53 protein-coding genes and 1 pseudogene (2 of these 54 only partly in view) are annotated in these 56,266 nt (G+C 70.0%); 36 read left to right on the forward strand and 18 right to left on the reverse strand.

Annotation, left to right across the window (positions count from 1 at the left end; genetic code table 11):
- The 12 genes from JEQ17_RS31090 to JEQ17_RS31145 all read left to right on the forward strand — a co-directional run.
- Positions 1-576: the 3' portion of a nitronate monooxygenase gene (locus JEQ17_RS31090; protein WP_200398224.1), read on the forward strand. Its footprint begins 510 nt before the window's first position; 576 of the gene's 1,086 nt are visible here — the last part of the coding sequence; its start codon lies beyond the left edge, outside the window; it ends in the stop codon at positions 574-576.
- Positions 573-1,319 carry a 16S rRNA (uracil(1498)-N(3))-methyltransferase gene (locus JEQ17_RS31095; RefSeq protein WP_200398225.1) on the forward strand — a complete coding sequence of 249 codons (747 nt, stop codon included), beginning with the start codon at positions 573-575 and terminating at the stop codon, positions 1,317-1,319. Before JEQ17_RS31090 ends, JEQ17_RS31095 begins: the two co-directional genes overlap by 4 nt.
- A 328-nt stretch (positions 1,320-1,647) precedes the next feature.
- Positions 1,648-2,190, forward strand: coding sequence for a hypothetical protein (locus tag JEQ17_RS31100; RefSeq protein WP_234048443.1), 543 nt, complete (start codon positions 1,648-1,650; stop codon positions 2,188-2,190).
- A 45-nt stretch (positions 2,191-2,235) separates the two neighbouring features.
- Positions 2,236-5,475 carry a S41 family peptidase gene (locus JEQ17_RS31105; RefSeq protein WP_200398227.1) on the forward strand — a complete coding sequence of 1,080 codons (3,240 nt, stop codon included), beginning with the start codon at positions 2,236-2,238 and terminating at the stop codon, positions 5,473-5,475.
- Positions 5,476-5,620: 145 nt separating this feature from the next.
- Entirely contained in the window at positions 5,621-5,974 is a 354-nt protein-coding gene (locus JEQ17_RS31110; RefSeq protein WP_200398228.1) for a histidine triad nucleotide-binding protein, read from the forward strand.
- A 27-nt stretch (positions 5,975-6,001) separates the two neighbouring features.
- The gene (locus tag JEQ17_RS31115; RefSeq protein ID WP_200398229.1) at positions 6,002-6,907 is read left to right on the forward strand and encodes a ribonuclease Z; all 906 of its coding nucleotides are present in this window, start codon (positions 6,002-6,004) and stop codon (positions 6,905-6,907) included.
- A 20-nt stretch (positions 6,908-6,927) separates the two neighbouring features.
- Entirely contained in the window at positions 6,928-7,920 is a 993-nt protein-coding gene (locus tag JEQ17_RS31120) for an adenosine deaminase (RefSeq protein ID WP_200398230.1), read from the forward strand.
- Positions 7,921-8,229: 309 nt separating this feature from the next.
- Complete coding sequence (locus JEQ17_RS31125; protein ID WP_200398231.1) at positions 8,230-9,342, forward strand: carbohydrate kinase family protein; 1,113 nt, start codon at positions 8,230-8,232, stop codon at positions 9,340-9,342.
- 259 nt (positions 9,343-9,601) lie between these two features.
- Positions 9,602-10,660, forward strand: a complete 1,059-nt coding sequence (locus JEQ17_RS31130) for a PhoH family protein (RefSeq protein ID WP_200398232.1) — start codon at positions 9,602-9,604, stop codon at positions 10,658-10,660.
- A 12-nt stretch (positions 10,661-10,672) separates the two neighbouring features.
- Positions 10,673-11,173, forward strand: a complete 501-nt coding sequence (ybeY, locus tag JEQ17_RS31135; protein ID WP_055612361.1) for an rRNA maturation RNase YbeY — start codon at positions 10,673-10,675, stop codon at positions 11,171-11,173.
- Positions 11,170-12,474, forward strand: a complete 1,305-nt coding sequence (locus JEQ17_RS31140) for a hemolysin family protein (protein WP_200398233.1) — start codon at positions 11,170-11,172, stop codon at positions 12,472-12,474. Before ybeY ends, JEQ17_RS31140 begins: the two co-directional genes overlap by 4 nt.
- A complete protein-coding gene (locus tag JEQ17_RS31145; RefSeq protein WP_200398234.1) occupies positions 12,471-12,830 on the forward strand; it encodes an MmcQ/YjbR family DNA-binding protein in 360 nt (119 codons plus the stop codon). The genes JEQ17_RS31140 and JEQ17_RS31145 overlap by 4 nt, the downstream gene beginning before the upstream one ends.
- Before the next feature lie 201 nt (positions 12,831-13,031).
- Here JEQ17_RS31145 and JEQ17_RS50550 read toward each other — a convergent pair whose 3' ends face one another.
- Positions 13,032-13,160 (reverse strand): hypothetical protein, encoded by a 129-nt coding sequence (locus JEQ17_RS50550; RefSeq protein WP_257678097.1) that lies wholly within the window; start codon positions 13,158-13,160, stop codon positions 13,032-13,034.
- Positions 13,161-13,630: 470 nt separating this feature from the next.
- On the opposite strand from JEQ17_RS50550, the gene JEQ17_RS31150 reads away from it, so the two are divergent.
- Together JEQ17_RS31150 and JEQ17_RS31155 are read left to right on the forward strand one after the other, a co-directional pair.
- On the forward strand, positions 13,631-14,530 hold the full coding sequence (locus JEQ17_RS31150; protein WP_200398235.1) for a helix-turn-helix domain-containing protein: 900 nt from the start codon (positions 13,631-13,633) through the stop codon (positions 14,528-14,530).
- A gap of 181 nt (positions 14,531-14,711) precedes the next feature.
- Positions 14,712-14,942, forward strand: coding sequence for a DUF397 domain-containing protein (locus JEQ17_RS31155; protein ID WP_200398236.1), 231 nt, complete (start codon positions 14,712-14,714; stop codon positions 14,940-14,942).
- A 32-nt stretch (positions 14,943-14,974) separates the two neighbouring features.
- Here the strand turns inward: JEQ17_RS31155 and JEQ17_RS31160 are convergent, their stop codons facing one another.
- Positions 14,975-16,429, reverse strand: coding sequence for an MFS transporter (locus tag JEQ17_RS31160; RefSeq protein ID WP_200398237.1), 1,455 nt, complete (start codon positions 16,427-16,429; stop codon positions 14,975-14,977).
- A 145-nt stretch (positions 16,430-16,574) separates the two neighbouring features.
- On the opposite strand from JEQ17_RS31160, the gene JEQ17_RS31165 reads away from it, so the two are divergent.
- The 5 genes and pseudogenes from JEQ17_RS31165 to JEQ17_RS31185 all read left to right on the forward strand — a co-directional run.
- Positions 16,575-17,396, forward strand: coding sequence for a helix-turn-helix transcriptional regulator (locus JEQ17_RS31165; RefSeq protein ID WP_383398621.1), 822 nt, complete (start codon positions 16,575-16,577; stop codon positions 17,394-17,396).
- Positions 17,397-17,543: 147 nt separating this feature from the next.
- Positions 17,544-17,897 carry a cytidine/deoxycytidylate deaminase family protein gene (locus JEQ17_RS31170; protein WP_200398239.1) on the forward strand — a complete coding sequence of 118 codons (354 nt, stop codon included), beginning with the start codon at positions 17,544-17,546 and terminating at the stop codon, positions 17,895-17,897.
- 462 nt (positions 17,898-18,359) lie between these two features.
- Positions 18,360-18,836, forward strand: coding sequence for a hypothetical protein (locus tag JEQ17_RS31175; RefSeq protein ID WP_200398240.1), 477 nt, complete (start codon positions 18,360-18,362; stop codon positions 18,834-18,836).
- A gap of 285 nt (positions 18,837-19,121) precedes the next feature.
- Complete coding sequence (locus JEQ17_RS31180) at positions 19,122-20,450, forward strand: WxL domain-containing protein (protein WP_200398241.1); 1,329 nt, start codon at positions 19,122-19,124, stop codon at positions 20,448-20,450.
- Between the two features lie 119 nt (positions 20,451-20,569).
- Positions 20,570-21,580: pseudogene (locus JEQ17_RS31185) on the forward strand (WxL protein peptidoglycan domain-containing protein); the annotation flags it as partial.
- Here the strand turns inward: JEQ17_RS31185 and JEQ17_RS31190 are convergent.
- Positions 21,477-21,815, reverse strand: coding sequence for a P-II family nitrogen regulator (locus tag JEQ17_RS31190; RefSeq protein WP_200398242.1), 339 nt, complete (start codon positions 21,813-21,815; stop codon positions 21,477-21,479). The pseudogene JEQ17_RS31185 and the gene JEQ17_RS31190 overlap by 104 nt on opposite strands.
- 187 nt (positions 21,816-22,002) lie before the next feature.
- On the opposite strand from JEQ17_RS31190, the gene era reads away from it, so the two are divergent.
- Positions 22,003-22,962 carry a GTPase Era gene (gene era, locus JEQ17_RS31195; protein ID WP_200398243.1) on the forward strand — a complete coding sequence of 320 codons (960 nt, stop codon included), beginning with the start codon at positions 22,003-22,005 and terminating at the stop codon, positions 22,960-22,962.
- 221 nt (positions 22,963-23,183) lie between these two features.
- Here the strand turns inward: era and JEQ17_RS31200 are convergent, their stop codons facing one another.
- The 3 genes from JEQ17_RS31200 to JEQ17_RS31210 all read right to left on the reverse strand — a co-directional run bounded on the left by JEQ17_RS31200 (position 23,184) and on the right by JEQ17_RS31210 (position 26,098).
- Positions 23,184-24,509, reverse strand: coding sequence for a GH1 family beta-glucosidase (locus JEQ17_RS31200; RefSeq protein WP_200398244.1), 1,326 nt, complete (start codon positions 24,507-24,509; stop codon positions 23,184-23,186).
- 197 nt (positions 24,510-24,706) lie between these two features.
- Positions 24,707-24,973 (reverse strand): protealysin inhibitor emfourin, encoded by a 267-nt coding sequence (locus JEQ17_RS31205; RefSeq protein ID WP_143632025.1) that lies wholly within the window; start codon positions 24,971-24,973, stop codon positions 24,707-24,709.
- Between the two features lie 54 nt (positions 24,974-25,027).
- Entirely contained in the window at positions 25,028-26,098 is a 1,071-nt protein-coding gene (locus JEQ17_RS31210) for a M4 family metallopeptidase (RefSeq protein ID WP_200398245.1), read from the reverse strand.
- A gap of 444 nt (positions 26,099-26,542) precedes the next feature.
- Here JEQ17_RS31210 and leuA point away from each other — a divergent pair, with 444 nt between their 5' ends.
- The 6 genes from leuA (at position 26,543) to JEQ17_RS31240 (ending at position 35,191) form a co-directional block, all read left to right on the forward strand.
- A complete protein-coding gene (gene leuA / locus JEQ17_RS31215; RefSeq protein WP_200398246.1) occupies positions 26,543-28,264 on the forward strand; it encodes a 2-isopropylmalate synthase in 1,722 nt (573 codons plus the stop codon).
- Positions 28,265-28,436: 172 nt separating this feature from the next.
- Positions 28,437-29,147: a tellurite resistance TerB family protein gene (locus tag JEQ17_RS31220; protein ID WP_200398247.1), complete on the forward strand. Its 711-nt coding sequence runs from the start codon at positions 28,437-28,439 to the stop codon at positions 29,145-29,147.
- A 326-nt stretch (positions 29,148-29,473) separates the two neighbouring features.
- A complete protein-coding gene (locus tag JEQ17_RS31225) occupies positions 29,474-31,594 on the forward strand; it encodes an MMPL family transporter (RefSeq protein WP_200398248.1) in 2,121 nt (706 codons plus the stop codon).
- A 111-nt stretch (positions 31,595-31,705) separates the two neighbouring features.
- The gene (locus JEQ17_RS31230) at positions 31,706-33,079 is read left to right on the forward strand and encodes a sensor histidine kinase (RefSeq protein ID WP_407700097.1); all 1,374 of its coding nucleotides are present in this window, start codon (positions 31,706-31,708) and stop codon (positions 33,077-33,079) included.
- Positions 33,076-33,747, forward strand: coding sequence for a response regulator (locus tag JEQ17_RS31235; RefSeq protein WP_200398249.1), 672 nt, complete (start codon positions 33,076-33,078; stop codon positions 33,745-33,747). Before JEQ17_RS31230 ends, JEQ17_RS31235 begins: the two co-directional genes overlap by 4 nt.
- 205 nt (positions 33,748-33,952) lie before the next feature.
- A complete protein-coding gene (locus tag JEQ17_RS31240) occupies positions 33,953-35,191 on the forward strand; it encodes a sialidase family protein (RefSeq protein ID WP_407700098.1) in 1,239 nt (412 codons plus the stop codon).
- Positions 35,192-35,430: 239 nt separating this feature from the next.
- Here the strand turns inward: JEQ17_RS31240 and JEQ17_RS31245 are convergent, their stop codons facing one another.
- From JEQ17_RS31245 to JEQ17_RS31265, 5 genes are all read right to left on the reverse strand, one after another.
- Positions 35,431-36,366, reverse strand: a complete 936-nt coding sequence (locus JEQ17_RS31245; RefSeq protein WP_200398250.1) for a dihydrodipicolinate synthase family protein — start codon at positions 36,364-36,366, stop codon at positions 35,431-35,433.
- Positions 36,366-37,457: an oligopeptide/dipeptide ABC transporter ATP-binding protein gene (locus tag JEQ17_RS31250; RefSeq protein ID WP_200398251.1), complete on the reverse strand. Its 1,092-nt coding sequence runs from the start codon at positions 37,455-37,457 to the stop codon at positions 36,366-36,368. Before JEQ17_RS31250 ends, JEQ17_RS31245 begins: the two co-directional genes overlap by 1 nt.
- A gap of 1 nt (position 37,458) precedes the next feature.
- Positions 37,459-39,531 carry a dipeptide/oligopeptide/nickel ABC transporter permease/ATP-binding protein gene (locus JEQ17_RS31255; RefSeq protein WP_200401822.1) on the reverse strand — a complete coding sequence of 691 codons (2,073 nt, stop codon included), beginning with the start codon at positions 39,529-39,531 and terminating at the stop codon, positions 37,459-37,461.
- Positions 39,531-40,493 (reverse strand): ABC transporter permease, encoded by a 963-nt coding sequence (locus tag JEQ17_RS31260; RefSeq protein WP_200398252.1) that lies wholly within the window; start codon positions 40,491-40,493, stop codon positions 39,531-39,533. Before JEQ17_RS31260 ends, JEQ17_RS31255 begins: the two co-directional genes overlap by 1 nt.
- A 99-nt stretch (positions 40,494-40,592) precedes the next feature.
- Entirely contained in the window at positions 40,593-42,221 is a 1,629-nt protein-coding gene (locus tag JEQ17_RS31265) for an ABC transporter substrate-binding protein (protein ID WP_200398253.1), read from the reverse strand.
- A 367-nt stretch (positions 42,222-42,588) separates the two neighbouring features.
- Here JEQ17_RS31265 and JEQ17_RS31270 point away from each other — a divergent pair, with 367 nt between their 5' ends.
- Both JEQ17_RS31270 and JEQ17_RS31275 read left to right on the forward strand, forming a co-directional pair.
- Positions 42,589-43,278 (forward strand): FadR/GntR family transcriptional regulator, encoded by a 690-nt coding sequence (locus JEQ17_RS31270; RefSeq protein WP_383393691.1) that lies wholly within the window; start codon positions 42,589-42,591, stop codon positions 43,276-43,278.
- Positions 43,275-43,733 carry a protein-tyrosine phosphatase family protein gene (locus tag JEQ17_RS31275; protein ID WP_200398255.1) on the forward strand — a complete coding sequence of 153 codons (459 nt, stop codon included), beginning with the start codon at positions 43,275-43,277 and terminating at the stop codon, positions 43,731-43,733. Before JEQ17_RS31270 ends, JEQ17_RS31275 begins: the two co-directional genes overlap by 4 nt.
- 42 nt (positions 43,734-43,775) lie before the next feature.
- Here the strand turns inward: JEQ17_RS31275 and JEQ17_RS31280 are convergent, their stop codons facing one another.
- On the reverse strand, positions 43,776-45,467 hold the full coding sequence (locus JEQ17_RS31280; protein WP_234048445.1) for a subtype B tannase: 1,692 nt from the start codon (positions 45,465-45,467) through the stop codon (positions 43,776-43,778).
- Positions 45,468-45,694: 227 nt separating this feature from the next.
- Here JEQ17_RS31280 and JEQ17_RS31285 point away from each other — a divergent pair, with 227 nt between their 5' ends.
- Positions 45,695-46,894, forward strand: coding sequence for an abortive phage infection protein (locus tag JEQ17_RS31285; protein ID WP_200398256.1), 1,200 nt, complete (start codon positions 45,695-45,697; stop codon positions 46,892-46,894).
- 55 nt (positions 46,895-46,949) lie between these two features.
- Here JEQ17_RS31285 and JEQ17_RS31290 read toward each other — a convergent pair whose 3' ends face one another.
- Positions 46,950-47,522, reverse strand: a complete 573-nt coding sequence (locus JEQ17_RS31290; protein ID WP_200398257.1) for a class I SAM-dependent methyltransferase — start codon at positions 47,520-47,522, stop codon at positions 46,950-46,952.
- A 55-nt stretch (positions 47,523-47,577) separates the two neighbouring features.
- On the opposite strand from JEQ17_RS31290, the gene JEQ17_RS31295 reads away from it, so the two are divergent.
- Complete coding sequence (locus tag JEQ17_RS31295) at positions 47,578-48,378, forward strand: AraC family transcriptional regulator (protein WP_200398258.1); 801 nt, start codon at positions 47,578-47,580, stop codon at positions 48,376-48,378.
- 11 nt (positions 48,379-48,389) lie between these two features.
- On the opposite strand, the gene JEQ17_RS31300 is transcribed toward JEQ17_RS31295, so the two are convergent.
- Positions 48,390-49,025, reverse strand: a complete 636-nt coding sequence (locus tag JEQ17_RS31300) for a CGNR zinc finger domain-containing protein (protein WP_200398259.1) — start codon at positions 49,023-49,025, stop codon at positions 48,390-48,392.
- A 56-nt stretch (positions 49,026-49,081) separates the two neighbouring features.
- On the opposite strand from JEQ17_RS31300, the gene JEQ17_RS31305 reads away from it, so the two are divergent.
- Both JEQ17_RS31305 and JEQ17_RS31310 read left to right on the forward strand, forming a co-directional pair.
- Complete coding sequence (locus tag JEQ17_RS31305; protein WP_200398260.1) at positions 49,082-50,482, forward strand: MFS transporter; 1,401 nt, start codon at positions 49,082-49,084, stop codon at positions 50,480-50,482.
- Between the two features lie 106 nt (positions 50,483-50,588).
- Positions 50,589-51,059, forward strand: a complete 471-nt coding sequence (locus JEQ17_RS31310; protein WP_200398261.1) for a peptidoglycan-binding domain-containing protein — start codon at positions 50,589-50,591, stop codon at positions 51,057-51,059.
- A gap of 76 nt (positions 51,060-51,135) precedes the next feature.
- Here JEQ17_RS31310 and JEQ17_RS31315 read toward each other — a convergent pair whose 3' ends face one another.
- Both JEQ17_RS31315 and JEQ17_RS31320 read right to left on the reverse strand, forming a co-directional pair.
- Complete coding sequence (locus JEQ17_RS31315; protein WP_200398262.1) at positions 51,136-52,092, reverse strand: serine protein kinase RIO; 957 nt, start codon at positions 52,090-52,092, stop codon at positions 51,136-51,138.
- Positions 52,093-52,287: 195 nt separating this feature from the next.
- The gene (locus JEQ17_RS31320) at positions 52,288-53,268 is read right to left on the reverse strand and encodes a winged helix-turn-helix domain-containing protein (RefSeq protein WP_200398263.1); all 981 of its coding nucleotides are present in this window, start codon (positions 53,266-53,268) and stop codon (positions 52,288-52,290) included.
- A gap of 299 nt (positions 53,269-53,567) precedes the next feature.
- On the opposite strand from JEQ17_RS31320, the gene JEQ17_RS31325 reads away from it, so the two are divergent.
- Positions 53,568-54,431 (forward strand): hypothetical protein, encoded by an 864-nt coding sequence (locus tag JEQ17_RS31325; protein ID WP_200398264.1) that lies wholly within the window; start codon positions 53,568-53,570, stop codon positions 54,429-54,431.
- Between the two features lie 3 nt (positions 54,432-54,434).
- Here JEQ17_RS31325 and JEQ17_RS31330 read toward each other — a convergent pair whose 3' ends face one another.
- Complete coding sequence (locus JEQ17_RS31330) at positions 54,435-54,629, reverse strand: DUF397 domain-containing protein (protein WP_200398265.1); 195 nt, start codon at positions 54,627-54,629, stop codon at positions 54,435-54,437.
- Complete coding sequence (locus tag JEQ17_RS31335; RefSeq protein ID WP_200398266.1) at positions 54,611-55,444, reverse strand: helix-turn-helix domain-containing protein; 834 nt, start codon at positions 55,442-55,444, stop codon at positions 54,611-54,613. The genes JEQ17_RS31330 and JEQ17_RS31335 overlap by 19 nt, the downstream gene beginning before the upstream one ends.
- 127 nt (positions 55,445-55,571) lie before the next feature.
- Here JEQ17_RS31335 and JEQ17_RS31340 point away from each other — a divergent pair, with 127 nt between their 5' ends.
- The 3 genes in view from JEQ17_RS31340 to JEQ17_RS31350 are tightly spaced (at most 35 nt apart) and all read left to right on the forward strand, a layout consistent with a single transcriptional unit that may run on beyond the window.
- Positions 55,572-55,799 carry a hypothetical protein gene (locus tag JEQ17_RS31340; RefSeq protein ID WP_189838536.1) on the forward strand — a complete coding sequence of 76 codons (228 nt, stop codon included), beginning with the start codon at positions 55,572-55,574 and terminating at the stop codon, positions 55,797-55,799.
- Positions 55,796-56,011: a hypothetical protein gene (locus JEQ17_RS31345; protein ID WP_055613418.1), complete on the forward strand. Its 216-nt coding sequence runs from the start codon at positions 55,796-55,798 to the stop codon at positions 56,009-56,011. The genes JEQ17_RS31340 and JEQ17_RS31345 overlap by 4 nt, the downstream gene beginning before the upstream one ends.
- A 35-nt stretch (positions 56,012-56,046) precedes the next feature.
- Positions 56,047-56,266, forward strand: the beginning of a protein-coding gene (locus JEQ17_RS31350) for a DUF1266 domain-containing protein (RefSeq protein WP_200398267.1). 395 nt of this gene lie beyond the right edge of the window; the window shows 220 of its 615 coding nt (coding positions 1-220); it begins with the start codon at positions 56,047-56,049; the stop codon falls past the right edge of the window.

Raw genomic sequence — 56,266 nt, forward strand, 5'->3', positions numbered from 1 at the left:
GTGCAGGGTGTCGAGGCCGGCGGCCACCAGGGCACCCACCGCGACAACCCGGAGACCGACGGTTCCGGCATAGGACTGCTCTCGCTGATCGCGCAGGTCCGCGAGACCGTGCAGATCCCGATCGTCGCGGCCGGCGGCATCATGCGCGGCAGCCAGATCGCCGCCGCGCTCGCCGCGGGCGCGAGCGCCGCCCAGCTCGGCACGGCGTTCCTCGCCACCCCCGAGTCCGGCGCCAACGCCGTGCACAAGCAGGCGCTGACCAACCCCCTCTTCGTACGTACGCAGTTGACGCGTGCCTTCTCCGGCAGGCCCGCGCGGGGGCTGATGAACCGCTTCATGCGCGAGCACGGGCCGTACGCGCCCGCCGCCTACCCGGATGTCCACCACCTCACCTCCGCGCTCCGCAAGGCGGCTGCCAAGGCCGGGGACGCGCAGGGCATGGCGCTGTGGGCGGGACAGGGCCACCGGCTCGCGCGCGAGCTGCCCGCCGGGCAGCTGGTCGAGGTGCTCGCGGCCGAACTCGCCGCCGCCAAGACAGCGTTGTCTTCCAACTCGGGCGGGGGACCGGTCCGTTGACCGCGCCTGTGTTCGTGGTGGACGTGGTGCCGGGCGGGCCCGAGTTCGTTCTCGACGGCCCCGAGGGGCGGCACGCCGTGTCCGTGAAGCGGCTGCGGGCGGGCGAGGACGTCGTCCTCACCGACGGGCACGGGCGCTGGGTCGAGGGCGTCGTCAAGGCCGCCGAGGGCAAGGACCGGCTCGTGGTCACGGATATCGCCGAGGTGCGTGAGGAGCCCGAGCCGACGCCCCGCATCACCGTCGTCCAGGCCCTGCCCAAGGGCGACCGCGGTGAACTCGCCGTCGAGACCATGACGGAGACCGGTGTCGACGAGATCGTCCCGTGGGCCGCGTCCCGCTGCATCACGCAGTGGAAGGGCGAGCGGGGGCTCAAGGCGCTCGGGAAGTGGCGGGCCACCGCGCGTGAGGCGGGCAAGCAGTCGCGGCGGGTGCGGTTTCCTCGGGTTGCGGACGCGATGACGACCAAACAGGTTGTCGCGTTTCTCGCCGAAGTGGACCTTGGGGTGGTGTTGCACGAGGACCGGGGGTACGGGAGCGAGCCGCTGGCTTCCGCCGAACTGCCCTCCTCCGGGCGGATCGTGCTCGTCGTGGGCCCCGAAGGCGGTGTGTCCCCCGAGGAGTTGGCGGCGTTCACGCAGGCCGGCGCGAAGACCTGCCGACTGGGCCGCACCGTCCTGCGCACCTCCACCGCGGGCACGGCCGCGACGGCCCTGCTCCTGACCCGCACGGGCCGCTGGTCCTGACGGACGGCTCCTCGCCCCCGCCGCCCCTACCCATTCCCGTCCCTTTCTGGGGCTCCGCCCCAGACCCCGTCCGTTGCGATTTCGGGTGCGGGTCCGGTGGGGGCTTGTCGCGCAGTTCCCCGCGCCCCTAAGAACCCAGGTTCTTAGGGGCGCGGGGAACTGCGCAGTCTTTTGGTCTTTTGGGGGTTCGGGGGCGGAGCCCCTGAGTCAGGGACGGGAATGGGTAGGGGCGGCGGGGGCGAAATCGTGGCTGCATGCGGTCTACCGGGCTCCACTCGGGGGTGGCACGCTGCCGTCTATGGGGGCATTGAGGCGTTTACGGGGTCGGATGGGCGGGCGGCGGGGACCGGTCGCGGCCGGCGCCGTCGTCGCGGCCGTGTTCGGCGTGACCGCGTGTGAACCCGGCGACGGAATCAGCACCGCCGCGGTGGCGATCACGACCGACCAGACGGGAACCCGCGAGCTGGAGAAGCAGGGCGTCGACGTCCAGTGGCTGAGTTGTACCGCCTCGTACGGGGACAAGGGACAGACCGCCGGAAGCTCGCCCAGCGCGCGGAGCGTCGCGAACGTCGACTGCGTCGGGGAGGAGAAGGACGGGCGCGAGATCACCATCAAGGGCAAGGTGACGCAGGAGATCAACGGGACCTGTGTGCGGGGTGACCTGACCGCCAGGGTGGGCGGCAAGGAGTGGTTCCGGGTGGATGTGCTCGGGAACTGCAGGGCGGGTACGCCGAGCACCGTCAACCCGTGGACACCGCCCGTCGATCACAGGACGACCCCGCCGCCGGGCCGGCCGGAGGCGACCGTCACCGTCACCAGGACCGTCACCGAGTACCCGCACCCCACCTGCTCGTGCTTCCAGGGCAAGTGATCGAAAGCTCTGGTCGAGGACAGGACCGCTGCATAGGGTGATCGGGTGACACAGACCGCATCCGCCGCATCTGCCCCGTATCTCCGGTACCCGCATCTGCACGGCGAGTTGATCGCCTTCACCGCCGAGGACGACGTCTGGGTCGCGCCGCTCGACGGCGGCCGTGCCTGGCGGGTCAGCGCCGACAACGTCCCGGTGAACCATCCCCGTATCTCCCCGGACGGAACGACCGTCGCCTGGACCTCCACCCGTGACGGGGCACCCGAGGTGCATATCGCCCCCGTCGACGGCGGTTCCACCAAACGCCTTACGCACTGGGGGAGTTGGAAGACCCAGGTGCGCGGCTGGACCCCGGACGGCGAGGTGCTCGCGCTCAGCACACAGGGCCAGGCGAGCCTGCGCCGCAGCTGGGCCCGGGCCGTCCCGCTCGACGGCGGACCGGCGACCACCCTCCCGTACGGGCCTGTCGGCGATGTGGCCCGGGGCGGCCCCGGCACGCTCCTGCTGTCCGCGCCCATGGGCCGGGAGGCCGCCTGGTGGAAGCGGTACCGGGGCGGCACGGCCGGGAAGCTGTGGATCGACCGGGAGGGCGAGGGGGAGGCCGGGGAGTTCGTACGGCTGCATGCCGACCTGGACGGGAATCTGGAGTACCCCTCGTGGGTGGGGGAGCGGGTCGTCTTCCTCTCCGACCATGAAGGTGTCGGGGCCGTCTACTCCTCCCTCGCCGACGCATCGGATCTGCGGCGGCATACGGCAGTTGACGGGTTCTACGCCCGGCACGCCTCCACCGACGGGACGCGTGTCGTCTACGCGTCCGCCGGTGAGCTGTGGATCCTCGACGACCTCGACGGGGCCGAGCCACGAAGGCTCGACATCCGGCTCGGCGGACAGCGCGTCGATCTGCAGCCGCATCCCGTGAGCGCGGCCCGCTGGTTCGGTGCCGCCGCGCCCGACCACACCGGACGCGGCAGCGCGGTCGCCGTGCGCGGGGCCGTCCACTGGGTCACCCACCGCTCGGGCCCGGCCCGCGCACTCGCCGCCGAACAGGGCGTACGGGCCCGGCTGCCGCGCACCTTCCGCGCGGACGGCGAGGAACACGTGGTGTGGGTGACGGACGCCGAGGGTGATGACGCCCTCGAGTTCGCGCCCGCCACCGGTGTCGCGCCCGGAGCCACCCCACGCCGGCTCGCCGCCGGACAGCTCGGGCGGGTGCTCGGGCTCGCGGTGGCGCCCGACGGCAGCCGCGCCGCGGTCGCCTCGCACGACGGCCGGGTCCTGCTCGTCGAGCGCGAGACCGGCGAGGTACGGGAGGTCGACCGCAGCGAGGACGGCGAGGTCTCCGGGCTCGCCTTCTCGCCCGACTCGGCCTGGCTCGCCTGGTCGCACCCCGGCCCGCGCCCGCTGCGCCAGCTCAAGCTCGCGAACACCGCGGACCTGTCGGTGACCGAGGCGACACCGCTCCGATTCCGGGACTACGCGCCCGCGTTCACCCTCGACGGGAAGCATCTGGCCTTCCTGTCGGCGCGGTCCTTCGACCCCGTCTACGACGAGCACGTCTTCGACCTGGCCTTCGTCGGGGGCTCGCGGCCGCATCTCATCACCCTCGCCGCGACCACCCCCTCGCCGTTCGGGCCGCAGCGGCACGGCCGGCCCTTCGAGGCGCCCGACAAGGACGAGACGCCCGACAGCGAGGGCTCCCCGGCGACCCGGATCGACCTCGACGGACTCGGCGACCGCATCGTGCCGTTCCCCGTCGAGGCCGCCCGCTACTCGGGACTGAAGGCCGCCAAGGACGGGCTGCTGTGGCTGCGGCACCCCGTGCGGGGCGTGCTCGGCGCCTCCCGCGCCACCCCGGACGACCCGGACCCGAAGACCGACCTGGAGCGCTACGACCTCGTCCAGCAGCGCATGGAGCACCTCGCCTCGGACGCCGACGGCTTCATGGTCACCGGCGACGGCAAGCGGATCCTGCTGTGGACCGACAGCAAGCTCAAGGTCGTACCGAGCGACCGGCGCGCCTCGAACGACGACGAGAGCGACACCAACATCACCGTCGACCTCTCGCGCATCCGCCAGACCGTCGACCCGGCCGCCGAGTGGCGGCAGATGTACGACGAGACCGGCCGCCTCATGCGCGACAACTTCTGGCGCCCCGACCTGGGCGGCACCGACTGGGACGGCGTACTGGACCGGTACCGGCCCGTGCTCGAACGGGTCGCCACCCACGACGACCTCGTCGACCTGCTGTGGGAGGTGCAGGGAGAGCTCGGCACCTCGCACGCGTACGTCATGCCGCGCGGCGGATACGGCGGCGGCGAGCGGCAGGGGCTGCTCGGCGCCGACATCTCCCGCCACGAGGACGGCCCGCAGGGTTCGCCGCAGTGGCGCATCGACCGCATCCTGCCGTCGGAGACCTCCGACCCGGACGCGCAGTCGCCGCTCGCCGCGCCCGGGGTCGCCGTGCGCGCAGGGGACGCGATCGTGGCCGTCTCCGGGCGGCCCGTCGACCCGGTGACCGGGCCCGGACCGCTGCTCGTCGGCACGGCGGGCAAGGCCGTCGAGCTCACCGTGTCCCCGGCGGGCGGCGGCGATCCGCGGCACGCCGTCGTCGTACCGATCTCCGACGAGGAACCGCTGCGCTACCACGCGTGGGTGGCCGACCGGCGCGCCTACGTCCACGAGAAGTCCGGCGGACGGCTCGGCTATCTCCACGTGCCCGACATGCAGGCGCCAGGCTGGGCGCAGATCCACCGCGACCTGCGGATCGAGGTCGCCCGCGAGGGTCTCGTCGTGGACGTCCGCGAGAACCGCGGCGGCCACACCTCCCAGCTGGTCGTCGAGAAACTCGCCCGGCGCATCGTCGGCTGGGACCTCGCCCGCGGCATGCGGCCCACCAGTTATCCGGAGGACGCGCCGCGCGGGCCCGTCGTCGCCGTCGCCAACGAGTTCTCCGGTTCGGACGGCGACATCGTCAACGCAGCGATCAAGGCCCTCGGTATCGGGCCCGTCGTCGGTACGCGTACCTGGGGTGGCGTCGTCGGGATCGACAGCCGGTACCGGCTCGTCGACGGGACGCTCGTCACCCAGCCCAAGTACGCGTTCTGGCTGGAGGGTTACGAGTGGGGCGTGGAGAACCACGGCGTCGATCCGGACGTCGAGGTGGTCCAGGCCCCGCAGGACTACGCGGCCGGGCGTGACGTGCAGCTCGACGAGGCGATCCGTATCGCGCTGGCGGCGCTGGAGGAAAACCCGACGAGGACGCCTCCGGTGTTGCCGGGTTCGTAGGGCACTCGGGTTCGCAGGGCGCCCGGAGCGCGGTTCTTCGGGTGCGGGTGCGTGGGGGCTGGTCGCGCAGTTCTCCGCGCCCCTTGCGGGGCACGGGCTCGGTACCATGCCCGGGCATCGATCATCCAGCGTGAGGAGGCCGCGCATGGCAGGGGAAGCGCAGGACGACTGTCTGTTCTGCAAGATCGTCGGTGGGAAGATCCCGGCGACCGTCGTCCGAGAGACCGAAACGACCGTCGCCTTCCGGGACATCAACCCGCAGGCACCCATCCACGTCCTGGTGATCCCGAAGGTCCACCACCCGGACGCCGCCTCCCTCGCGATCGCCGAGCCGGCGATCCTGGCCGACGTCGTGCGCGAGGCCGGTGAGGTCGCCGCCGAGGAGAAGCTCGACAGCTACCGCATCGTCTTCAACACCGGCAGTGGGGCCGGACAGACCGTCTTCCACGCGCACGCCCATGTACTGGGCGGCCGCGGCATGCAGTGGCCGCCGGGCTAGGGGGTCTGGAAACTCGGGTAACTCGACGTGTCCGTACGTGAATTGGTGGTCCTCGGCACCGCCAGCCAGGTGCCCACCCGGCACCGCAACCACAACGGCTATCTGCTGCGCTGGGACGGCGAGGGCATCCTCTTCGACCCCGGTGAGGGCACGCAGCGGCAGATGCTGCGCGCCGGGGCCGCCGCGCACGACCTCCACCGGATCTGCGTCACGCACTTCCACGGCGACCACTCCCTCGGCCTCGCCGGAGTGATCCAGCGGATCAACCTCGACCGGGTGCCGCACGAGATCACCGCCCACTTCCCGCGCTCCGGGCAGCGGTTCTACGACCGGCTGCGGTACTCGACCGCCTACCGCGAGACGGTCCCGCTCACCGAGGCGCCGGTCGACTCCGACGGCGTACTCGCGTCCACGGCGTCGTACGTGCTGGAGGCCCGCAAGCTCTCCCACCCCGTCGAGGCGTACGGCTACCGGCTCGTCGAACCCGACGGGCGGCGGATGCTGCCCGAGCGGCTCGCCTCGTACGGGATCAAGGGGGCGGACGTCGGGCGGATCCAGCGGGAGGGCGCGCTGGGGGACGTGTCGCTCGACGACGTCAGCGAGGTGCGGCGCGGGCAGCGGTTCGCGTTCGTCATGGACACCCGGCTGTGCGACGGGGTGTACGCGCTCGCGGAGGGGTGCGACATGCTCGTCATCGAGTCGACGTTCCTCGACGGGGACATCCAACTCGCCGTCGACCACGGGCACCTGACGGCAGGTCAGGCAGCGGCGGTGGCCCGGGACGCGGGTGTACGGCATCTCGTGCTCACGCACTTCAGCCAGCGGTACGACGATCCCGAGGAGTTCGAGCGGCAGGCACGGGCCGCCGGCTTCGAGGGGGAGCTGACGGTGGCGCACGATCTGCTGCGGGTGCCGGTACCGAAGCGCAGATGAAACGGCCGTACGATGCCTTGATGCCCATCCCGAAAGCCGAACTGCACCTGCACATCGAAGGCACCCTGGAGCCCGAGCTGGCCTTTGCGCTTGCCGCTCGCAACGGTGTTCCGCTGCCCTACGCGGACACCGACGCACTGCGCGAGGCCTATCAGTTCTCGGATCTGCAGTCGTTCCTGAACCTGTACTACGAGCTCATGGCCGTGCTGCGGACCGAGGACGACTTCGCGGACCTCGCCGACGCGTATCTCGCGCGGGCCGCCGCGCAGGGGGTGCGGCACGCTGAGATCTTCTTCGATCCGCAGGCGCACATCTCCCGGGGCGTCGGGATCGGGACCGTGGTCGAGGGGCTCGGGCGGGCGCTCGACCGGAGCGAGGCCGTGCACGGGATCTCCACCCAGCTGATCATGTGCTTCCTGCGGGACGAGTCCGCCGAGTCCGCGATGGAGACCCTCCAGGCCGCGAAGCCGTACCTCGGCCGGATCGTCGGTGTCGGGCTCGACTCCGCGGAGGTCGGGCATCCGCCCGTGAAGTTCCGTGAGGTGTACGAGGCCGCTGCCGCGCTCGGGCTGCGGCGGGTCGCCCACGCGGGGGAGGAGGGGCCGCCCTCCTACATCACCGAGGCGCTCGACGTGCTCGGGGTCGAGCGGATCGATCACGGACTGCGGTGTGTGGAGGATCCTGAGCTGGTGGCGCGGCTGGTGCGGGATCAGGTGCCGTTGACGTTGTGTCCGCTGTCCAATGTCCGGCTGCGGACCGTCGACGTCCTGGAGGAGCATCCGTTGCCCGCGATGCTCGACGCGGGGCTGCTGTGCACGGTCAACTCCGATGATCCCGCGTACTTCGGTGGATACGTCGAGGACAACTTCCTTGCCGTCCGCGAGGCGCTGGGCCTCTCTCCCGACCGGCTGCGCGACCTGGCTCGCAACTCCTTCCTCGCGTCGTTCCTCGACGATGACGAGGAGCGACGGGCCAGGTACCTCGCGGAGGTGGAGACGTACGAGTTCCCGTGACGGGAGCTTTTCCTCGCCCCCGCCGCCCCTGCCCATTCCCGTCCCCTGGGGCTCCGCCCCAGACCCCGTTCGGAGCGATTTCGGGTGCGGGTCGGTGGGGGCTTGTCGCGCAGTTCCCCGCGCCCCTGAAAGGGGCGCGGGGAACTGCGCAGTCTTTTGGGGGTTCGGGGGCGGAGCCCCTGAGTCAGGGACGGGAATGGGCAGGGGCGGCGGGGGCGAAAACCGTTCCGGCACGGCGTGACACTCCGCGGGCGGTGGAGTGGTTGGTGCACACTGGCCTGAATCCGCACCACCTCATGGGAGCGCACCGTGACCGCGTCCAACGGAGAGGGACCGCACAGCCGGACCGCCCAGGTCGACCCCCTCGCAGGGCTGCGCGCCCACGACGACCCGCCCTGGGACGTCTACCTCACCGGCACAGTCTTCCTCGACATCATCTTCACCGGACTCGACTCCGCCCCGGTCCGCGGCACCGAGTCCTGGGCGCGCGGGATGGGGTCCAGCCCTGGCGGGGTCGCCAACATGGCCACCGCGCTCGCCCGGCTCGGCCTGAAGACGTCCCTCGCCGCCGCCTTCGGCGACGACCACTACGGCGAGTACTGCTGGGACGCCCTGGAGCAGGGCGAACGCATCGACCTCTCCACGTCACGCACGGTACCGGGCTGGCACTCCCCGGTGACCGTCTCTATGGCGTACGAGGGCGAGCGGACGATGGTCAGCCACGGACACGAGCCGCCCCCGGAGGAGCCCGCCCCGGACTGCCCGCCCCGCGCACGCGCGGCCGTCGCGTCGCTCACGCCGGGCATCCGCGCCCCTTGGATCGCCGGGGCGGCGGGCAAGGGGACGAGGATCTTCGCCGACGTCGGCTGGGACGACACGGGCCGCTGGGACCTTGCCGGGCTCCCGGACCTGGCGCACTGCGAGGCGTTCCTGCCGAACGCCCAGGAGGCCATGCGGTACACGGGCGCCTCGTGTCCGCGCGCGGCCGCCCACGCGCTCACCGAGCACGTGCCGCTCGCCGTCGTCACTCTCGGTGCCGAGGGCGCGTACGCCGTGGACGGACGGACCGGCGAGACCGCCGAGGTTCCGGCCATCGAGGTCGAGGCCATGGATCCCACCGGCGCGGGGGACGTGTTCGTGGCCGGGTTCGTCATGGGCACCCTGGCCGGATGGCCGCTGGCCGACCGGCTCGCCTTCGCGGGCCTCACCGCCGCCCTGTCGGTCCAGGAGTTCGGGGGGTCCCTGTCCGCCCCCGGCTGGTCGGAGATCGCCGGATGGTGGCGGCGTGTGCAGTCGTACGACCACCAGGATCCGGCGGCGCTCGGCCGGTACGCCTTCCTTGAGCCCCTCCTCCCGGAGCCGAGCCGGGCATGGCCCCTGCGGCGGGCGGTACCGACGATCGGGTTCGGCAGATCGGCGTGAGGGCGCCGGCGGATCGGGGTGAGGCCGCAGGTGGATCCTCGTGAGGCCGCAGGTGGATCCGGGTGCGGTCGGGCGTGGATTCACGCGGGGTCACCGAAGGATTCGCCACGGGTCACCGGCGGATTCACGTGAGGCCACCGGTGCGGGCGAAAAGTCCTACGGCGTTGTCGGTGCCCCGTCGTACTCTTGGAAGCACAAGGCTGCCGTACCGGCAAGCGTGCCTCACCGAGGAGGATGAGCAGGCCTACAGAGCCGGCCCATGACGCAGACACCCACAGCTCACACCCCCGCGCAGGGGCAGTCACGAGCGCAGTTCACCGTCCCGGCCAAACACCCCATGGTGACCGTGCTGGGGTCTGGAGACGCCCTTCTGCGCGTGATCGAGAAGGCCTTCCCGGCGGCCGACATCCATGTCCGGGGCAATGAGATCAGCGCCGTCGGCGATGCCCGTGAAGTGGCCCTCGTCCAGCGCCTGTTCGACGAGATGATGCTGGTGCTCCGCACCGGACAGCCGATGACGGAGGACGCAGTGGAACGCTCGATCGCCATGCTGAGGGCGAGCGAGAACGGGGAGGGCGACGGCCAGGAGACCCCGGCCGAAGTGCTCACACAGAACATCCTGTCCTCGCGCGGCCGCACCATCCGCCCCAAGACGCTCAACCAGAAGCGTTACGTCGACGCCATCGACAAGCACACCATCGTCTTCGGCATCGGCCCCGCCGGTACGGGCAAGACCTACCTCGCCATGGCCAAGGCCGTGCAGGCGCTCCAGGCCAAGCAGGTCAGCCGGATCATCCTGACCCGCCCCGCGGTGGAGGCGGGAGAGCGGCTGGGATTCCTGCCCGGCACGCTCTACGAGAAGATCGACCCCTACCTGCGCCCGCTGTACGACGCGCTGCACGACATGCTCGACCCGGACTCGATCCCGCGGCTGATGGCGGCCGGGACCATCGAGGTGGCCCCGCTCGCCTACATGCGTGGTCGTACGCTCAACGACGCCTTCATCATTCTGGACGAGGCCCAGAACACGAGCTCCGAACAGATGAAGATGTTCCTCACCCGCCTCGGCTTCGAGTCGAAGATCGTGATCACGGGTGACGTCACCCAGGTCGACCTGCCGAGCGGCACGAAGTCGGGTCTGCGTCAGGTCCAGGACATCCTGGAGGGCCTCGACGACGTCCACTTCTCCCGCCTCACGTCCCACGACGTCGTCCGGCACAAGCTGGTCGGCCGTATCGTCGACGCGTACGAGAAGTACGACAGCCAGAACGGTACGGAGAACGGCACCCACAAGGGCGCCCGTAACAAGCGGAAGTAGACCAGCGCGACCATGTCGATCGACGTCAACAACGAGTCCGGAACCGAGGTCGACGAGCAGGCGATCCTCGACATCGCCCGCTATGCCCTCGCCCGGATGCGGATCCACCCGCTCTCCGAGCTCTCGGTGATCGTCGTGGACGCCGACGCCATGGAGCAGTTGCACATCCAGTGGATGGACCTGCCGGGTCCGACCGATGTCATGTCGTTCCCGATGGACGAGCTGCGGCCGCCGTCGAAGGACGACGACGAGCAGCCGCCCCAGGGGCTGCTCGGTGACATCGTGCTCTGCCCCGAGGTCGCCGAGCGGCAGGGCAAGGAAGCCGACACACAGCACTCCATGGACGAGGAGCTCCAGCTCCTCACCGTCCATGGAGTGCTGCATCTGCTCGGCTACGACCACGAGGAGCCGGACGAGAAGGCCGAGATGTTCGGCCTCCAGGCGGCCATCGTGGACGGCTGGCGTGCGGAGAAGGGCCTGACCGGCCCGTCCCCGGCCCCGACCGTCTCATGAGCCCGCAACTCGTCGTGGGCGCCATCGCCCTGGTCGTGGTCGCCTGGCTCGCCGCCTGCGCGGAGGCCGGTCTCGCCCGCGTCTCCAGCTTCCGCGCCGAGGAGGCCGTCAGGTCCGGCCGCCGCGGCAGCGCCAAGCTCGCCCAGGTCGCCGCCGACCCGACCCGCTATCTGAACGTGGCGCTGCTGGTGCGCGTCGCCTGCGAGATGGCGTCCGCCGCGCTCGTCACGTACGCCTGTCTGCAGGAGTTCGCCGAGACCTGGGAGGCGCTGGCCGTCGCCATCGGCGTGATGGTCCTCGTCTCGTACGTGGCGGTCGGCGTCTCCCCGCGCACCATCGGCCGTCAGCACCCGCTGAACACGGCCACGGCGGCCGCGTACGTACTGCTTCCGCTCGCCAGGATCATGGGCCCGATCCCGCCGCTCCTGATCCTCATCGGCAACGCGCTCACACCCGGCAAGGGCTTCCGGCGCGGTCCGTTCGCCTCCGAGGCCGAGCTGCGCGCGATGGTCGACCTCGCGGAGAAGGAGTCGCTCATCGAGGACGAGGAGCGCCGCATGGTGCACTCCGTCTTCGAGCTGGGCGACACGCTCGTACGGGAGGTCATGGTCCCGCGCACGGACCTGGTGGTCATCGAGCGCTACAAGACGATCCGGCAGGCGCTGACGCTGGCCCTGCGGTCCGGTTTCTCCCGCGTCCCCGTCACGGGGGAGAGCGAGGACGACATCGTGGGGATCGTGTATCTGAAGGACCTGGCCAGAAAGACGCACATCAGCCGGGACGCGGAGAGCGAGCTCGTGTCGACGGCGATGCGGCCGGCGGCCTTCGTCCCGGACACGAAGAACGCCGGCGATCTGCTGCGCGAGATGCAGCAGGACCGCAACCACGTCGCCGTCGTCATCGACGAGTACGGCGGCACGGCAGGCATCGTCACCATCGAGGACATCCTCGAGGAGATCGTCGGCGAGATCACCGACGAGTACGACCGTGAGCTGCCGCCCGTGGAGGACCTCGGCGACGACCGCTACCGCGTGACCGCACGGCTGGACATCGGAGACCTCGGCGAGCTGTACGGCTTCGAGGCGTACGACGACGAGGACGTCGAGACGGTGGGCGGCCTCCTCGCGAAGGCGCTCGGACGTGTGCCCATCGCCGCCGCCTCGTCGGTGGTCGAACTGCCCGACGGACGCGAGCTGCGGCTGACGGCGGAGGCCTCGGCCGGCCGCCGCAACAAGATCGTCACGGTGCTGGTCGAGCCCGTCGGCCCGGCCGGCTCCCCCGAGGAGGAGAAGCCGGAGTGACCCCGCAGGAGCTGCGCACGTTCTGCCTGTCCTTCAACGCGACCGTCGAGGACTTCCCCTTCTCTCCGGAGATCTCGGTCTTCAAGGTGCTGGGCAAGCTGTTCGCCCTGACGAGTCTGGACGCCCGTCCGCTCACGGTGAATCTGAAGTGCGACCCCGATGACGCGGTGCGCCTGCGCGCCGAGTACGAGGGCCTGATCATCCCGGGCTACCACATGAACAAACGCCACTGGAACACGGTGACGGCCGACGGGGACCTCCCCGACCGGCTGGTCAGGGAACTCGTCGAGGACTCGTACGACCTCGTGGTGGCGGGACTGCCCCGGTCGGAACGGCTGCGGCTGGACCGGAGCTGAAGGAGCGCACGGCGGCCGTGCCTGCTTCAGGAAGCTGTTCCTGCGGGCTCGCCATCGCGTGGGCGGGGCGGCAGAATGGGGGGACCGGTGGAAGCGAGACGGCTCCACTCCGGGCACCGGCCAAGGAGACTCGGAGTGGAACACTTGTATTGGCGTCCACCTCACCTGGCCCCGGCCCCTCTGGTCGGGGCCACGTGTGTGTCACACGTGGAGGATCCAGTCGTCGATGATCTCGTAGATCACGGCGATGAGGCTGGCCCAGGGGGCGGCGATGACCGCCCATTCGGCCCACGTGCGGATGTTGCGACGCCCGTCCGGCTCTTCGGCCATGGGGCTGTTCTCCTTCCTCGGTCCCGGCTCCACGTGATGCCGTGGATACCGCGGTGAGCCACGAACGGGTGGTTCCGAGGCGGTGAAGGAGAGGGCACCCGATGGGGTGAGCCGACCTCTGCGATCGCTTGGCGATCAACCTCCCTGTGCTGCTTGGCAGTTGGGTACAGCACTGCTTTGAGCCAGCCTAGCCTGCAGGTCCTTTTCTGGGTAGTACTGTCGGCGAGTTGGCGGATGTCATGAAGAATTTCGGTTGCTCCGTTGAGACGTCTCACTGTCAGCCGCATCGCTAGGAGCGAGGTAGCGTTCGGCAAACTGCCGGAGGGAGCGCTGCTGATTGTCGACCCAATGTGCGCCATTCGAGGTTCCCCTCGGCTGCCCAGTAAACTGTCAGCCAGGAAGGACTCGATGAGTGAGATGCTAGTCTGCTATGTTGCAACTCGCATGGTCTGTTTGGGGGTGGAGCCATCGTGAGCGCGCCAAGTGCGGCACTACAGCGGCTACGGCTGCGTACGGAGCTCCGCAGGGCACGTGTCGCCGCCGATCTCACACAGCGCCAGGTCGCGGCGAAGATGGAGTGGAGCCCCTCCAAGCTGATCCGTATCGAGGCGGGCGAGGTCGGCATCTCCGTCAACGACCTGCGCCCTCTTCTCGCCGCGTACGGGATCGGTGACCGGCGCAAGATCGATGCCCTGCTCGATCTGGCCCGGGGCAGCCGGAAGATGCCCTTCACGGAGTTCCGGGACGTGTACGGCAAGGAGTTCCTCCAGTTCCTCGCCCTGGAGTCGGCGGCGTCGATCATCCGGCACTACGGCTCGCTGGTGATCCCGGGCCTCCTCCAGACCGAGGAGTATGCGCGGGCCGTCATGACGGCCTACGACAAGGGGGTCTCCGACGAGGCGCTGGACCGTGCCGTCGAGGCGCGGCTCACCCGTCAGGAGGTGCTGTCCGCCGAAGGCGGGCGCCAACTGTTCTTCATCCTCGACGAGTCGGTCGTGCGCAGGCGCGTCGGCGGGCGTGGGGTGATGCGGGCCCAGCTGGAGCGGCTTGCCGAGCTGGGAGCCGAACCGCACATCACCATCCAGGTCCTGCCGTTCAGTATCGGCACCCATCCGGCCATGCAGGGGCCCTTCACGCTCTTCGAGTTCGAGGCCGAGGAGATGCCGGACTCGCTGTATCTGGAAGACCCTCGCGGCGGCACCTACGCCGGCAACTCGGCCGAGGAGACGGGGCGTTATCTGGAGACGTTCTGGGAGCTGGAAGACCTGGCCATCAAGGACGAGGCCGGCGTCGTGCTGCCCAGGCTCGCGGCCAGGATGGGTGAGGGATCCGACGACCTGGAGACGCTTCTGGAGAACGAAGCGGAGTAGCGGGAGCCTTCCCGCCCTACGGACTGCGTCAACTCGCGTTGGTGTGCGGGATGTTGGCGGGTTTCAGCTCTCCATGTCCGGATGACCCCGCACTATCCTGAAAGAGGTGCTGCCTGCCCGCGCGCCAGCGGTACGAGGGGAAGCCGCGGTGGGGCCTTTGCACCCGGGCTGGAGGAGAAGCGTGGGTGGCTCATGGGCATGGCGCAAGAGCAGCGCGAGTACGGGTGGAGGGGGCAACTGCGTCGAAGTCGCCTGGACCGGTGAAGCCGTGCTGGTACGCGACTCGATCCGCTCTCGTGGCCGCGTCGTCGCCCTCGGACCGACGGCGTGGTGTGCCTTCCTCGGCCTGATGGCGACTCCCTCGCCGCGAGACACCCCACCTTCTCCGCACGAAACGACGGCCCGCGCCTGAGGCATCCGGCGCGGGCCGTCGTCGTGCCCCGGTCAGTGGCGCGGTGCTCGGCCCAGGCCCAGCGCCACCAGCCCCGCCGCCCCCAGCACGATCGCCGCGTCCAGGGCCACCACCGTGTGGACGCCGGAGAGGAGGTTCGGGGATGTGGTGGCCAGGATGCCGAGGAGGGGGATGCCGATGGTGAGGCCGACCTGCTGGGTGGAGGTCACCAGGCCGGTGGCGAGGCCCTGTTCGTGGTCGGGGACGCCCGAGGTGACGGTCAGGCCGTACGAGATGATCGCGCCCAGGTGGCACATGCAGGCCAATGACACCGCGGCCGTGGCCAGCCAGATCGACCCTCCGCCGGTGCCGAGGGCGAGCAGGGAAGCGATGAACGCGCCCTGGCCGGCGAGCGAGGCGACCAGTGTGCGGCGGGCGCCGAGGCGGCCGATGATCCTCGGGGCGCAGGCGCCCGCCACCGCGGACATCACGCCCACGAAGCCGAAGACCAGGCCCGTCTCGAAGGCCGACAGACGCAGCGTCTCCTGGAGGTAGAGCGTCAGGACGAAGATCACCGTCGACATCATCGAGAAGGTGACCAGGCCGCCCAGATTGCCCCACGCCACTGTGCGGCGGCCCAGCATCGGCAGGGAGACCAGGGGCTCCGCGGTGCGCGACTCGACGTATCCGAAGAGTGCGAGCAGGGCGACTCCGGCGATCAGGGCCGCGATCACGTCCGCGCTGCCGAAGCCGCGTTCCGCCGCCGTCGACAGGGCGTAGATCAGGGCGAGCAGACCGCCGGTGACCGTCACCGCGCCCGGGACGTCCAGGCGGGGGCGGTCGCTGTGGCGGGACTCCGGGAGCAGGGTCGGTGCCAGGGGCAGCACGATCAGGGCGAAGAGCGTCAGCAGGCCCATCGTGGAGCGCCAGCCGAACGCGTCGGTCAGCACCCCGCCCGCCACCATCCCGACGGTGAAGCCGAGCGAGAGCAGCGTGCCGCTGATGCCGAGGGCACGGTCGCGGGCCGGGCCCTCCGGGAACGTCGTCGTCAGCAGCGACATGCCCGTCGGTACGATCGCCGCCGCGCCGAGGCCCTGCAACGCCCGTCCGGCCAGGAACGACGCCGGGTCCCAGGCGAAGGTCGCGAGCAGCGAGGCCGCGCCGAAGAGGGCGAGCCCGGCGAGGAACAGCCTGCGGCGCCCGTACAGGTCACCCATCCGTCCGAAGAGCAGCAGGAATCCGCCGGACGGCAGGGCGAACGCCGTGACCGCCCACTGGAGGGCCGACTGGCTCATGCCCAGGTCCTGGCCGAGAACCGGCAACGCCACGTTCAGCACGGAGAAGTCGAGGGCGACCATGAACTGGGCCGCGCAGAGGACGAACAGGACCAGTTTGTCCCGGGTGGAGAGGTGAGGGGCGGGGGCCGCCGGTTCTTGAGCGGTTGGTTCGTGTTCGTGTTCGTGTTCGGGCTCGTGCACAGGGGTGGGTGCGGAGGATTCGATCGCCATGGGCACGAGCTTGTGGGCGTCGGAATATCGGTGGGGAGCCGGAACTTATGCTGGTGGTCGCAACACCAGCCACCCGGAGGGGGATTCCTACGTGGTTGACGACGTGCTCAAGACCCGTCGGCTGAGTGAGCTGCGTGAGTTCCTGATGAGCCGCCGGGCGAGGGTGTCCCCGGCCCAGGCCGGGCTGCCGGACGGCGGTGCCCGTCGGCGTACTCCCGGGCTGCGTCGCGAGGAGGTCGCCGTGCTCGCCGGTGTCGGCGCCTCCTGGTACCAGTGGCTGGAGCAGGGGCGGGACATCTCCGTGTCGCCGCAGGTGCTCGACTCGGTGGCCCGTGTGCTGCGGCTGAGCAACGCCGAGCGGCGCCATCTGTATCTGCTCGCCGGGCTCAATCCGCCCGCGCCCGAGGTCGCGCCGGGGGACCGGGACATGTGCGAGGGGCTGCGGCGGCTGATCGACACCTGGATGCCGTATCCGGCGCACATCATGGACGCGTACTACAACTGCGTCATGTACAACGACGCCGCCGGGGCGGTTCTCGGCATGCGTCCCAAGGACGTGCAGAACTGCCTCCTCGACTTCTTCACCGACCCGCTCTACCGGGGGCGGTCGCTGACCTGGCAGGAGAACGCCCGGACGGTCGTCGCCCAGTTCCGCGCCTCCTGCGCGGCCGCTCCCGACGACGAGGGGTTCCAGGACGTACTGGCCCGGGTGAAGGCGGCCAGTGCCGAGTTCACGGAGCTGTGGGAGCGGCGGGACATCGAGGCTCCGGGGCAGACCCGCAAGGAGCTCGACCATCCGCTGGTCGGGGTGCTGGTCCTGGAGGCGACCGCCATGAAGGTGCCGGCGCGGCCCGACCTCACGATCGTGCTGCACACGCCGCTGCCCGAGGCCAACACCTCGACGAAGCTGGAGTGGCTGGCCTCCGCGGAGGGGCGGCGTGGGGCGATGTATCCGGTTGCTGGGTAGCTGGGTAGTGGCCGGGTTGGTGGGGGGCGGCGTTGGCCCGGGGATGCTGGGATGAGTGTGCAGGGTTTGCAGGTGTGTCGGGTCTACGGCTGGGCGGTGTCGCGTACCGCCGCGCGGGAGGCGGGTCGGGCTTCGTATGCTCTGGGCATGACCGACAGCACCGCGCTCGATCCCGAGGACCGCAAGATCGTCACCCTGGCCCGTTCCGTACGGGCCCGCAATGGTGTGCCCGAGGGGGCGGCCGTGCGTGACGAGACCGGCCGTACGTATGTTGCGGGGAGCGTTGACCTGCCTTCTCTGCGGCTCAGTGCGCTGCAGACCGCGGTGGCCATGGCTGTGGCTTCCGGGGCGAAGGCGTTGGAGGCGGGGGCCGTGGTGACCGAGGCGGAGTCCTTGGCGGACGGTGATCTGGCGGTTGTGCGGGATCTTGGTGGGCCTGGGGCGGTTGTGCTGGTCGCTGGGGTTGATGGGGAGGTTCGGGTGCGGGTTGCCGTGGGCTGAGGCCCCGGGCGTTTTTCTTCCCCAGCCCCACCCCTTCCCGAAACTGGGGGCTCCGCCCCCAGACCCCCGGCGGGTGCGATTTCGGGTGCGGGTTCGTTGTGGCTTGTCGCGCAGTTCCCCGCGCCCCTTCTAGGGGCGCGGGGGCGGAGCCCCCGAGGCATGGGCCCCACCGGTCGACTTCGGCCACATCTTCGGCCGGCGGAAGATTCCCCACCGCTTCTCTTGCAATCCCGGGCCGCTCGCGTCTCAATGGACGACAGCTCTTCCGACGGACCGTCAGATTCGTCGCCGCGCAGCGTGCCCGCACACCGCTCGTGGTGACTGGTCCGTGCGCACGTGAATCCCCGCACCGTCGCCGGCCCGCCGAACAGGCACCGGTGGCAAGCACGCGTGCCCGCACGACGGCGCGCCCGTCGAGCGTCCCCACATGGCAATTCCCGTACAAGGGAAGGGAATCCCCCAATGAGATGCAAGCGACTCGGAATCGGTGCGGCGTTAGCCGCCGGCACCCTCGCCGCCGGCCTGGCCCTCGCTCCGGGTGCCGCAGCCGTCGTCCCCCAGTCCGCCACGATCATCGCCGACTGCGGCGCCTACGGCGGCGGTGAGGCCACCCTCACGGCCACCCAGACCGGCACCTCCGCCACCATCACCCTCAGCTCGTCCGAGATCACCTCCCCGCTCGCCCTCGGCGCGGACTCGATCGTCTCCACACTCACCATGGTGAAGGCGGGCGGCGGCACGACCGCCTTCACGGGCACCAAGAACCCCGCCATGGACGCGGGTGACGGCGTCTCGGTCGGCCCGCTGACCGGCACCGTCGCGCCCGGCGACAGCCTGGAGGCGAACGGCGGCTCCCTGCGGATGGTGATCTTCGGATTCATCACCGTGACGTGTACGGCGCAGGGGCCGCAGTCGCCGGGCCCGTTCGTGTTCGAGTGAGCCCCGGGCGGCAGCCCTCTCCGTAACCCCCACGAGGCAACCCTCCCCGCGAGGCAACCCCCCACGAGCAAGTCGAGCCATGGACCGGTGTCGCCTGCGCGCGGCGGCACCGGTCTTCGTGCTCAACTGCCCTGTTGTGCAACGAAGTTGACAGAAGCTGATGGCCCATCAGTTGACGTCCGGCGATTCCATTGACTTTTCACACAACCAACACATCAATGTCCCCCTGTCGGCGCAGAAGAACGCGGAAGAGCCGCTGCGCCCGCATCCTCAGGAGGGGCAACCATGGGTTCAGGAACCCGAAGACGCCACCGTTGGGCGGCACTTCTCGGAGCGACCGCGCTCGCGGTCACCGGGGGAGGTGCGCTCGCCTGTCCCGCGAGCGCGGAGCCTCAGCAGGTCGAGTTCGCCACGCACTGCGTCCCGCCGCCCATCGCGGGCATCCCGCCGATCGACGGCACCACCACCGCCAGGATCACGGTGGACAACGCCACGCCCAAGGTGGGCGACACGGTCACCGTCACGTACACGGTGGTCAAGCCCGCCGCGTCCAACCCGGTCGACATCGCCCTGCCCGCCGACATCATGACGCCCACCGGCAAGGTCACCCTCGGTGGCGTGCAGACCGGTGCCGTCACGGTCGCGGGCCCGAAGAAGAACGACCCGGTACCGGGGAAGGGCGCCTTCCCGTCCTTCTCGATGACCGGCACCTTCACGGTCACCACACCCGGCGCGATCACCCTCTCGCCCGGCGACTACAACATCCACACCAGCTATCTCCTGGAGCTGGACACCCCGTGCACGGTCACCAACCCGCCCGCCCCCGTCTCCGAGACGGTCACCGCGACGGACGGCGGACAGACCAACAACCGTGCCATCAGCCTCGGTACGGCTTCCGGAAAGCCGGGTGACAGCGTGACCGTCACCGGCACGAACTTCACCCCGGGCGCAGCGGTCACCCTCGCCGGACGGGCCGGCGCCGCCGAGACCGCCGACAAGGGCACCACCACCGCGAACGCCCAGGGCGCCATCAGCGGCACCCTGACCGTCAACGACAAGGCGACGACCGGGGTCGTGGCGTACGAGGGGAGTGCCTGGAGCGACAGCAAGGGGGCCGGGCCCGCCGCCTATGTCGTCATCGAGGACAACACGCCGCTCCCCGAGGGCAGTCAGAAGGTCAACTCCTCGGTCAAGGCGGGCACGTTGTCCATGACCCAGGCCGGTGACACCGTTGAACTCGCGGCGGTCGACTACGGCAAGGGCGGCTTCTCGCGCGGCTCCCTGCAGACGGTGACCGTCAAGGACTTCCGCGGCGGACCCGCGGGCTGGTCCCTGACCGGCAAGGTCACCGACTTCGCCGGTCCCGGCGGGGCGAAGATCGAAGCGGCCAAGCTGGGCTGGACCCCGGTCTGCGCCACCAAGACCGGCAGCCCGAGCACCTGCCAGCCCGGTTCGCCCGGCTCGGTCGGCAGCGCCGGAGCGACCCTGGCGTCAACGCCCAACGGCGCGCAGACCGGCGGCGAGTTCACCGTCGACGCCAGGCTTTCGCTGAACGTTCCGGCGTTCACCCCGCCCGGCGCGTACTCCGGCGTTCTGACGCTCACGCTCACCTGACACACCCTGAAACACCTGACGGTTCGTCAACAGAGCTGTCAGCAGGCTTGTTTCGTCGGTGGCCGGGCGCGCACCCGCCCGTCCGCCTCGTCCGACTCGCTCACCGGGGGTCCGCACCCATGCGCAAGCCGTTCGTCCTCCTCCTGTTGCTCTTCCTCGGCCTGACCGGGGCGCCCGCGTACGCCGCCGACAACGGCAGCTGGTCCGTCTACCCCGTCTCGACGGACCTCGCCTCGCGGCCCTACTTCCACCTCTCCGCCGACCCCGGGACGACCATCGACGACAAGGTGACCGTCGCCAACAAGACCGGGGCGCCACTGACCTTCCGGCTGTACGCGGCCGACGCCTACAACACCGCCCGGGACGGCGGATTCGCGGTGCGCACCCACAAGGAGAAGCAGCGGGGCGTCGGCGCCTGGGCGAAGCCCACGAAGTCCCGGGTGACCGTGCCCGCCCACGGCTCGGTCACCGTGCCGTTCACGATCCGGGTGCCCGAGGGCGCCGAACCCGGGGATCACCCGGGTGCGCTGGTCGCTCTCGACGAGCGGATCGACGGCGGGTCGGGGGCCGTCGAGGTCGGCGTGCAGCGGGCCGTCGGCGCCCGGATCTATCTGCGGGTGGGCGGACCGACCGTGCCCGCCGTCGCCGTCGAGGACGTCCGCATCACCCACCACCAGCCGCTCGTGCCCGGCATCGGCGACAGCACGGCCACCGTCTCGTACACCCTCCACAACACCGGCAATGTCACCCTCAACCCCAAGGTGGAGCTGAAGGCCGAGGGGCTCTTCGGCCGTACGCTGCTCGCCCGTGACCTGGCCGAGGTCCCCTCCGAGCTGCTGCCCGGGCAGCGGGTGAAGTTGAGCGAACCGTGGCGTGGTGCGCCCCAACTCGACTGGGGCGACGTGACGTTGACGGCCAGCGCGCACGACACCCGTGAGTCGGCGAGTACGTCGTTCTTCGCGCTGCCGTGGCTCGTCGCGGTCGTACTGGCAGCGGGGATCGCGGGCGTGGCGGTGGGGATCAGGATCAGAGGGCGTCGGGGCCGCGCTCGCCCGTCCGTACCCGCACCACCGTCTCCACCGGCACGGCCCATACCTTTCCGTCGCCGATCTTCCCCGTCTTCGCCGCCTTCACGATCCCTTCGATGACGGCGTCGGCGTCCGCGTCCTCGACGACGACCTCGATACGGATCTTGGGGACCAGGTCGACCTGGTACTCGGCCCCGCGGTACACCTCCGTGTGGCCGCGCTGGCGCCCGTACCCGCTGGCCTCCGTGACGGTCAGCCCGTGCACGCCGATGTCCTGGAGGGCGGTCTTGACCTCGTCGAGCCGGTGCGGCTTGACGATCGCGGTGATGAGCTTCATGCCGGGGTCCTGGCCTTCTGCGCGATGCGGGTGACGGGGGCGGGCGGGGAGTGGCCGGGGCACGTACGACGGAGGTGGGAGCCGTGCTCCGGAACCCCGTGATCGTAGGCCGTCCGGGCCTGTGTCGTAAGGTGCCGGCCGGTGTGTGTGGCCGCTGGGTGCGGCAGGGCTCCGATGATCAGGGACAATGGGGCTCATGAGCGTTCGTACCCAGTCCTCCGAGCCGTCCGAGGCGATCCATCGCGCCGGCTTCGCCTGCTTCGTGGGCCGCCCCAACGCGGGCAAGTCCACCCTGACGAACGCTCTGGTCGGCCAGAAGGTGGCGATCACGGCGAACCAGCCGCAGACGACGCGGCACACCGTGCGCGGCATCGTGCACCGGCCCGACGCCCAGCTGATCCTCGTGGACACGCCTGGGCTGCACAAACCGCGCACGCTGCTCGGCCAGCGGCTGAACGACGTCGTACGGACGACGTGGGCCGAGGTCGACGTGATCGGGTTCTGTCTGCCGGCCAACGAGAAGCTCGGTCCCGGTGACCGTTTCATCGCGAAGGAACTGGCGTCGATCAAGAAGACGCCGAAGATCGCGATCGTGACGAAGACCGACCTCGTGGACAGCAAGACGCTCGCCGAGCAGCTCATCGCCATCGACCAGCTCGGCAAGGAGCTCGGCTTCGAGTGGGCCGAGATCGTGCCGGTGTCCGCGGTCGGGGACAAGCAGGTGGATCTGCTCGCGGATCTGCTGGTGCCCCTGCTTCCGGAGGGGCCCGCGCTCTATCCCGAGGGTGACCTCACGGACGAGCCCGAGCAGGTGATGGTGGCCGAGCTGATCCGTGAGGCCGCGTTGGAGGGGGTGCGGGACGAGTTGCCGCACTCCATCGCCGTTGTCGTCGAGGAGATGCTTCCCCGCGAGGATCGGCCTGCCGACAAGCCTCTTCTCGACATCCACGCGTTTGTCTATATCGAGCGGCCCAGTCAGAAGGGGATCATTATTGGGCCCAAGGGCAAGCGGTTGAAGGAGGTTGGGATCAAGTCGCGCAAGCAGATTGAGGCGTTGCTGGGTACGCCGGTCTTTCTCGACCTCCATGTGAAGGTTGCCAAGGACTGGCAGCGGGATCCGCGCCAGCTGCGCAAGCTTGGTTTTTAAGACCTTTCTCCTTCCCCAGCCCCACCCCTTCCCGAAACTGGGGGCTCCGCCCCCAGGCCCCCGGCGGGTGCGATTTCGGGTGCGGGTCCGGCTGTGGCTTGTCGCGCAGTTCCCCGCGCCCCTTTAAGGGGCGCGGGGAACTGCGCAGTCTTTTGGGGGTTCGGGGGCGGAGCCCCTGAGTCAGTGACGGGAATGGGTAGGGGCGGCGGGGGCGAGAAAACTCATCGCTGGGATTGGATCGCGGCCCTTAGCCAGGCGTACGACGCCTTCGGCGTGCGGGTCAGGGTTTTGAAGTCCACGTGGACCAGGCCGAAGCGGCGGGCGTAGCCCTCGGCCCATTCGAAGTTGTCGAGGAGTGACCAGACGAAGTAGCCGCGGACGTCCACACCCTGCTCCAACGCCCGGTGCAGCGCCCGCAGATGACCGTCCAGGTAGGTGATCCGGTCCTGGTCGTCGAGGCCCTCGTACGAGCAGCCGTTCTCCGTGATGACGATGGGCGGGAGCCGGTCGCCGTACCGCTTGTGGAAGTCCACCAGCAGTTCCGTGAGCGCATGAGGGACCACCGGCCAGCCGAAGTCCGTGACCGGGTAGCCGTCGATCTCCCTTACGGAGAAGGGGAGTTCCGCGGGCATCGTCAGTCCGCCGAACTCGATCTCCGAACCCTGGGGCGCGCCCACCCTCGTCGGGGCGTAGTAGTTGATCCCGTACCAGTCGATCGGCTCCGCGATGACCTTCAGGTCGGCCTCGACGTCCCCGGGCATCAACTCGCCGAGGCCCTCCGGGTATTGGCCCGTCAGCACCGGGTCCGCGAACAGCCGGTTGAGGAGGAGGTCGTAGAAGGCCGCCGCCTCCAGGTCCTCCGGTTCCTGGGACGCGGGCCAGGTCGGTCCGTGCGAGTTGGCGATGCCGATGTCCGTGACTCCGGCCGCGCGCAGGGCCCGTACGGCCAGGCCGTGGCCCAACAGCTGGTGGTGGGCGACCGGCAGTGCGTCGAAGAGGAGCTGCTTGCCCGGCGCGTGGGCACCCAGGGCATGGCCCAACAGGGTGTGTTCGGCAGGCTCGTTGAGGGTGATCCACTTGCTGATCCGGTCGCCTAGCCGGTCGGCCACCAGGGCGGCGTACTCGGCGAAGCGCTCGGCCGTGTCCCGGTTCAGCCAGCCGCCCGCCTCCTCGACCGACACCGGCAGATCCCAGTGGAAGAGGGTCGGGACGGCGCGTACGCCCGCCGCGGTCAGTTCGTCCACCAGGCGGTCGTAGAAGTCCAGGCCGCCGGGGGAGTTCACCCGCGGCCAGGAGATCGAGAAGCGGTACGCGTCCACGCCGAGGTCGCGCAGGAGCGCGACGTCCTCCGGGTAGCGGTGGTAGTGGTCGCAGGCCACCGCCGCGGTGGAGTTGTCCTTGATGTGCCCCGGTTCGGCCGTGAAGGCGTCCCAGACCGAGGGGGCGCGCTTGTCCGCCGCGCCCTCGATCTGGTGGGCCGAGGTGGACACGCCCCAGAGGAAGCCGGCCGGGAACTGGGGGATCGGGTTGGTCGCCGTGTTCGCCATGCGCGCGATCATCTGTAGCGGGCTTGAGCGAAGTCAACGGGGTTGGGTGAAGTGGCCGTTACTTGTTCCGCCGAGGGCGCCTGGAGGGGAGGGGCTTGCTGTGGTTGGGCGGCTGCGGGGCGGATGTGGCTGGTCGCGCAGTTCCCCGCGCCCCTGGAGGGCGCCCCCCCCACGGCCTTCCCTGTCCGGCGCCCTTGTTACGCGCCCTCCTTGAGGACTCTTGAGATCAGTTTTCGTTGTTCCTCTGTCAGGCGGGGGTCCGCGCAGTACACCGTCCTGCCGTTGACGGTGATCTGGTAGCTGAAGCCGTCCGGAACGCCTATGGGAGGCGTGCCCCGGCCGGATGTGATCGCCTGTTCGGCCAGGGCGTGCCACTCCTGGGCGTCGACGCGGCCCGAGGTCTCCACCTCGGCGTACCGCTCGATACCCGCGAATCCGCCCGTGCGCCTCACCTGAATACGCATGGGTCCTGTCTAGTACGAAACGGCTCCCCTACGGAACGGCGGCGCGAGTCACGGTCACAGGGTTCGTACCCCGACCTGCTCCCACGCCTTCGTCACCGCCTGCAGTTCGTCGCCCTCGCCGAACGAAGCGCGGGCCTTGGCCACGGTCAGCGTCGCGAAGTCCGTGAAGTTGGCCTTCGAGCCCAGTTCGCCGCCGGTCAGCACGTCGTACCAGATCCGTCCCGCGCGCTCCCACGCGTGCCCGCCGAGCGCGGTCGCCGCGAGGTAGAAGGCGTGGTTGGGGATGCCCGAGTTGATGTGGACACCGCCGTTGTCACGGCCCGTCTGCACGTAGTCGTCCATCGTGGCGGGCTGCGGGTCCTTGCCGAGCACGTCGTCGTCGTACGCCGTGCCCGGGGCCTTCATCGAGCGCAGGGCCGTGCCCGTGACGCGCGGGGCCAGCAGGCCCGCGCCGATCAGCCAGTCGGCCTCGGCGGCGGTCTGGCCGAGCGTGTACTGCTTGATGAGCGCGCCGAAGACGTCCGAGAAGTGCTCGTTCAGGGCACCCGGCTGGCCGAAGTACGTGAGGTTCGCCGTGTACTGCGTGACGCCGTGGGCCAGCTCGTGGCCGATGACGTCGACCGGGATGGTGAAGTCGAGGAAGATCTCGCCGTCACCGTCGCCGAAGACCATCTGCTCGCCGTTCCAGAAGGCGTTGTTGTAGTCCTCGCCGAAGTGCACGGTCGCGTTGAGCGGCAGCCCCTCGGCGTTGATCGAGTTCCGTTCGTACGCCTTCTGGAACAGCTCGAAGGTCGCGCCCAGGCCGGCGTACGCACGGTTGACCGTGGCGTCCTTGCCCGGCTTGTCGCCCTCGCCGCGGACCTTCTTTCCGGGCAGGTCCTGCTTGTGCTTCGCGTCGTGGATCGTGCGGTTCGGCCTGTCCTCGGCGGCGCCCTTCGGCGGGGCCAGGGTGGGCGCGCCGATGACCGTGGTCAGGCGGCGGTGGGTGCGCTCGAAGGCGTCGCGCTCCAGGGTGCGGCGTGCCTTGCCGGCGAGGGCGGGGTCCTCGGCCTGGGCCAGGGTGTCGAGGACGTGCGGTGGGACGATCGTGCAGAAGACGGGCTCAAAGCCCCCGTTTGTCGTCATGGTCGGCACCATTGCACTGTGTGACTTGGCTGTCACTAGAGGCAACCATGATTGGTGAAATGCGGGGATAAGAGGGGCTGTGGGGTGAGCGTTGTGTTACGGGTGCGGGCCCGGTGGGGGCTTGTCGCGCAGTTCCCCGCGCCCCTGAAAGAACACGGACCCCGAGCCCCGAAGGGGAAGTGTGCCGATGTGCGGTGATGTGACCTTGTGCACCTTTTGTGACGCGATTCCCTGGCGTCCCGCATACTGATACGGACCCTCGCGTGGGGCTTGGCTCGGCTAGCATGCGGAGCATCATGCGTTTCGGGCTGCTTCTCCTTAGCTGCCGCGGCGAGGGCCTGTAGTCGAGGCCGACCCCCTCCCCGCGGAGTTCGGCGTTGCGCCGTCGGCCGTCCCTCGGATTCTCTCCGAGGATCAAGCGGACCAAGAGGAGCCCCTCGCATCATGGCGAACCGCCAGCAGCCCACCTCCATGCCGATCCACAAGTACCGCCCGTACGACCAGGTCGACATCGCCGACCGTACGTGGCCGGGCAACCGGATCACCGTCGCCCCCCGCTGGCTCTCCACCGACCTGCGTGACGGCAATCAAGCCCTGATCGACCCCATGTCGCCCGCGCGAAAGCGCGAGATGTTCGACCTGCTGGTGAAGATGGGCTACAAGGAGATCGAGGTCGGTTTCCCCGCCTCCGGCGAGACCGATTTCGCGTTCGTGCGCTCGATCGTCGAGGAGCCGGGCGCGATTCCGGACGACGTCACGATCTCCGTACTGACCCAGGCCCGCGAGGACCTCATCGAGCGGACCGTCGAGTCGCTGAAGGGCGCCAAGCGCGCCACCGTCCACCTCTACAACGCCACCGCCCCGGTCTTCCGCCGGGTCGTCTTCCGCGGTTCCAAGGACGACATCAAGCAGATCGCCGTCGACGGCACCCGGCTGGTCGTGGAGTACGCGGAGAAGCTGCTGGGCCCCGAGACGACCTTCGGCTACCAGTACTCGCCGGAGATCTTCACGGACACCGAGCTGGACTTCGCGCTGGAGGTCTGTGAGGCGGTCATGGACGTCTGGCAGCCGGGTCCGGGCCGCGAGATCATCCTCAACCTGCCTGCCACGGTGGAGCGTTCGACGCCGTCGACACACGCGGACCGCTTCGAGTGGATGTCGCGGAACCTGTCCCGTCGTGAGTACGTCTGTCTGTCCGTTCACCCGCACAACGACCGGGGTACGGCTGTCGCGGCGGCCGAGCTGGCGCTGATGGCCGGGGCGGACCGTATCGAGGGCTGTCTGTTCGGGCAGGGCGAGCGGACGGGCAATGTCGATCTGGTGACGCTGGGGATGAACCTGTTCTCGCAGGGTGTGGATCCGCAGATCGACTTCTCGGACATCGACGAGGTGCGGCGGACGGCGGAGTACTGCAACCAGATGGAGGTCCACCCGCGCCACCCGTACGTGGGGGATCTGGTCTACACGTCCTTCTCGGGCTCCCATCAGGACGCCATCAAGAAGGGGTTCGACGCCATGGAGGCCGACGCGGCCGCGAAGGGCGTCACCGTGGACGACATCGAGTGGGCGGTTCCGTATCTGCCGATCGACCCGAAGGACGTCGGGCGGTCGTACGAGGCGGTCATCCGGGTCAACTCGCAGTCCGGCAAGGGCGGTATCGCGTACGTCCTGAAGAACGACCACAAGCTGGACCTGCCGCGGCGGATGCAGATCGAGTTCTCGAAGATCATTCAGGCGAAGACCGACGCCGAGGGCGGCGAGGTCACCGGCAAGGACATCTGGGCGGTCTTCCAGGACGAGTACCTGCCGAACGCCCAGAACCCCTGGGGCCGTATCCAGGTCAGCAACGGCCAGTCCACGACCGACCGTGACGGTGTCGACACGCTCACCGTCGAGGCCGAGGTGGACGGCACCGAGACCGTTCTGGTCGGTACCGGAAACGGCCCGATCTCGGCGTTCTTCCACGCCCTGCAGGGCATTGGGATCGACGCCCGGCTGCTCGACTACCAGGAGCACACGATGAGCGAGGGCGCGTCCGCGCAGGCCGCCTCGTACATCGAGGTCGCGATCGGCGACAAGGTGCTGTGGGGAATCGGCATCGACGCGAATACGACACGCGCCTCGCTGAAGGCCGTGGTCTCCGCGGTCAACCGCGCGACCCGATAAGGCCGTTCACCTGCGTTTCTCCGGTCCCGTCCGCCTCACAGGCGGGCGGGACCGCGGCGTGTATCAAGCCATGTCACAGAGTGGTCTCGCCCTGGGTACTGACTCTTCCTCAACAATGTGGCTAACATCACGCCAACGCGGCGATGTTGCCGCGGGGTTACGGAGGTGCGACGTGCTGCCAGGACGGGGACGAAACGGCCGGTTTGTCCGCGCCGGCTCCATGGGCGTTTCGCGCATCCTCGGAACCCGTACGGCGTGGACCACCGTCGGCGACGGCGAGTTCTTCTGCCCCGGCTGCGGAGGCGACCGCAACTACCAGCGCCTCACCGGCCGCCGCCGCTTCACCTGCCTCGGCGTCCCGGTCCTCCCGCGCGGTGAGACGGGTCCCGTCGTCGAGTGCGCGGCCTGCGGCCAGCACTACAGCGCGGACGTCCTCGACCACCCCACCACGACCCGCTTCTCGGCGATGCTCCGCGACGCCGTCCACACCGTCGCCCTCGCCGTCCTGGCCGCCGGCGGCACCTGCTCCCGTACGTCCCTGGAGACCGCCGCGAGCGCCGTCCGCTCGGCCGGTTTCGACGACTGCACCGAGGAGCAGCTCGCGGCCCTCGTCGAGGCGCTCGCGGCCGACACCGGCCGGATCTTCGGGGAGCCCTGTGGGCCCGGTCTGGCCATAGAGCTCCATGAGGCGCTGGATCCGCTGGCTCCCCACCTGGCTCCCGGTGGGCGCGAGGCCATCCTTCTCCAGGGTGCTCGTATCGCTCTTGCGGACGGGCCTTACACGCCTGCCGAGCGCGAGACTCTCGCGACGGTGGGCGCTGCGCTGACGATCTGTGCGGATGATGTGACTCGGTTGCTCACGGCGGCGCGGACGCCGTCGTGACCCCTGGGTGATCCCGGGCCCCTTGCGCCCTCCCGGCCGGCGCCCTCCCGGCCGGCGCCCTCCCGGCGGGGAGTGATTTCTGCTGCGGGCCCGGTGGGGGCTGGTCGCGCAGTTCCACGCGCCCCTTGCGGGGCGCGGATTGTTGCTCCCCCGGAACCCGTGCCCCCAACGGGGCGGGGCGCCGTCGACTACTCCCCGGGGAGTAATCCGTACCCGCCGTCGCCCCCGGCAGTACGCGGTACCTCGCCCTCCCGCCCGACGAAAGCCGTGGTCTTCACCGGAAGTCTGGGGACCTAAGCAGACGTCACCCGGAGGGAGATCGGTCAATGGGGGCCGGACAGACAACCACGACGAGGACGGGACGCAGGCGAGCCGTTCCATGGGCGGTGCTCGGGCTGTGGATTGCCGTGATCGCGCTCGTCGGACCGTTCGCGGCGAAGCTCGCCGACGTGCAGCACGACCGGGTCACCGACTACCTGCCGGCGAGCGCCGACTCGACGCAAGTGGCGAAGATCCAGGAGGAGTTGCCCGGGGGCGAGACCACCGAGATGGTGCTCGTCTACCACCGGGACGGCGGGCTCAGCGCCGCCGACCGTGAGACCGCCGCCGGGCAGGTCGCGGAGATCAGCAGGCAGCACGAGCTGATCGGCGGTGCTCCGAAGGGGATTCCGTCCAAGGACGGCACGACCCTGATGTACCCGGTCGCCAGCAACGAGCCCGGGACCAACGAGGAGCTGCGGGACGAACTCGTCAACGACGTCCGCGAAGTCGCCCAGGGCGAAGGCGGGTTGAGCGTCGAGGTGGGCGGCACCGGCGCGCTGGCCACCGACGCCGCCGAGGTCTACAACTCGCTCGGCGGACCGCTGCTCTACACCACCGTCGCCGTCGTCGCGATCCTGCTGATCCTGATCTACCGCAGCCCCGTGCTGTGGCTCGTGCCCCTCGTCGTCGCCGGGATCGCCGACTTCATGTCGATGGGTGTCGCCTACGGCCTCAACCAGGCCTTCGGCACGACCGTCTCGGGCCAGAGCTCGGGCGTGATGACGATCCTTGTGTTCGGGGCGGGCACGGACTACGCGCTGCTGCTCGTCTCGCGCTACCGGGAGGAACTGCGGCGCATCGAGCGCCCGTACGAGGCCATGGTCGCCGCCCTGCGCGGCTGCGGGCCCGCCGTGCTCGCCTCCTCCGGCACCGTCGCCGCCGGACTGCTGTGCCTGCTCGCCGCCGACCTCAACAGCAGCCGCGGCATGGGCCCGCTCGGCACCGTCGGAGTGCTGTGCGCGCTGATCGCGATGCTGACCCTGCTCCCCGCCATCCTCGTACTGGTCGGACGGCGCGTTTTCTGGCCGCTCGTGCCGGCCTTCGGGAGCACGCCCAAGCAGCGGCGGAGCCTGTTCTCGGCGATGGGCAGCTCGGCCGGACGCAGGCCGCTGACCGTGCTCGCCAGCGGTGCCGTACTGCTCGGCGCCCTCGCTCTGGGCTCGCTCAACCTGCCGGGACCGGTCAAGCAGGAGGACTCCTTCGTCGACAAGCCCGAGGCCGTCGTCGCGATGGAGACCCTCGCCAAGTCCTATCCCGAGAGCGGCAGCCAGCCCATCGACGTGGTCACCCCGCAGGGCCGCGCCGACGAGACCCTCGCGGCCGTCCGCGGCACGCCCGGAGTCGACAGCGCGGAGAAGGGGCGTACGGGAGACGGCTGGACCGAGATCTCCGTCTTCGCCAAGAGCGCGCCCCAGTCGGCGGGGGAGACCGCCACCATCAAGTCCCTGCGGGACGAACTGAAGGGCTCCTATGTCGGCGGGGCCAGCGCCCAGCAGATCGACCTGGAGGACACCAACGCCCGGGACACGAAGATCGTCGTACCACTCGTCCTCGTCTCCGTGATGCTCATACTGATCGGGCTGCTGCGGAGTCTGGTCGCACCGCTGCTCCTGGTGGTCGCGGTCGTCGCGGTGTGGGGTGCCTCCCTCGGGATCGGCGGACTGGTCTTCGGACCGCTGCTCGGCTTCGAGGGCACCGATCCGGGGCTCGGCCTGCTGTCCTTCGTGTTCCTGGTCGCCCTGGGCGTCGACTACGGCATCTTCCTCATGCACCGGATGAGGGAGGAGTCCCTGGCGGGAGCGGAACCGGCCACCGCCGCGCTCACCGCGCTGCGCACCACCGGCGGCGTCATCGCCTCCGCCGGACTCGTCCTCGCCGCGACCTTCGCCGTGCTGACGAACATGGGCCTGGTGCAGCTGGTCCAGCTCGGCTTCGTGATCGCCGTCGGCGTCCTGCTCGACACCTTCCTCGTACGGACGTACCTGGTGACCAGCGCCAGCGTCGCCCTGGGCCGGAAGGTGTGGTGGCCGGGCGTGCTCTCACGGGAGCCCGAGCAGGCCGAACGGACCGGACCGGCCGGACCGACCGAGCCGCCACGGCAGCCGGAAACGGTCGGTGCGCCCTGAGCACGCTGATCGAACACGCTGATCGAGCACCTTGATCCGGCGGGCTCGCCCGGGCGCCTCTCCTTCCGGAGGGGCGCCCGGGTTCCCGCACGAGTACCGGAAGATGGAGCCGTGGAAGAACGGGGAACGACCACAGGGGCACGCGACCGGTCGGCGGCGGAGACGGCGGCCGGCGGAGGCGGGCGGTCCCGTCGCGTCGAGCGCATCATGTCCGCCATCAACCGCGAACCGATGACCGCGCCGCACCGCACCCGCAACGACGCGTTCCTCGCGCTGGGCGTCGCCGTGCTCGCCGTCGCCATAGCCCTGATGGGCGGCGAGGGGACCTGGCCCGACCCGATCGGCTGGACGCTGCTGCTCGCCGGGCACGTGCCCCTCGTCTGGCGGCGCCACCGTCCGCTGGTGGCCCTGCTGGGGGTGGCGGCCTGCGTGGTGCCGTACCACGCCCTCGACAACAACCACGCCCTGCCCATCCCCGCGACCCTCCTGGCGCTCTACACGGTCGCGGCGACCGGCACCGTACGCCGCACGCTGCTCACCGGTGTCGCCGTCCTCGGCCCGACAGTGATCATCAACGGCCTCACCAACCCGAAGGGGGCGCTGGAGTTCCTGCGGATCTCCGGCTGGATCATCGCGGTCCTGTTCATCGGGATCGACGTCCGCTACTACCGCCGGTACGTGGCCTCCATCGTCGAGCGGGCCGAGCGCGCCGAACGCACCCGCGAGGAGGAGGCCAGGCGCCGCGTCGCCGAGGAACGGCTGCGGATCGCCCGGGACCTGCACGACCTGCTCGCCCACAGCATCACGCTCATCGGCGTGCAGACGTCCGTGGCGGCCCACGTCCTCACCGCCGACCCCGAGCGCCTCGACCGCAAGGCCGTCGCCCAGGCACTGGACGACATCGCGGGGACCTGCCGGACCGCCCGGGGGGAGCTGCGTACGACGCTGGAGGTGCTGCGGGCGCACGACACGGTCGTGGGAGTGGGCGGAGAGCTGGGGGCGGCCGTCGGTTCCGGTTCCGGTTCCGGATCCGTTTCCGGGACCGAGGACATGCGGGGGCCGCTGCCCGGGATCGACGGACTGGCCGGTCTCGCGGAGACCGGCCGGGTGGCCGGGGCCAAGGTCGAACTGTCCGTCCGCGCGGACGGCATACCGCCCTCCGTGGGCGCCGCCGCGTACCGGATCGTGCAGGAGGCGCTCACCAACGCCGTACGTCACGGCGGCCGCGAGGACCTCACCGTGCGGGTGGGTCTGTGGACCGCGGACGGCGCGCTGCGGGTGAGCGTCACGGACGACGGGACGGGCGGGGCCACGGACGCGGGCGGCGGTGCGGGCCCGTCCGACGGCACGCCGGGGTTCGGGCTCGTCGGAATGCGGGAGCGGGCCCGTAGCGTGGGCGGCACACTGGACGCCGGACCGGGGCCCGCCAAGGGCTTCGAGGTGACCGCCACACTGCCGCTGTCCCGGGAGGGCGAGGCTCGATGACGATCCGCGTACTGCTTGCCGACGACCAGAACCTCGTACGGGCCTCCTTCGCGATGCTCGTCTCGTCGGCCGGGGACATGGAGGTCGTCGCCGAGGCGGGGACCGGGCGGGAGGCGGTGGCGCTGGCCCGGTCTGCGCGGGCCGATCTGATCGTGATGGACATCCGCATGCCCGACCTGGACGGGATCGAGGCGACCCGGCTCATCGCCGCCGACGAGGATCTCGCGGGGGTGAAGGTGCTCGTCCTGACGACGTACGACACCGACGAGCACATCGTCGAGGCACTGCGGGCCGGGGCGTCCGGCTTCCTCGTGAAGGACATCAAGCCGGCCGAACTCCTCGACGCCATCCGGACGGTGGCCGCGGGGGAGTCCCTCCTCTCGCCCGGTCCCACCTCGCGGCTCATCGCCCGCTTTCTGCGCGCGCCGGACACCGCGACGACGTCCGCGGTGGGCGGGCCGAGCGGGCTGTCCGAGCGGGAACGACAGGTGCTCGCGCTGGTCGCGCGCGGTCTCAACAACTCTGAGATCGCCGACGCGTTGGGACTCAGTCCGCTGACCGCGAAGACCCATGTCAGCCGGATCATGGGCAAGTTGGGGGCGCGGGACCGGGCGCAGCTGGTGATCGTGGCGTACGAGTCGGGGCTTGTGATACCCGGGACTGTCTGAGCTTCGGGCCGAGTTCGGGTCGGGTTCAGGCCGCGTTCCGGGGACCTGTTGTACGGTCCCTCAACTCCCCGTGGTTGCACGGGCATTGCTCTGTCCCTCGGTGCGCACTAGTTTCACCCTTCACAAGGACATCCCACGTCCTATGTTCCCTCGCGTCCCGTGTCCGCTGTCTCACGTCCGCCTCTGTGCGTTCTCAGGAGAAACCGTGGCTTCCACACGTCGTCGTCCTCGTCCGATCGCCCTTGCCGGTGTCGCGGGGCTCACCGTCGGACTCGCCTCCGGATTCGTGTCCACCGGTACCGCGTCCGCCGCGGAACGGCCGTCGCGGGGGTGTGTCTCCTCCGTTCCGTACGCGGCCGGGCAGAACGGGTACGACACCTACCGCATCCCCGCCACGGTCACGACCCGGACGGGTGCCGTGCTCGCCTTCGCCGAGGGCAGACGCGACGGTGCCGGGGACACCGGGAACATCGACGTCGTCCTCAGACGGTCCTTCGACGGTGGCTGCACCTGGGGGCCGCTGTCCGTCGTCGCGGCCGGGAAGGGGGACACGCGCGGCAATCCGGCGCCCGTCGTCGACCCCCGTACCGGGAAGGTCGTCCTCCTCACGTCCTACAACAGCGGTGCTGTGACCGAGGCGCAGATCATGCGCGGGGAGGTCACGGCCGAGCAGAGCCGGCGGGTCTTCGTGCAGACGAGCCGGGACGACGGGCGTCGATTCAGCGCGCCCCGGGACATCACCGGGGCGGTGAAGCTGCCGGGGTGGCGGTGGTACGCCACCGGGCCGGGGCATGCGGTGGCGCTGACCCGGGGGCCGCACGCCGGGCGGCTCGTCGTGCCCTCCAACCACTCGGCCTCGCCTGCGGCCGGCTCCGCCGACACCGGGCAGGAGGCCAAGTACTACGGGGCGCACGCGATCTACAGCGATGACGGTGGGGTGACGTGGCGGGTCGGGTTCGTGGACGACTCGTACGACGGGGTCGACAACGCCAACGAGAACGCCGTGGCCCAACTGCCCGATGGGCGGCTGTACTTCAGTGCGCGGGATCAGCACGGGAGCAGTGTGGGGAACCGGCTCGACGGCTACTCCAGCGACGGGGGTGTGACGCTCGACCGGCCCTATCTGATTCAGCCGACGCTCAATGACGTGCCGGTGGTGCAGGGGAGTGTGCTGCAGTTGGTCGGGGGCGGGCGGGGGGCGGCTCCGTTGCTCTTCTCCGGGCCGTCCGTGCCGACGGTTCGGCAGTCCATGGCGGTGTGGCGCAGCTCGGACGCGGGGCACTCCTTCACCAAGGCGAAGACGCTCTCCACGCGGCCGGCCGCGTACTCCGACCTCGTGCAACTGGGTTCCGACCGGGTCGGGGTCCTCTACGAGACGGGGGTCACGGGGATGTACGAGGGGATTGAGTTCAGGCGGGTGCCGGTGGGCGAGCTGAGGGGGTAGCGGGGGTTTTCTCTCGCCCCCGCCGCCCCTACCCGTCCCGTCCCCTGGGGCTCCGCCCCAGACCCCGTGGGGTTCGTTTTTGGCTGCGGGCCGTCGTGGGTTGCTCGCGCAGTTCCCCGCGCCCCTAGGTACCTAGGGGCGCGGGGAACTGCGCAGTCTTTTGGTCTTTTGGGGGTTCGGGGGCGTAGCCCCTGAGTCAGGGACGGGAATGGGTAGGGGCGGCGGGGGCGAGGAACTCTTTACAGCAGACCCGCCCCCGCCAAGAACTTCCCCACCCCTTCCGTCTCCTCCGGGGACAGGGGGATCTGGGGGTCGGCGGTGGTGGGGGAGGTGATGATGCCGCGTAGGTGCAGGGCGGCCTTGAAGGCGCCCAGGGCCGATGAGCTGCCACCCATCCGCCCCGCATCCCCCACCCGCACCATCCCGAACAACGAACACAACCGCTCCTGCTCGGCCCGCGCCCGCTCCCAGTCCCCCTCACGGCAGAGGCGGTACAGCCGCACATACCCGTGCGGATCCACGTTCGCGAGCCCCGGCACCGCCCCGTCCGCTCCCATCGCCAACGCACTGTCCACGACGAGCTCGGACCCGGTGAGCACGGAGAACCCGGTGATTCCGGGATGCGCGCGGACCCCGGTCACGACGGCCCGGAAGCCCCCCTCGTCCCCGCTGGAGTCCTTGAGCCCGGCCAGCACCCCTTCCGCCGCCAGCTCCAGCACCGACTCGGCGCCCAGCTTGGAGTGGACGGCGACCGGCAGGTCGTAAGCGAACACCGGCACAGAGCAACGGGAAGCGATCAACCGGTAGTGGCGGGCGATCTCCGCCGGGTGCGTGCGGGTGTAGAAGGGAGCCGTCGCGACCACCGCGTCGGCGCCCGCCTCCGTCACGTACCGGACGTGGTCGAGGACGCGCGGGGTCGTCATGTCGATCGCCCCGGCGAGCACGGGGAGTCGGCCGGACACATGGCCCACCACCGACTCGACGACCAGCCGACGTTGACGGTCCGTCAGATATGCCGCCTCCGACGAGGAGCCCAGGACGAACAGGCCGTCCACCCCGCCCCCCACCAGGTGGTCGACCAGCCTCAGCAACGACGGGACGTCCACCTCGCGGTCCGGTGTCAGGGGCGTGCAGACGGGCGGTACGACACCGGTCAGCGGGGCGGGCATGGGCATTAGGGCTCCCTGGGCATCTCGGCCATGGCGGTGGCCTCCGGAACGGTGGTGACGGCCTGTGCGACCAGGTCGCGTGTCGACTGGCCGTCCTCCACAGGATGGTGGCACCGAAACCGGTGCCCGGGACTCGACGCGGCCGCGAAGTCCGGCATCGTCCCGGCACAGACCGGGTCCGCCTTCCAGCAGCGGGTGCGGAAGGGGCAGCCGCTGGGCGGGCGGGTGGCCGACGGCACGGGGCCCACCAGCGGGATCGGGTCGATCGGGTCCAACAGGCCCGGCGTCGCCGAGAAGAGGGCCCGTGTGTACGGGTGCCGGGACCGGTCCGTCACCTCGTCGGCCGGGGACTCCTCGACGATCCGGCCGAGGTACATCGTGATGACCCGGTCGCTCATCCTCCGTACGGTCTGGATGTCGTGCGAGACGAAGACCAGGGCCAGGCCCAGCCGTTCCTTCAGGTCGAGGAGGAGGTTGAGGATCTGGGCGCGCACCGACACGTCCAGCGCGCTCGTCGGCTCGTCCGCCACCACCAGGTCGGGGTCGAGGGCCAACGCCCGTGCGATGGCGACCCGTTGGCGCTGGCCGCCCGACAGCTGTCCGGGGAGTCCGTCCGCCAGCGCCTTGGGCAGGCCGACCAGGGACATCAACTCCTTTACGCGGTCCTCCCGTTGCGGGGCCGTTCCCCGCCTGTGCACATCGAGGGGGTCGCGCAGGATCTGCCGTACCGTCAGCCGGCGGTTCAGGGCCGTCGACGGGTCCTGGAAGATCATGCCGGTGCCGGCGCCCACCGTGACCCGCCGTTCGGCCGGGGGCATCGTCCACAGGTCGCTGCCCCGGAAGGACACCGTGCCGGACGTCGGTCTCTGTACGCCCACCAGGACCTTGGCGAGCGTCGACTTGCCGCAGCCGGACTCACCGACGACGCCCACCGTCTCGCCGGGCGCGATGGTGAGATCGGCGCCGGTGAGGGCGTACACCCGGTCGCGTGCGAACAGGCCGCCGGTGCGCGCCTTGTGGACGACGTGCGCGTCGGACACCACCACGAGCGGGCTCTCGGGGCGGCTCACTTCATGGCCATCGGCACGTCGGGTCATCTCACGGCCTCGCTTCCGTCGCCTCGGCCGGCCCTGTTCCGGTCGGTCCGCTCGGCTCGGTTGATTCGGTCAGTCCCGTCGATCCGGCCGGCCCGGTCGAGGCCGTGGGCATGGGCAGGTCGATCGCCGGGTGGTGGCAGGCGACCTCGTGGCGGCGGGGCGGGCCCGCCAGCCGCGGAGCCGTCGTACGGCACACGTCCGTCACCATCGGGCAGCGGTCGGCGAACCGGCAGCCCGCCGGGAAGTCGGCGGGCGACGGTACGACGCCCTTGATCTGCGTCATCCGCTCGGCCGCCGACTCAAGGGACAGGACACTGCCGAGCAGCCCCCGGGTGTAGTGGTGGGAGGGGAACTCGACGAGGTCCGCCGTCACGCCCGACTCCACGATCTGGCCGCCGTACATCACGACCACCCGGTCGGTGACGTCCGCGATGAGCGCCAGGTCGTGCGAGACGAGGATCAGCGCGAAGTCCAGTTCGGCGCGCAGCCGCAGCAGCAGCTCTATGATCTGCGCCTGCACGGTGACGTCGAGGGCGGTCGTCGGTTCGTCGGCGACGATCAGCTTCGGGTCGCGGGAGAGTGCCATGGCGATGAGGACGCGCTGGCGCTGGCCACCGGACAGTTCGTGCGGGTAGCTGCGCAGGGTGCGTTCCGGGTCCAGGCCGACCAGTTCGAGGAGTTCGGCGCCCGTGCGGGTGCCGCCCCTCCTCACAACCTGCTTGAGCTGGGCGCGGATTGTCATCGCCGGGTTCAGCGAGGAGAGGGCGTCCTGGTAGATCATCGCCATCTCGTGGCCCAGGAGCTTGCGGCGTACGCTCATCGGCTCGCCCACCAACTGCCGCTGGTTGAACCGCACATGGCCGCGCACCCGGGCGCCCTTCGGCTCCAGGCCCATCACGGCGAGCGCGGTCAGCGACTTGCCGCAGCCCGACTCGCCCACCAGGCCCAGGACTTCACCGGGCTGTACGTCGAAACTGATGCCGTCGACGATGTCCACACCCCCGTGGCGGGCATCGAATCCGATGGCCAGGTTCTCCACGCTCAGCACCGGTCGGCCCTCGGGGAGAGGGCGTGCCCGGGTGCGCAGCCGCTGGGCCGCCTCCGTCAGCCCCGGCAGTTCGAGCACCTTGCCGCTGCCGGGCTCGGGCGCCTCAAGACGGTCCTCCTCCTCGCGCGCCTCGACGTCCCGCGCGGCCGGCGCCGCCCAGGCGTCCGAGACGCCCTCGGAGAGGATGTTCAGCGAGAGCACGGTGAACAGCATCAGCAGACCGGGGAAGACGGTCGCCCACCAGCCGCCCGTCAGCACCATGTTCTTGCCGTCCGCGATGACACTGCCCCAGGACGGGTCCGGCGGCCGCACCCCCGCGCCGATGAAGGACAGCGACGCCTCGAAGACGATCGCCTCGGCAACCTGCACGGTGCAGAACACGAGGACCGGGGCGGCACAGTTGATGGCCACGTGCCGCCACACGATGTGCGGAGTGCGCGCTCCTATGACCCGCTCGGCCGTCACATAGTCCTCGCCGTACTGGTCCATCACGTTGGCCCGTACGACCCGTGCCATCGGCGGCATGTAGAGGAACGCGATCGCGCCGATGAGGATCGGGATGCTGCCGCCGAACACCGCGACGAAGACGGCCGCGAGCGCGATGCCCGGGAAGGCCATCACGATGTCGAGGCAGCGCATCAGCGTCTCGTCGACCGCCTTGCGCGAGGTCGCCGCGATCGCGCCGATCAGCGCGCCCACGACGAGCGCGAGTCCGGTCGCGCCGAGTCCGATCGCCAGGGACCAACGGGCCCCGTACATCAGCCTGCTGAGGATGTCGCGGCCCAGGCTGTCCTGCCCCATCCAGTGCTCGCCCGACGGCGCGCCCTCGCCGTGGCCGTTGTCGACGAGGGGCACCTGGTCGAGCGGGTCGTGCGGGGCGATCAGCGGGGCGAGCAGGGCCGTGAGGACGACGATCCCGATGACCACGACCGCGATCCGTGAGATCAGGGGGAGGCGCTTGAAGCTCCTGAGGCGGATGCCGGGCAGGGAGAGCTTCTCCGCCAGCCGCTTCCGGTACATCAGCATCATGCTTCGGCACTCCTCAGGCGCGGGTTGACCAGCAGATAGAGGATGTCGATGACGAGGTTCACGACCACGAACCCGAAGGCGATCGTGAGCACACCGCCCTGCACGACGGCCGGATCACCGTTCTTCACGGCGTCGATCATGAGCTTTCCCATCCCCGGCAGATTGAAGATCGTCTCGATGACGACCGCACCGCCGAGCAGATAGCCGACCCGCAGACCCAGGACGGTCAGCGGGTTCATCAGGGCGTTGCGCAGCACGTTCCGCCCGACCACGACCACCGGCGGCAGCCCGCTGCCGATCGCCGTCCGTACGTAGTCCTTGTCCAGCTCCTCCACCACCGCCGTGCGGACGATCCGGGTGAGCTGGGCGGCGACCGGCAGCGACAGCGCCAGCGCGGGCAGCGTCATAGTCTTCAGCCACCCCGTGAACGAGTCGGCGGGATTGACGTATCCGCTGGTCGGGAACCAGCCCAGGTCCACCGCGAGGTACTGGATCATCAGCAGCGCCAGCCAGAAGCCGGGCGCCGCGACACCGGTCAGGGAGACGACACGGATCAGCTGGTCCGGGAACCGGTCCCGGTAGATCGCCGCGGTGACCCCGCCGATCAGCGACAGCACCACCGCGATGCCGAGGCCCAGGAAGGTCAGCTGCATGGTGAGCGGCAGCGCGGTGGTGACCTGGTCGACGACCGGCGCCCGCGTCAGCGCGCTGACTCCCATGTCACCCCGGATCAGATCCCCGACGAAGTCGAAGTACCGCACCGGGAACGGATCCAGCAGGCCGTTGCGCTCCCTGAAGTCGTGCAGTTGCTGCTCGGTCGGGTTCGCGCCCTGGAAGTACGCGGACGCCGGATCACTGTCCGAGAACCGCATCACGACGAACACGAACAGAATGATCCCGAGCATCAACGGCACGAGCAGGACGATCCGCCGCCCAATGATTCTGACGATCGCGACCACGGGTGAATTCTCCCCTAGCGTCTAAAACCGGCTGAACATTTCAGGGGCGCGGGGAACTGCGCGACCAGCCACAGTCGGCCCGCAGCCTCCACACGACCCCTACACCCACTTCGCCTGGAGTACGTTTATCCCCGGATACGGCTGAGGCCGAATACCCGAAAGATCCTTCGAGTCCCACGCAGTGATCAACTCGTTGTGGACCACCGGATAGATCACGGCGTTCTCCGCCACGATGTCGATGTACTCCTGCGTCATCGTCTTCTTCTTCTCGGCATCCGGCTCCTGCGTGGCCTGATCCATCCGCTTGAACAGATCCTTCGCCACGGAGTTGTTCTCCCAGCGCGCATACCGCATCCAGGTGTTCCCGGGCCCGTAGTTGTAATGCATGATCAGATCCGCGTCGAGACCGAACTGGTTCGGATTGGACGCGGCGGCGACGACCTGGAAGTCCTTCTTCTGGTCGAGCTTCGTGAACAGCGCGGCGGTTTCCTGCGGTTCGAGGGTGGTCTTGACGCCGATCGCGTCCCAGGAGGCCTTGATGGTCGGCAGGCAGTCCACGATCCAGCTCACGTTGACCGCCATCAGCGTGACCGTGAGCCCGCTGACCCCGGCCTCCTTCAGGAGCGCCTTGGCCTTGTCCGGGTCGTAGTCGTAGACGGTCTTCGCCTTCCGGTACGTCGGATTTCCCTCGTTGAGATACGACGACGCGGCCTTTCCATGACCGCGCAGCGCGGCCTGGATCATCTTCTCCTTGTCGATGGCGCAGTGCAGCGCCTGCCGCACCCGTACGTCGTCGAAGGGTTTGTGGGCGGTGTTGAAGAGGAGGAAGATGTGGTTCATTCCCGCCCCTCCCTCGACCTTCAGGCCACCCTTTTCCAGCTGGGAGATATTGGCGTACGGAATGTTGTCGGAGATCTGCGCGCCCGCGCTCGAACCCGAGATCTTCGCGACGCGCGGCGCGGCGTCCACGATCGTCAGCCAGTTCATCTTCTTGAAGGCGGCCTTGCGGGGGCCGTTGTAGTCCGCGAACGCCTCGAAGGTGGTGTTGGACTTCGGGTGGTGGGCGGCCTGCCGGTACGGGCCGGAGCCGACCGCCTTTCCGGTCGTGGCCTCGTCCAGCGCACCCGCCTTCGAGAACACGTGCTTCGGCATGATCTTGGCGAGGGTGAGCCGCTGTGCCCCGTCGGGGAACGGGAACTTGAGAATGAGCTCCACCGACTTCTCGTCGACCTTCCTCACCTCCTTCAGCCAGGACGCGAAGAAGTTCTTGGCGAGCGTCGTCGTCTTCGGATCCAGTACGCGCTCATAGGTGAAGACCACGTCGTCGGCGGTGACGGGCTGCCCGTCGTGCCATTTCGCGCCCTCGCGCAGCGTGAACTTCCAGGTCGTCGCCTGGAGATCCGCCGGAACGGCCGTCGCGAGCGCCGCGTACGGCTCACGGCTGATCGGGTCGGTGTCCAGCAGCCCCTCGTAGATGTGGTGGTTGCCGGCCATCGCGAAGGCCGAGGCGGTCATCAGCGGGTCCCAGCTCTGGTCGTTGCCGTAGCCGATGACCGCGGTGAGCGTCCGGTCGGCGCCCTCGCCCCCGCCTCCCGTCTCGTTCGTGGACTCCGGTCCCGACGAGCAGGCGGAGAGCGTCGAGCTGATCGCGGCGGCGGCGCCCAGCGCGCCGGAGTACTTCAGGAACGACCGGCGGTGCAGCGCCGGTGCGTGGGTCGCGTCGCGCACGGTTCCTCCAGCAAGGGGTGGGAGATACGACGTCCTACGTCATAGGTGCAGCGTGACCATAAGAGGGCGCGTGGGGGTGGTCAAGGGAGCGCGCACGAATGCCGTTTCTTCCAGAGGTGCAACCAATGTCGCCGTGAAACACGCGGAGTTGACGGACGGTCAACCACCGATTGACGGCCGATCCTGTCAGGAGGTGGGACGTGGGATGTCCCGCGCGCGTACGATGCGGCGCATGTCTGAGCGGCGCGTATCCGACGGCTCCAGGAACGACAGCCCACGCAAGGACGGCCGGCCCAAGGCCGACGGGCCCGGGGACGCCGGTCCCAGGAACTCGTTCCCCCGGGCGCGCTCGGTCCGTGAGCCGCGGGTGAGCAGTCAGATCCAGCGCGAGGTCATGCAGCTGATCCTCGACCGCAGGCTCAGGGCCGGCGCGCCCCTGCCCACCGAGGCCGAACTGATGGAGTCCCTCGGCGTCAGCCGCAACTCCGTCCGCGAGGCCCTCAAGGCACTCCAGGCCCTCGACATCGTGGAGATCAGACACGGCTACGGCACCTATGTGGGCGAGGCGTCGCTGACCCCGCTCGTCGACGGGCTGACCTTCCGCACGCTGGCCCAACAGGGCGACGACACAGGCGCGTTGGCCGAGATACTCCAGGTCAGGGAGGTACTGGAGGAGGGGCTCGTCCGGCGGGTCGCGGGCAGGCTCTCGGACGCGGAGCTGGCGCGGCTGGAGGCCGTGGTGGAACGGATGGAGGAGGCGGGCCGGGCGGGCCGTCCGTTCCCCGAACTGGACCGCGAATTCCATGAGTTGCTGTACGCGTCACTCGGAAACGCCCTGGTGCCACAGCTGTTGGGCGCCTTCTGGACCGTGTTCCGGCGGGTCGCCGGTGTGCGGGGCTGGACGGACGATCCGACGCCCGACGTGACGGTCCGCCGCCATCGTGACATCGTCATCGCCTTGAGAGCGGGAGACGTGGAGGGGGCGCAGAAGGCGATGGCGGATCATTTCCGCGGTATCGAGGCCAGGGCCGCGCAGGAGTCGCGGGGGGTCGGATGAGCGACGGATGGGACGAGGGGACGGTCGGCGTCCTGCGGCTGCCGTCCGGGCGGCTGGTGCGGGGCCGGGGGCTGCGGCACGGGCTCGACCCCTCGGCGGTCCAGCCGACGTACGGCCTCTATCTCCTCGGCAGACAGCCGCCCGAAGTCCCTTGGGACACACGGTGGTTGAAGTGGCCGGACTTCTGGCTGCCCCGGGACCGGGTGGACGCGCGGAAGGTCCTGACGGCGACCTGGGGCCGGGCCGCGGACTCCGGCGAGCGCATCGAGGTCGCCTGCGGGGGCGGCCGCGGACGGACCGGCACGGCACTGGCCTGCCTCGCGGTCCTGGACGGCGTACCGCCCGAGGAGGCCGTGGAGTTCGTACGACGGAACTACGACCGCCACGCCGTGGAGACGCCGTGGCAGCGGACGTACGTACGTCGGTTCGAGGAGGGAGCGGGGCCCGGTTCATGACGGGAACGGGCCCCGCTGCTCTGGGGTGGGACGGCATGGGCGCTACTTCGCGGAGTGCTTCCTGTAGCCGGTCACCTTTGCGATCCACGCCATGAAGTCGGCCGGGTCCTCGTTGGAGCCGTGTCCGCCGTCCCAGTACATGAAGGCGTCGACGTCGTCGCCCAGGTTCTCCAGGCCCAGGGCGAGGTTGCCGACGACGCTGAGCGAGGTGTCGCTGTCCTTGGTCCCGACCCGGATCCACCAGTGCTTCGACCGGGCCGGGTTGCGCTTCTCGATGAAGTGCATCGGGTTCATCAGGTCGAGCTTCGCGGGCAGGTCGGCGGCGAGCCGCGCGCTGGTGCCGCCCTCGTGGCGCAGGCTGTAGAGCGTGAAGTGCCGGGCCTTGGTGGTCCCCGTGCCGAACAGGTTGTTCTCGCCCGAGGAGAGGTCGAAGGCGTCGAACGCCGGGGTGTCCTTCTTCCGGGCGCCCACGTGGGTGAGGAAGTCGGCCCAGGAGAAGGTCGCCCGGCCGCCGGACCAGGTGATGAAGGTGTTCGCGGCCAGGTAGGTCGCGCGGGCGGAGTCCGACAGGGCGGCGAGGTACTTGGTGGCGGACGGCTCCAGATACGTCTTCACCAGGTACTCGTCGAGGTTGCGGGCCGTGACGGTACCGAAGCCCTTCGCCTTGAGCTTGAGGGACGCCTGGTAGTCGGCGAACGCGGTGCTCAGTTCCCTGGACACGATCCGGTCGACCGGCGAGCCCGAACTCAGCTTGTTGGCGCCCCAGTTCCACTCGTACGCCATGTCGGCGTGTTCCAGGTCGGTGATCGGGCACCAGTCACCGCTGGCGAAGATCGCGTCGCTCGCGTCGGCAGCGCCCAGCTCCTTGAGGTACTTGTCGTAGAGCGGGCTGTCGCCGGACGCGCCGAGCAGGGCGGACAGGGCGCCGCCCGCGCTGGTCCCGGAGGAGACGATCCGGTCGGTGTCGCCGGGGACGCGGCCCTTGTTGGCGCGTACGTACCGGACCGCGGCCTTCAGGTCCACGATGGCGGCCGGGGCCGTGCCGTAGTACGTGCCGTCCGAGTCGACGAGGGTGCGGCCGCGGGCGCCGGGCTCCACGACGACGTATCCCGTCACCAGGGCCAGTTTGCCGAGGTTGACCATCTCGCCCTGGCCGTTCACCATCGCGTTGCCGCCGGACTGGACTTCGCCCGAACCCGAACCCGAGCCGGTGCCGGTTCCGCCGGACGTGGAAGCCGACGCGGACGCGGATGCAGAGGCGGTGGGCGCGGCGCTCGCGCCGCCCGTCGCCCCGCCCGGGCCGCCGGTCATCTCGCCGCCGCCCACTCCGGTGGCCTCCGCGACGGACGACGGCAGGTAACCGCCCACGGAGTTGGCGAGGAGGATCGGGGCGTCGGTGGCGTCCACCGCCTTGCCGTCGATCTCGACCGGAACGCTGACGTTCAGGCTCTGGTACTTCTCGTCGACCGGCTTCGTGACGTACGTGAGGGCCTTGTAGAAGTGGTACTTCACCTCGTGCTCGTCACCGGCGGCGTCCGTGATCGTCGTCGTCAGTTCCGTGTAGGCGTCCTTGTCGAAGGCGAGGGCACCCGCCGCGCCCGAGGCCTTCGCTCCGGAGCCGCCGGACTCACCGGACGCCTGAGCGCTCAGGGCGAAGCCGCCGGCCGCCGCGACGCCCGCGGTCGCGCCGATCCCCAAGACGACACTCCTGCGCTTCACTGCCCTGTGCTTCACGATGTCTCCCACGTCCACTGCCACGTCCACGGATCTTGTACTTGCGAACGTAATTCGGTCGCGACAAAAGTGTCAACAATTCTGTTGATGACATGGTGAACGCTCAGGAATTCATGGTCGGCGCACAGCTCCCCGTCACTTCCGGTGGCCGAGGCTCATCCCTTGGTATGGGTGCCGTAGACCATCGGCCGACAGTCAGAAGTGCTCCGGCTCAACAGACTGGCGGCATGGAGAACACGGGGAACGGCCAGGGCAAGAGCGCAGGGGTGAGCAGGGCGCGGTTCATGGCGGCAGCGGCGGTCATGGGGGTCGGAGCGGCGGCGGTGCTGCCGGCCGCCGGGGCGTCGGCCTCGACGCCCCCGTCCCGGTCACCCTCTCCGGCGCCGCGAGCCGCGGCAGGCGGCGGCTCGCGTGGACTCACGCACCGCGGTGTCGTCTACACCGTCGGGGCGGGGGAGACCCCGGGGACGGCGTGGAGCGAGCGGCGGATGCGCGGCGACGTCCGGGCGATCGCGGACGACCTGCACGCCGACACCGTCGAGGTCACCGGGGACGGGGTCGAGCGGCTGAACGCCACGGCGAGCGAGGTCGCCGGGCGCGGGCTGCACGTCTGGCTGCAGCCCACGCTGGGGGACGTGCCGGAGCGGGAGATCCTGGAACACCTGGCGGAGACGGGCCGGCACGGGGAACGGCTGCGGAAGCAGGGCGCCAAGGTCACCCTCGCCGTCGGCTGCGAGTTCTGGCTGTTCGTGCCGGGAATCGTGCCGGGGGCCGACGTGTTCGAGCGGATCGACAACCTGCAGAAGGGCAACTTCGATCTGGCGAAGCTGCAGAAGCGGCTGGCCGCGTTCACCGCTAAGGCGGCGGCGGTCGGGCGTTCCGTGTTCCGCGGCAGGCTCAGTTACGCCGCCATGCAGGACCCGACGTTCGAGAACGTCGACTGGAACCTCTTCGACATCGTGGGGATCGACTACTACTCGTACTTCCCGCAACGAGCCGACTACGTCCGTGAGTTGAGGAAGTTCCAGCGCTGGGGCAAGCCGCTCGCCATCACCGAGTTCGGCACCTGTACGTTCGTCGGCGCCCCGGAACAGGGCGGGATGGGCTGGAACATCGTCGACTACGGCAAGACACCCCCGGAAATCAAGGGGAACGTGGTGCGCAGTGAACGCGTACAGGCCGCCTACCTCACCGATCTCCTCGACGTCTTCGAGTCCATGAACCTGCACGCGGCGATGACGTTCGAGTTCGTCACCGCCGACTCTCCGCACCGCCCCGACAAGCCGCTCCACGACCTCGACATGGCCTCGTACGCCATCGTCAAGCCCATCAAGGACCGCCCCGACGACCCGAGTTCGGACTGGCACTGGGAGCCGAAGGAGGCCTTCCACGCGGTGGCCCGGCACTACGGCCGGGCGGGCCGCTGAGCGGTCCGTGGCCGGTCGGGCTCACGGGCGTGTCGGCTGTGCCGAGGCTTCGGCTTCATGGGCGGGTCGCGCGGAAACGGACGGCACCGGAGTCGGGGTGCCGGTCCACCGACACGTCCGCGAAGCCCGCCTTCGCGAGCCGGTCCGGGAGGCCGGCCGGATCCACCGTGTTCATCGTGTCCCGGAAGTGCAGCAGCCGGAACCGGAGACTCGGCTGGCTGTCGCACCCGGCGAAGACACCGCCGGGGCGCAGCACGCGGTGTGCCTCCGCGAAGATCCGGTCCTGCTGGGCGGCCGTCGGCACGTGGTGGAGCATCACGAAGCAGACGACCGAGGAGAAGCTCTCGTCCGGCAGCGGCATCGCGGCTCCGTCGGCGTGCAGGATCGTGGCCCGGTCGCCCCACTTCCCCTCCAGCAGGGCGGCGGTGCCTTCGTCGATCTCGACGGCGGTGACACGGGGGACCTGCTCGATCAGTACGCGCAGATTCGCGCCGTAGCCCGGACCGATCTCCAGTACGTCGTCACCGAGGGGCACGTCCTTCAGGGTCCAGGGGAGGATGTGGTCCCTGGTCGTCAGGGCCCACTTCTCGGAGCTGCACAGTCGGCGGTGTGCTCGGTTCATCGGCATGAGGCGACGGTACGAGCGGGGCGGCGGTGTCCGACACGGGCTACGCTGCCGTCTCATGTCGCCAGACGGACAGCCAGACGGACAGCCGGACGGACGGCTGGTGGGCCGGTCGGCCGGACAGCCGGCCACCGCGATCTTCATCGGGCACTTCGCGATGCCGAGAGGCAGCGCGTTCGGTCGGCACTGGCATACGTTCCACCAACTCGCCTGGGCCGCAAAGGGGTTGCTGCGGGTGACCAGCGAGCGCGGCGCCTGGCTGCTGCCGCCGTCGCTGGCGCTGTGGATCCCTGCCGGGCTGGCCCATACGACGGAGGCGGAGGGCGACGCCGTCATGCGGACTCCGTACGTGAACCCGGCGGCGTGTCCGGAGATCACATGGACCGAGCCCACGGTGGTGGGAGTGGACCCGCTGCTCCGGGCACTCGTCGACCACCTCGTGCGCAGGGACCTCGCCCCGGACGCCCGGTCGCGGGCCGAGGCCGTACTCCTCGACGTGCTGCGTCCGGTACCGGTGACGAGCGTGTCCGTGACCGAGCCGCGGGATCCCAGGACGCGGGCGGTGGCCCGGGCGCTCGCCCAACACCCCGCCGACGGGCGCGCGTTGGAGGACTGGGGCAGGGAGGTCGGTGCGAGCGCCCGTACGCTGGCCCGGCTCTTCGTCGCCGAGACGGGCCTCGCCTTCGGCCAGTGGCGCGAACGCCTGCGCATGCAGACCGCGATGCCGCTGCTCGCCGAGGGGCTGACGACGGAGGCGGTGGCCCGGCGGGTGGGATACGCCTCCGCCAGTTCGTTCGTGGCGGCGTTCCGGCGGATCGTGGGGGTCACGCCCCGGCAGTACTTCCCGGTCCACGACTGAAGGCCCGCGTACTACGAGTCACCGGAACCGGTGTCCGGCGTCCGCTGTCCCCGGCGGTGGGCCGCGACGCGCTCGCGTGTGGCACAGCGCCGGGAGCAGTAGCGGCGGGCCGGGCCCGGGCCCGAGGTGATGTAGACGTTCCGGCAGGCGGGGGAGGCGCAGAGGCCGCCGGGCGGGCGCTGGTGGTCCCAGAGGAGGACGGTCAGCGCCAGACAGGACGAGGTCAGGAACCACTCGTCCCAGGGGGCGTCGTCGTGGCTGTCGAGGTGGGGGTGCCACGGAGTGCCGCCGCCGTGCGAGGTCAGCCGCAGCGGTCCGGTCTGTTCCGCCAGCAGGCGGTTGAGGGCGGCCGCGGCGGCGTCGACGTCCTCGGCGGCGAAGACCTCACGGAGGAGGAGGGCGGCCGCACGCATCCGTACGACGTCGTCCGCGGCGAGCTCGACGGGCTCCGACTCGCCGTACTCCCGCAGTACTTCGGCGACTGCATCGGCGACCGCGTCGGCGAGCGTATTGGCCGCGTCGGTCGCTGCTTTGGGCTTTGGCTGCCGGTCGCCCGTACCGGACAGGGCGTTGATCAGGGCCGCGGTGCGCCGGGCGTTGGACAGGACGGAGTGCCGGGTCGACCAGTCGTCGGAGGTGGCTGCCATGGGCCGAATGTAACGCATATTGCGCAGGTTTGAGTTACGTACGTAACGTCGTTCCGATGAAGAGGCGTTACGTGATGGGGTCCTTCCTCGCCGGGGCGGCAGCGGCGCGGGCGGGCGACGAGATGTCCGGTCCCGCGCTGTTGCTGGCGGGCTACGCGGTCGGAGGGTCGGCCACGGAGGCGTCGGCGCTGCTGGCAGGCATCACGGTCTCGGCGGCGGTCGGCGGCCCGCTGCTCGGAGTGCTCCTCGACAGGTCCCCGAGGCCGGGCCGCCTGCTGGCCCGGGCCCTCGCCCTCTACGGGACGGGCCTGGTGGCGATCCTCCTGAGCCTCGGCCGGCTTCCCTTGGAACTCACGGTCCTGATCGCCGTGTTCACGGGGCTCCTCGGGCCGGCCCTGTCCGGCGGCTGGACCGCCCAACTCCCCGGGGTCGTACCCCGCGAGCGGCTGCCGCGTGCGAACGCGCTCGACGCGATGACGTTCAGCCTGGCGAGTCTGGTCGGCCCGGCGCTTGCGGGAGCGCTCGCGCATCTCTTCGGGGCACCGGCTGCTGTGGTGGCTTCGGTGGCGTTGATTGCCTTGGCTGTGCCTGCGGCTTGGATGCTGCCGGGGGGTCGGGGCCGGGGCCGGGGTCGGTACGGCGAGCGGGACCGCGACCGGGGCTGGGATCGGGACCGCGACCTGGGCTGGGGTCGGGATAAGGTCCCGCCGCCCGAGCCCGAGCCCGAGCCCGAGCCCGAGCCCGAGCCCGAGCCCGAGCCCGAGCCCGAGCCCGAGCCCGAGCCCGAGCCCGAGCCCGAGCCCGAGCCCGAGCCCGAGCCCGAGCCCGAGCCCCCGTCCCCGTCCCCGTCCGTGACCGGCGACCTCGTCGCCGGTATCCGCTGCATCACCCGCACCCGACCGTTGGCCCGGGCCACCCTCGCCTCGGTCGTCTCCTGCGCGGGCCTGGGCATGCTGATCACGTGTACCCCGCTGCTCGGGGAGCGGGCCTTCGGTTCGGCCGCCGACGGCACGCTGTTCCTGTCCTGTACGGCGGTCTCGGCCCTCGCCGCCAATGCCGTACTCGCACGCCGTCCCCGAGCCATCGCGCCGGACACGATCATCTGGGGCAGCACGCTGGTCCTGGCGCTCGCGCTCGTGCTGTCCGCGACGGGCCACCCCGTGCTGGTCATCGCGGCGGCGCTGACGGCGGGCGCGGGTGAAGGCCCGCAACTCGCCGCGCTGTTGGCGATCCGGCACCGGGAGTCCCCGGAACGCCTGCGCAGCCAGGTCTTCACGACGGGCGCCAGCCTCAAGATCACCGGCTTCGCGCTCGGCGCGGCCGTCGCGGGCCCGCTCGCGACGCACTCACTGTCGACCGCGCTTCTGACGGCCGCGGGGGTTCAACTCGTCGCGGGCCTGAGCTTCCACGGGTTCGCTCTCGGCCGGGGGAGCAGAGCTTTTTCCTCGGGATCGTGAGCTCCGACCTGCGTTGTGTCAGCAGGCTTGTATGAGCATGACAGCGGTGGCGGAGGTCCGGGAACATGGGTTCGTACCAGTCGGAAATCCGAAAAGGGGGAAACACATGCGGACTTTGACGCGCACGTTAGTCAGCGCCACCGCGGTTGCCGGGATCCTGATCGGCAGTCTCGCGGGGGCGAGCAGCGGTTTCGCGGCGACCGAAGTGGCTGCCAAGCCGACCACGGAGCCGGCGGCGAGCGCCGAGGCAGTCAGCCCGCTCGCGGTGGACAACCACGGTCTGTCCACGGGGGAGGCCAGGAACGTCCAGTGCTGGCTGATGGACAACTGGGGCTACCCCGGCCCGCTCAACGGCCAGTTGGGCACCGAGAGCTGGAAGGCGATACAGCGCTTCCTCCAGGCGGACTGGGGGTACCCCGGTCCGATCGACGGAGTCCCCGGGGTCGGCACCGACAGGGCATTGCTGGCTTTCCTGGCGGCGGACTACGGCTACCCCGGCCCGTTCGACGGAGTCTGGGGCCCCCGCGCCACGGTCTCCTTCAAGAGGTTCGCCGCATGGTGTGCCGCGTCGTGCTGAGCTAGAGGACCCCGTTCGTCTGCTCGCACTCCGTCGTGTCGGCCGGCCGGTTGGTCGGCCGACACGACCGGCCGGTTCAGAAGGCGTGCGCCATCAGTTCCGCGAACAGCGCGTGCTCGTCGACGTCGAGGCCCCGCGAGCGGAACCAGCCGCAGATGTTGGCGCAGTCGCGCTGGAGGAAGGTCATCCCGTTGAGGTTGCCGACCAGGTCGACGATCTGTGGCAGGTCGATGACGACCAGCCGCTCGCCCGCGGCCAGGATGTTGTACGCCGAGAGGTCGCCGTGCACGAGGCCGTTCTGCACCATCGTCGCGAGCGCGTCGGTGAGCTGCTCGAAGTACGCCGCCAGCAGCTCGGGTGAGGGCCGGGTCTGGGCGAGCCGGGGCGCGGTCCGGACGGCGTCGTCCTCGTCGACGACGGTGATCCACTCCATCAGGATCTCGGTGCCGTCGATCTGGACCGGGTAGGGGACCGGCAGCCCGAGGTTCCAGAGCCGCACCAGCGCGCCCCACTCGGACACGGCCCACTCGCCGGCCGCGACCTGCCGGCCGAAGGTGCTTTTCCGCTTGATGGCCCGCTCGTCGCGTGAGCGCTTCATCGAGCGGCCCTCGGTGTAGGACGCGGAGCGGTGGAAGGCCCGGTGCTCGGGGGAGCGGTACCGCTTGGCCGCCATGACCACACCGGCGGCGGGGTCGAGCGGGTCGGCGCGCTCGACGAGGTGGACGTCGGCTTCCTTGCCGGTCTTGAGGACGCCGAGCTCGGTGTCGATCGCGCCCTGCGAGGTCACCACCCAGTCGGGGAGCGGCTCGGGGCCTCGGCAGAGGGGTTCGACGCTGAGCCAGGTCGACCAGCGCTGGCCGTCCCCGAGGTCGTCGTAGGAACGGAAGTCGAAGACGAACCGTTCGTCGACGTCGCCGAGGTCGTCCGGCGGCGGAACGCGGTGGTAGGGGTCGGTGACGAAGCCGTCAGGGAATGCCGGGTCGTCAGGAAATGCCGGGTGCTGAGGGTGCTGCGAGAGATCGTCGTGAGACATCGCTGGAGGTACTCCATGAGGCGAGAGAGAGGCGGTCTGCGGACAGGCCGACGACAGTCGTGGTCACGTCGTGCCTCCTCTCGTGGAGCACCGGGCAGCTCCCGGTTTCCCGCCCATGGTGAGGCGCGAACAGGGAGACCGGCAACCGAATAAATCCGGCCCACGTCGAGCGACCCCAGCGGTAACGGAGTCCTGCTACGTCAGGAGCTCGACCAGGGCCTCGCCGCGTGGGGTGAGGGTCATTCTGACGGACTGGCCTCGGCGTTCGCGGACGAGGAGGCCGGCGTCCTCCAGTTGGTGGCAGTGGTAAGTGACCGTTGCGGGGGCGCAGTTGAGGTGGGCGGCCGTTTCGCTCACGGTCGGGCGGTGGGTCAGGTAGCGGAGGATCCTTGCCCGGACCCGGCCGGCGACGTGGCTCAGCGCGTCGGGGGACTCCGCCGGTGGCTCCTGCCCGGTCCAGGCCAGCGCCAGCCCTCGGGCCGGGTAGCCGAGCGAGACGCTGTGCGGGGTGTCGAGGCTGAAGATGGAGGCGTTGGTGCCGGACAGCAGGGGGACCAGGAGGAAGCGCCGGTCGCCGAGGGCATGGTCGCCGATCCGGCCGCCGTTGTAGACGAGATCGTCGCCGTCCAGCCTCCACAGCGCGTTGAGCTGGGACAGGACGATCCCGATCTGCCCCGTCACCGAGGCGGTCCCTACGCGTTCGGCCTCCCGTTCGTAGACGGCCCGCGTCCGCCGCAGCGCCGGTGCGCACGTCGTCCGGACGGCGTCCAGCGCGTCCGCGAAGGTCGCCGCGAGTCGACGGGGGTCGCGCAGCGCCGGCTCCCACCGGGCCGGTATCCGCCCGCCGAACGTGAAGTCGATCCCCTCCAGCACGGTGTCGGCCGACAGGTCACGCATCCGCGCCAGCGCTTCGCGGATCTCCTGGTCCGAGCCCGCCGTGTCCATCGACAGCCAGTCCGGTATGGGCGACACCCCCGGTACGAACAGCGGGGGCAGCAACTGGGCTGCCTCCCGCGGCAGTCCGGCGCGGACGGTTCGCCGCACATGCGGGAGCACGCCCTGCGGACGGCCGCCCAGGGCATCGACCAGCAGGGAGACGATCGTCGTACCCGGCCGGAACGCGACCTCGACCTTCAGCTGATCGACCTGCCCCAGCCGAACCCTCGACTCCGCCACAGATCCCTCCCCCGGCCACGTGGTCCCACCGCCATGTCACCACGCCCCGCACTGTCGGCGCGCCTGCGCTTTTAGACGAGCTTCGAAAACGTTGCTCTGCACACCTCCACCCCGCACGCTGAGTGGTGACAGCGCCGGGCAGTCCGAGGCCGGCACCGTCGCGGCCCCACGCGGGGGAGGGGGCCGCGACTTCGCCACACCACCGGCACGAGCCCGGCGCTGTCCCGCTCCGTCGGCTCCGCGCCGCCGACCCCCGGAATCCCGGCGCCGCGAACCGCCTCCGCCGCTACGATCCGGCCATGTCAGACAGATCATCAAGAGACGGAACGAACGAGATCGTGCTGACCGGCGGCGGCATCACGGCGCGGTTCGACGGGCAGCGGCTCCGGCTCGTCCAAGGGGCCACCATCTGGACCGTACCCGTACGCGCCCTGCGGGCCGCCGAGTTGACGCCCGCCGGCGACGTACGCATCGACCTGAGCGGGGACCCCGGCGCCGCACGCCACGGGCTCGGCGCGGGTGTTTCGATACCGTCCCGCAACGCCCACGCGGCCCGGGCCTTCACCGAGTTGCTCCAACGGGCCCTGGCCACCACGACCGCCGTGCCCGACGGACACGCGCTGGTCCTCGTGGACACCCGGCAGCCGAGTATGAGCCCAGGGGCTCACCGCGGCCTCATGATCGGCATCGCGGCCGCCGCCTACGCCGTCGTGCTCCTGCTCATCGGGCGGTACGGCGCGGGCGACGTCGGTCCGGTGATCCTGGCCTTCGGCTGGCTGGGGCCCGGCGGCCTGGGTCTCCTCTACTTCTGTTGGGTCCGCCTGATACGCGATCTCGTCGTCCTGCGCCGCCGTGGCATCACCGTCTCCGGCCGCAGCGAGGGGACGGTACGGGGGTTCGGGGGCAACGTCTTCTACTTCCAGCGGCTCAGCTACCGGACGGCCGACGGGACGGACTTCACGCGGGTCGAGTCGCGCAGCTCGGTGGGCGGCATTACGACAGGGGTGGGACGGCTCGATGTCACCTACGACCCGCTCGACCCGAGCAGGGCAACGGGCCCTCTCACCTTCAACCACGCCGGCTGGACACTCTTCCTTGTCGTCTGCGGCCTGGTCGCCACGCTGGTCTGGGCGGTCGGACTGTACGTCGCCCTCACCGGCTGACGTTCACCGCCCGAGCCCCCCGACAAAGGCGAGCCACGCGTCGGCACCGACCAGCAGGACGGGCCCATCCGCGACCTTGCTGTCCCGCACGGGCACGACACCGGGGACTCCGTCGGCTACTTCGAGGCATTCGCCGCCGTTGTCGTCGCTGTAGGTGCTCTTGCGCCAGCAGGTGTTGCTCAGGTCGTACTCGCGCATCGTCTGTGGTCCTCCGCCGCCGATTCGATCAGGGCCTGGGACGCCTCCGGCGGCAGCGCGGCGGCCCTGAGCAGATCGTATGTCCCCTGCACCCGCTTAACCAGGGCCGGGTCGTCCAGCAGGTTCCCTGAATACACCGCTTCTGTATAGGCAGTTGGCGGCGCGTCCTCGAACTCCATGAGCTGCACCATGCGGCCCATGAGGGGGTACGCCCCCACTGAGTACGGCAGCACCTGCACCAGGACTGCCCGCCGGTGGACCAGTTGGGCGATGTGGTCGAGTTGCTCGGCCATCACCTCGGCGCCGCCGACCGGGATCTTCAAGACGTGCTCGTGCAGGATCGACCAATACTCGGGCTTTGTAGTGCCGTCCAGCAGCTGCGCCCGCTCCCTGCGAGCTGTCACCTTCTCCTTGATGTACTCGTCGGTGACGAACGGGTTGCCCGCCAGCATCACCGCGCGGGTGTATGCCGGTGTCTGCAATAGGCCCGGCACCAGCGTCGGCGCGAACGTGGAGATCTTCGTCGCCGTCCGTTCCAGCTCCACAACCTCCGCGAAATACTCCGCATACCGTCGGTCATCGATGAGCTTTCGCCAGAGGCGCTCGAAAAAGCCGTCGGTTTGTAGGATCTCGTCGATCCTCTTCGCCACATCCAACTGCGGTTTCCGAATGGCCTGTTCGAATTGCCCGATGTAGCCGCCCGACACAAAAACGCGATGACCCAAGTCCACTTGGGTTAACCCGGCATCCTCGCGGCGCCTCTTCAGCTCCGTCCCGAAGAACTCCCAAGCAGCCTGCCGCGAACCATTGGCCATGGCCAAGCCCCCTTGTACTGCCGTGTACTGCACCGACGTTGCTGAGCGTAGAGGTCTTCCAAAGTCTAAGCGGCAAGCGTCACCGTGGAGATGAAAAGCGTGAAACCCAATTGGAAAGGGGAACACGGTGAAGGCTGACGGGATCGGCCACGGCGCACAGCACTCGGCGGCGTGTGTCGAACAAGCGGAGGAAACGGTGAAGGAATTGCGCGCGGCACTGGCAACGGCAGGAATTAAGTTGCCGACACTGGGGATCGACCCGGCAAGTTTGGCGCGGGAGGCCCCTTGTCCGCTCGTCGAATTGGGGCGGTGTTCCGTCGAGACGGCGGCGCGACTCGCGGCGGTGCTGGGATGAAGCCGAAGGTCGGGACGTACGTCGTCGACACGAGGACCGGAAGGGTGGGCGTGGTGATGGGGCACGAGGGACCCTACGTACAGCTCAGGCCGTACGGCGGCGGCAAGGAGTGGGACTGCGCACCGGACACCGTCCGGGGAGCCACCGCGGCGGAACGTCTCAGCGCGGCGACCGCGTACGCCAACGCACGCAGCCGTGGCGAGGTCCCCTGAAACGCCCGAAGCGGCCTGTCATAGGGTGCTGCGCCATGGCGATATGGATATGGAAACGTCGCAGGCGGAAGGCCGCGCGCAAGTACCCCGTTCCGCTCACCATGCACCAGTTGTGGATGGTGTCGCTCAGCGCGCCGGTGAACCGTGACCGGGACGCCTCACGGACGACCCTGTACCCGTTCACCCGCATCGACGACGACAAGGCCGGGCGCTGGCTGGCCGACCAGTGGGAGATCACCTCGCGTGACGAACTGG

This window comes from Streptomyces liliifuscus (genome assembly GCF_016598615.1).
Taxonomy (GTDB): Bacteria; Actinomycetota; Actinomycetes; order Streptomycetales; family Streptomycetaceae; genus Streptomyces; species Streptomyces liliifuscus.

Excerpts from the sequence above, each read along its gene's own strand:
- JEQ17_RS31100 (WP_234048443.1), top strand. The coding sequence starts at position 1,648 with ATGGGCGGGCGGCGGGGACCGGTCGCGGCCGGCGCCGTCGTCGCGGCC.
- JEQ17_RS31110 (WP_200398228.1), top strand. The coding sequence starts at position 5,621 with ATGGCAGGGGAAGCGCAGGACGACTGTCTGTTCTGCAAGATCGTCGGT.
- JEQ17_RS31120 (WP_200398230.1), top strand. The coding sequence starts at position 6,928 with ATGCCCATCCCGAAAGCCGAACTGCACCTGCACATCGAAGGCACCCTG.
- JEQ17_RS31130 (WP_200398232.1), top strand. The coding sequence starts at position 9,602 with ATGACGCAGACACCCACAGCTCACACCCCCGCGCAGGGGCAGTCACGA.
- ybeY (WP_055612361.1), top strand. The coding sequence starts at position 10,673 with ATGTCGATCGACGTCAACAACGAGTCCGGAACCGAGGTCGACGAGCAG.
- JEQ17_RS31140 (WP_200398233.1), top strand. The coding sequence starts at position 11,170 with ATGAGCCCGCAACTCGTCGTGGGCGCCATCGCCCTGGTCGTGGTCGCC.
- JEQ17_RS50550 (WP_257678097.1), bottom strand. The coding sequence starts at position 13,160 with ATGGCCGAAGAGCCGGACGGGCGTCGCAACATCCGCACGTGGGCCGAA.
- JEQ17_RS31160 (WP_200398237.1), bottom strand. The coding sequence starts at position 16,429 with ATGGCGATCGAATCCTCCGCACCCACCCCTGTGCACGAGCCCGAACAC.
- JEQ17_RS31165 (WP_383398621.1), top strand. The coding sequence starts at position 16,575 with ATGAGCCGCCGGGCGAGGGTGTCCCCGGCCCAGGCCGGGCTGCCGGAC.
- JEQ17_RS31170 (WP_200398239.1), top strand. The coding sequence starts at position 17,544 with ATGACCGACAGCACCGCGCTCGATCCCGAGGACCGCAAGATCGTCACC.
- JEQ17_RS31175 (WP_200398240.1), top strand. The coding sequence starts at position 18,360 with ATGAGATGCAAGCGACTCGGAATCGGTGCGGCGTTAGCCGCCGGCACC.
- JEQ17_RS31180 (WP_200398241.1), top strand. The coding sequence starts at position 19,122 with ATGGGTTCAGGAACCCGAAGACGCCACCGTTGGGCGGCACTTCTCGGA.
- JEQ17_RS31190 (WP_200398242.1), bottom strand. The coding sequence starts at position 21,815 with ATGAAGCTCATCACCGCGATCGTCAAGCCGCACCGGCTCGACGAGGTC.
- era (WP_200398243.1), top strand. The coding sequence starts at position 22,003 with ATGGGGCTCATGAGCGTTCGTACCCAGTCCTCCGAGCCGTCCGAGGCG.
- JEQ17_RS31200 (WP_200398244.1), bottom strand. The coding sequence starts at position 24,509 with ATGGCGAACACGGCGACCAACCCGATCCCCCAGTTCCCGGCCGGCTTC.
- JEQ17_RS31205 (WP_143632025.1), bottom strand. The coding sequence starts at position 24,973 with ATGCGTATTCAGGTGAGGCGCACGGGCGGATTCGCGGGTATCGAGCGG.
- JEQ17_RS31210 (WP_200398245.1), bottom strand. The coding sequence starts at position 26,098 with ATGACGACAAACGGGGGCTTTGAGCCCGTCTTCTGCACGATCGTCCCA.
- leuA (WP_200398246.1), top strand. The coding sequence starts at position 26,543 with ATGGCGAACCGCCAGCAGCCCACCTCCATGCCGATCCACAAGTACCGC.
- JEQ17_RS31225 (WP_200398248.1), top strand. The coding sequence starts at position 29,474 with ATGGGGGCCGGACAGACAACCACGACGAGGACGGGACGCAGGCGAGCC.
- JEQ17_RS31235 (WP_200398249.1), top strand. The coding sequence starts at position 33,076 with ATGACGATCCGCGTACTGCTTGCCGACGACCAGAACCTCGTACGGGCC.
- JEQ17_RS31245 (WP_200398250.1), bottom strand. The coding sequence starts at position 36,366 with ATGCCCATGCCCGCCCCGCTGACCGGTGTCGTACCGCCCGTCTGCACG.
- JEQ17_RS31250 (WP_200398251.1), bottom strand. The coding sequence starts at position 37,457 with ATGACCCGACGTGCCGATGGCCATGAAGTGAGCCGCCCCGAGAGCCCG.
- JEQ17_RS31255 (WP_200401822.1), bottom strand. The coding sequence starts at position 39,531 with ATGCTGATGTACCGGAAGCGGCTGGCGGAGAAGCTCTCCCTGCCCGGC.
- JEQ17_RS31275 (WP_200398255.1), top strand. The coding sequence starts at position 43,275 with ATGAGCGACGGATGGGACGAGGGGACGGTCGGCGTCCTGCGGCTGCCG.
- JEQ17_RS31285 (WP_200398256.1), top strand. The coding sequence starts at position 45,695 with ATGGAGAACACGGGGAACGGCCAGGGCAAGAGCGCAGGGGTGAGCAGG.
- JEQ17_RS31290 (WP_200398257.1), bottom strand. The coding sequence starts at position 47,522 with ATGCCGATGAACCGAGCACACCGCCGACTGTGCAGCTCCGAGAAGTGG.
- JEQ17_RS31295 (WP_200398258.1), top strand. The coding sequence starts at position 47,578 with ATGTCGCCAGACGGACAGCCAGACGGACAGCCGGACGGACGGCTGGTG.
- JEQ17_RS31300 (WP_200398259.1), bottom strand. The coding sequence starts at position 49,025 with ATGGCAGCCACCTCCGACGACTGGTCGACCCGGCACTCCGTCCTGTCC.
- JEQ17_RS31305 (WP_200398260.1), top strand. The coding sequence starts at position 49,082 with ATGAAGAGGCGTTACGTGATGGGGTCCTTCCTCGCCGGGGCGGCAGCG.
- JEQ17_RS31310 (WP_200398261.1), top strand. The coding sequence starts at position 50,589 with ATGCGGACTTTGACGCGCACGTTAGTCAGCGCCACCGCGGTTGCCGGG.
- JEQ17_RS31315 (WP_200398262.1), bottom strand. The coding sequence starts at position 52,092 with ATGTCTCACGACGATCTCTCGCAGCACCCTCAGCACCCGGCATTTCCT.
- JEQ17_RS31325 (WP_200398264.1), top strand. The coding sequence starts at position 53,568 with ATGTCAGACAGATCATCAAGAGACGGAACGAACGAGATCGTGCTGACC.
- JEQ17_RS31330 (WP_200398265.1), bottom strand. The coding sequence starts at position 54,629 with ATGCGCGAGTACGACCTGAGCAACACCTGCTGGCGCAAGAGCACCTAC.
- JEQ17_RS31335 (WP_200398266.1), bottom strand. The coding sequence starts at position 55,444 with ATGGCCAATGGTTCGCGGCAGGCTGCTTGGGAGTTCTTCGGGACGGAG.
- JEQ17_RS31345 (WP_055613418.1), top strand. The coding sequence starts at position 55,796 with ATGAAGCCGAAGGTCGGGACGTACGTCGTCGACACGAGGACCGGAAGG.